Annotated in this window: 62 protein-coding genes and 1 riboswitch (1 of these 63 cut by a window edge); of the genes, 19 read left to right on the forward strand and 43 right to left on the reverse strand. The window is 40.2% G+C overall.

Features of this window, described 5'->3' with window-relative positions; all coding sequences use genetic code 11:
- Both ACNAZ4_RS06200 and ACNAZ4_RS06205 read right to left on the reverse strand, forming a co-directional pair.
- On the reverse strand, positions 1-1,225 hold the 5' portion of the coding sequence (locus ACNAZ4_RS06200; protein ID WP_415813367.1) for a M6 family metalloprotease domain-containing protein. Its footprint begins 1,055 nt before the window's first position; only the first 1,225 of its 2,280 coding nucleotides appear in the window; it begins with the start codon at positions 1,223-1,225; its stop codon lies beyond the left edge, outside the window.
- A gap of 887 nt (positions 1,226-2,112) precedes the next feature.
- Positions 2,113-2,655 (reverse strand): GNAT family N-acetyltransferase, encoded by a 543-nt coding sequence (locus ACNAZ4_RS06205; RefSeq protein ID WP_415813369.1) that lies wholly within the window; start codon positions 2,653-2,655, stop codon positions 2,113-2,115.
- A gap of 624 nt (positions 2,656-3,279) precedes the next feature.
- On the opposite strand from ACNAZ4_RS06205, the gene ACNAZ4_RS06210 reads away from it, so the two are divergent.
- The 3 genes from ACNAZ4_RS06210 to ACNAZ4_RS06220 all read left to right on the forward strand — a co-directional run bounded on the left by ACNAZ4_RS06210 (position 3,280) and on the right by ACNAZ4_RS06220 (position 5,261).
- Positions 3,280-4,014, forward strand: coding sequence for an SDR family NAD(P)-dependent oxidoreductase (locus ACNAZ4_RS06210; protein WP_415813370.1), 735 nt, complete (start codon positions 3,280-3,282; stop codon positions 4,012-4,014).
- Positions 4,015-4,199: 185 nt separating this feature from the next.
- Complete coding sequence (locus tag ACNAZ4_RS06215; RefSeq protein WP_415813371.1) at positions 4,200-4,661, forward strand: GNAT family N-acetyltransferase; 462 nt, start codon at positions 4,200-4,202, stop codon at positions 4,659-4,661.
- A 93-nt stretch (positions 4,662-4,754) separates the two neighbouring features.
- Positions 4,755-5,261, forward strand: a complete 507-nt coding sequence (locus ACNAZ4_RS06220; protein WP_415813372.1) for a PadR family transcriptional regulator — start codon at positions 4,755-4,757, stop codon at positions 5,259-5,261.
- Between the two features lie 35 nt (positions 5,262-5,296).
- Here ACNAZ4_RS06220 and trhA read toward each other — a convergent pair whose 3' ends face one another.
- From trhA to ACNAZ4_RS06240, 4 genes are all read right to left on the reverse strand, one after another.
- On the reverse strand, positions 5,297-5,935 hold the full coding sequence (trhA, locus tag ACNAZ4_RS06225) for a PAQR family membrane homeostasis protein TrhA (protein WP_415813374.1): 639 nt from the start codon (positions 5,933-5,935) through the stop codon (positions 5,297-5,299).
- A gap of 283 nt (positions 5,936-6,218) precedes the next feature.
- Positions 6,219-6,761 carry a DUF4865 family protein gene (locus tag ACNAZ4_RS06230; RefSeq protein ID WP_415813376.1) on the reverse strand — a complete coding sequence of 181 codons (543 nt, stop codon included), beginning with the start codon at positions 6,759-6,761 and terminating at the stop codon, positions 6,219-6,221.
- A gap of 23 nt (positions 6,762-6,784) precedes the next feature.
- Positions 6,785-7,537, reverse strand: coding sequence for an MBL fold metallo-hydrolase (locus tag ACNAZ4_RS06235; protein ID WP_415813377.1), 753 nt, complete (start codon positions 7,535-7,537; stop codon positions 6,785-6,787).
- A gap of 327 nt (positions 7,538-7,864) precedes the next feature.
- On the reverse strand, positions 7,865-9,769 hold the full coding sequence (locus tag ACNAZ4_RS06240; protein WP_415813524.1) for an LTA synthase family protein: 1,905 nt from the start codon (positions 9,767-9,769) through the stop codon (positions 7,865-7,867).
- A 415-nt stretch (positions 9,770-10,184) separates the two neighbouring features.
- Here ACNAZ4_RS06240 and ACNAZ4_RS06245 point away from each other — a divergent pair, with 415 nt between their 5' ends.
- Entirely contained in the window at positions 10,185-11,672 is a 1,488-nt protein-coding gene (locus tag ACNAZ4_RS06245; protein ID WP_415813378.1) for a carboxylesterase/lipase family protein, read from the forward strand.
- Positions 11,673-12,023: 351 nt separating this feature from the next.
- Here the strand turns inward: ACNAZ4_RS06245 and ggt are convergent, their stop codons facing one another.
- Positions 12,024-13,793 carry a gamma-glutamyltransferase gene (gene ggt, locus ACNAZ4_RS06250; RefSeq protein WP_415813380.1) on the reverse strand — a complete coding sequence of 590 codons (1,770 nt, stop codon included), beginning with the start codon at positions 13,791-13,793 and terminating at the stop codon, positions 12,024-12,026.
- A 707-nt stretch (positions 13,794-14,500) separates the two neighbouring features.
- On the opposite strand from ggt, the gene ACNAZ4_RS06255 reads away from it, so the two are divergent.
- Complete coding sequence (locus ACNAZ4_RS06255; RefSeq protein ID WP_415813381.1) at positions 14,501-14,851, forward strand: DUF2200 domain-containing protein; 351 nt, start codon at positions 14,501-14,503, stop codon at positions 14,849-14,851.
- Positions 14,852-14,908: 57 nt separating this feature from the next.
- Here ACNAZ4_RS06255 and ACNAZ4_RS06260 read toward each other — a convergent pair whose 3' ends face one another.
- The 5 genes from ACNAZ4_RS06260 to ACNAZ4_RS06280 form a co-directional block, all read right to left on the reverse strand.
- Entirely contained in the window at positions 14,909-15,340 is a 432-nt protein-coding gene (locus ACNAZ4_RS06260) for a hypothetical protein (RefSeq protein ID WP_415813382.1), read from the reverse strand.
- Positions 15,324-15,545: a helix-turn-helix transcriptional regulator gene (locus tag ACNAZ4_RS06265; protein WP_415813384.1), complete on the reverse strand. Its 222-nt coding sequence runs from the start codon at positions 15,543-15,545 to the stop codon at positions 15,324-15,326. Before ACNAZ4_RS06265 ends, ACNAZ4_RS06260 begins: the two co-directional genes overlap by 17 nt.
- Positions 15,546-15,664: 119 nt before the next feature.
- On the reverse strand, positions 15,665-15,994 hold the full coding sequence (locus ACNAZ4_RS06270) for a hypothetical protein (RefSeq protein WP_415813386.1): 330 nt from the start codon (positions 15,992-15,994) through the stop codon (positions 15,665-15,667).
- 17 nt (positions 15,995-16,011) lie between these two features.
- Positions 16,012-16,449: a hypothetical protein gene (locus ACNAZ4_RS06275; protein ID WP_415813387.1), complete on the reverse strand. Its 438-nt coding sequence runs from the start codon at positions 16,447-16,449 to the stop codon at positions 16,012-16,014.
- The gene (locus ACNAZ4_RS06280) at positions 16,443-16,898 is read right to left on the reverse strand and encodes a DUF4275 family protein (protein ID WP_415813388.1); all 456 of its coding nucleotides are present in this window, start codon (positions 16,896-16,898) and stop codon (positions 16,443-16,445) included. Before ACNAZ4_RS06280 ends, ACNAZ4_RS06275 begins: the two co-directional genes overlap by 7 nt.
- Before the next feature lie 214 nt (positions 16,899-17,112).
- Here ACNAZ4_RS06280 and ACNAZ4_RS06285 point away from each other — a divergent pair, with 214 nt between their 5' ends.
- The 5 genes from ACNAZ4_RS06285 (at position 17,113) to ACNAZ4_RS06305 (ending at position 23,123) form a co-directional block, all read left to right on the forward strand.
- Positions 17,113-19,233, forward strand: coding sequence for an MMPL family transporter (locus tag ACNAZ4_RS06285; protein WP_415813389.1), 2,121 nt, complete (start codon positions 17,113-17,115; stop codon positions 19,231-19,233).
- A gap of 47 nt (positions 19,234-19,280) precedes the next feature.
- The gene (locus ACNAZ4_RS06290) at positions 19,281-19,952 is read left to right on the forward strand and encodes a response regulator transcription factor (protein WP_415813390.1); all 672 of its coding nucleotides are present in this window, start codon (positions 19,281-19,283) and stop codon (positions 19,950-19,952) included.
- Complete coding sequence (locus ACNAZ4_RS06295) at positions 19,949-21,343, forward strand: ATP-binding protein (protein WP_415813391.1); 1,395 nt, start codon at positions 19,949-19,951, stop codon at positions 21,341-21,343. Before ACNAZ4_RS06290 ends, ACNAZ4_RS06295 begins: the two co-directional genes overlap by 4 nt.
- Before the next feature lie 3 nt (positions 21,344-21,346).
- Complete coding sequence (locus ACNAZ4_RS06300) at positions 21,347-21,742, forward strand: hypothetical protein (RefSeq protein ID WP_415813392.1); 396 nt, start codon at positions 21,347-21,349, stop codon at positions 21,740-21,742.
- Positions 21,743-22,214: 472 nt separating this feature from the next.
- On the forward strand, positions 22,215-23,123 hold the full coding sequence (locus tag ACNAZ4_RS06305) for an EamA family transporter (RefSeq protein WP_415813393.1): 909 nt from the start codon (positions 22,215-22,217) through the stop codon (positions 23,121-23,123).
- A 123-nt stretch (positions 23,124-23,246) separates the two neighbouring features.
- On the opposite strand, the gene ACNAZ4_RS06310 is transcribed toward ACNAZ4_RS06305, so the two are convergent.
- Both ACNAZ4_RS06310 and ACNAZ4_RS06315 read right to left on the reverse strand, forming a co-directional pair.
- On the reverse strand, positions 23,247-23,909 hold the full coding sequence (locus tag ACNAZ4_RS06310; RefSeq protein ID WP_415813394.1) for an HAD family hydrolase: 663 nt from the start codon (positions 23,907-23,909) through the stop codon (positions 23,247-23,249).
- A gap of 111 nt (positions 23,910-24,020) precedes the next feature.
- On the reverse strand, positions 24,021-24,518 hold the full coding sequence (locus tag ACNAZ4_RS06315) for a DinB family protein (protein WP_415813395.1): 498 nt from the start codon (positions 24,516-24,518) through the stop codon (positions 24,021-24,023).
- A 381-nt stretch (positions 24,519-24,899) separates the two neighbouring features.
- Between ACNAZ4_RS06315 and ACNAZ4_RS06320 the strand changes: the two genes are divergently transcribed.
- The 3 genes from ACNAZ4_RS06320 (at position 24,900) to ACNAZ4_RS06330 (ending at position 26,749) form a co-directional block, all read left to right on the forward strand.
- On the forward strand, positions 24,900-25,073 hold the full coding sequence (locus ACNAZ4_RS06320; protein ID WP_415813396.1) for an aspartyl-phosphate phosphatase Spo0E family protein: 174 nt from the start codon (positions 24,900-24,902) through the stop codon (positions 25,071-25,073).
- A gap of 366 nt (positions 25,074-25,439) precedes the next feature.
- The gene (locus ACNAZ4_RS06325) at positions 25,440-26,060 is read left to right on the forward strand and encodes an NAD(P)-dependent oxidoreductase (protein WP_415813397.1); all 621 of its coding nucleotides are present in this window, start codon (positions 25,440-25,442) and stop codon (positions 26,058-26,060) included.
- 128 nt (positions 26,061-26,188) lie between these two features.
- Complete coding sequence (locus tag ACNAZ4_RS06330; protein ID WP_415813398.1) at positions 26,189-26,749, forward strand: CBO0543 family protein; 561 nt, start codon at positions 26,189-26,191, stop codon at positions 26,747-26,749.
- Between the two features lie 424 nt (positions 26,750-27,173).
- Here the strand turns inward: ACNAZ4_RS06330 and ACNAZ4_RS06335 are convergent, their stop codons facing one another.
- The 3 genes from ACNAZ4_RS06335 to ACNAZ4_RS06345 all read right to left on the reverse strand — a co-directional run bounded on the left by ACNAZ4_RS06335 (position 27,174) and on the right by ACNAZ4_RS06345 (position 29,212).
- Entirely contained in the window at positions 27,174-28,112 is a 939-nt protein-coding gene (locus tag ACNAZ4_RS06335; protein ID WP_415813399.1) for a DNA/RNA non-specific endonuclease, read from the reverse strand.
- Positions 28,113-28,426: 314 nt separating this feature from the next.
- Positions 28,427-28,651, reverse strand: coding sequence for a hypothetical protein (locus tag ACNAZ4_RS06340; RefSeq protein WP_415813400.1), 225 nt, complete (start codon positions 28,649-28,651; stop codon positions 28,427-28,429).
- 36 nt (positions 28,652-28,687) lie between these two features.
- A complete protein-coding gene (locus ACNAZ4_RS06345) occupies positions 28,688-29,212 on the reverse strand; it encodes a ribonuclease H-like YkuK family protein (RefSeq protein ID WP_415813401.1) in 525 nt (174 codons plus the stop codon).
- A gap of 818 nt (positions 29,213-30,030) precedes the next feature.
- Here ACNAZ4_RS06345 and ACNAZ4_RS06350 point away from each other — a divergent pair.
- Complete coding sequence (locus ACNAZ4_RS06350) at positions 30,031-30,975, forward strand: aldo/keto reductase family protein (protein WP_415813402.1); 945 nt, start codon at positions 30,031-30,033, stop codon at positions 30,973-30,975.
- Positions 30,976-31,043: 68 nt separating this feature from the next.
- On the opposite strand, the gene ACNAZ4_RS06355 is transcribed toward ACNAZ4_RS06350, so the two are convergent.
- The 13 genes from ACNAZ4_RS06355 to ACNAZ4_RS06415 all read right to left on the reverse strand — a co-directional run bounded on the left by ACNAZ4_RS06355 (position 31,044) and on the right by ACNAZ4_RS06415 (position 42,463).
- A complete protein-coding gene (locus tag ACNAZ4_RS06355; protein WP_415813403.1) occupies positions 31,044-31,481 on the reverse strand; it encodes an SRPBCC family protein in 438 nt (145 codons plus the stop codon).
- Between the two features lie 94 nt (positions 31,482-31,575).
- The gene (locus tag ACNAZ4_RS06360; protein WP_415813404.1) at positions 31,576-31,950 is read right to left on the reverse strand and encodes a nuclear transport factor 2 family protein; all 375 of its coding nucleotides are present in this window, start codon (positions 31,948-31,950) and stop codon (positions 31,576-31,578) included.
- Positions 31,951-31,987: 37 nt separating this feature from the next.
- The gene (locus ACNAZ4_RS06365) at positions 31,988-32,830 is read right to left on the reverse strand and encodes an STAS domain-containing protein (protein ID WP_415813405.1); all 843 of its coding nucleotides are present in this window, start codon (positions 32,828-32,830) and stop codon (positions 31,988-31,990) included.
- Between the two features lie 302 nt (positions 32,831-33,132).
- Entirely contained in the window at positions 33,133-34,593 is a 1,461-nt protein-coding gene (locus ACNAZ4_RS06370; protein ID WP_415813406.1) for a PstS family phosphate ABC transporter substrate-binding protein, read from the reverse strand.
- 142 nt (positions 34,594-34,735) lie between these two features.
- The gene (locus ACNAZ4_RS06375; protein ID WP_415813407.1) at positions 34,736-35,884 is read right to left on the reverse strand and encodes a M20 metallopeptidase family protein; all 1,149 of its coding nucleotides are present in this window, start codon (positions 35,882-35,884) and stop codon (positions 34,736-34,738) included.
- Between the two features lie 518 nt (positions 35,885-36,402).
- The gene (locus tag ACNAZ4_RS06380; protein WP_415813409.1) at positions 36,403-37,359 is read right to left on the reverse strand and encodes a methyl-accepting chemotaxis protein; all 957 of its coding nucleotides are present in this window, start codon (positions 37,357-37,359) and stop codon (positions 36,403-36,405) included.
- Between the two features lie 154 nt (positions 37,360-37,513).
- A complete protein-coding gene (locus ACNAZ4_RS06385) occupies positions 37,514-38,251 on the reverse strand; it encodes a phosphatase PAP2 family protein (RefSeq protein ID WP_415813410.1) in 738 nt (245 codons plus the stop codon).
- A gap of 95 nt (positions 38,252-38,346) precedes the next feature.
- Positions 38,347-39,177, reverse strand: a complete 831-nt coding sequence (locus ACNAZ4_RS06390; protein ID WP_415813411.1) for an STAS domain-containing protein — start codon at positions 39,175-39,177, stop codon at positions 38,347-38,349.
- A 163-nt stretch (positions 39,178-39,340) separates the two neighbouring features.
- Positions 39,341-39,835 carry a DMT family transporter gene (locus ACNAZ4_RS06395; protein ID WP_415813412.1) on the reverse strand — a complete coding sequence of 165 codons (495 nt, stop codon included), beginning with the start codon at positions 39,833-39,835 and terminating at the stop codon, positions 39,341-39,343.
- Positions 39,836-39,853: 18 nt separating this feature from the next.
- Positions 39,854-40,543 carry a Crp/Fnr family transcriptional regulator gene (locus ACNAZ4_RS06400; RefSeq protein WP_415813413.1) on the reverse strand — a complete coding sequence of 230 codons (690 nt, stop codon included), beginning with the start codon at positions 40,541-40,543 and terminating at the stop codon, positions 39,854-39,856.
- Between the two features lie 17 nt (positions 40,544-40,560).
- On the reverse strand, positions 40,561-40,986 hold the full coding sequence (locus ACNAZ4_RS06405; RefSeq protein ID WP_415813414.1) for a DMT family transporter: 426 nt from the start codon (positions 40,984-40,986) through the stop codon (positions 40,561-40,563).
- A 141-nt stretch (positions 40,987-41,127) separates the two neighbouring features.
- The gene (locus tag ACNAZ4_RS06410; protein WP_415813415.1) at positions 41,128-42,147 is read right to left on the reverse strand and encodes an STAS domain-containing protein; all 1,020 of its coding nucleotides are present in this window, start codon (positions 42,145-42,147) and stop codon (positions 41,128-41,130) included.
- Positions 42,148-42,286: 139 nt separating this feature from the next.
- Positions 42,287-42,463, reverse strand: coding sequence for an amino acid transporter (locus tag ACNAZ4_RS06415; RefSeq protein ID WP_415813416.1), 177 nt, complete (start codon positions 42,461-42,463; stop codon positions 42,287-42,289).
- A 499-nt stretch (positions 42,464-42,962) separates the two neighbouring features.
- Between ACNAZ4_RS06415 and ACNAZ4_RS06420 the strand changes: the two genes are divergently transcribed.
- Entirely contained in the window at positions 42,963-43,895 is a 933-nt protein-coding gene (locus tag ACNAZ4_RS06420; RefSeq protein ID WP_415813418.1) for an endonuclease I family protein, read from the forward strand.
- A 58-nt stretch (positions 43,896-43,953) separates the two neighbouring features.
- Here the strand turns inward: ACNAZ4_RS06420 and ACNAZ4_RS06425 are convergent, their stop codons facing one another.
- A complete protein-coding gene (locus ACNAZ4_RS06425; protein ID WP_415813419.1) occupies positions 43,954-44,169 on the reverse strand; it encodes a hypothetical protein in 216 nt (71 codons plus the stop codon).
- A 407-nt stretch (positions 44,170-44,576) separates the two neighbouring features.
- Between ACNAZ4_RS06425 and ACNAZ4_RS06430 the strand changes: the two genes are divergently transcribed.
- From ACNAZ4_RS06430 to ACNAZ4_RS06440, 3 genes are all read left to right on the forward strand, one after another.
- Entirely contained in the window at positions 44,577-45,155 is a 579-nt protein-coding gene (locus ACNAZ4_RS06430) for an RNA polymerase sigma factor (protein ID WP_415813421.1), read from the forward strand.
- A complete protein-coding gene (locus tag ACNAZ4_RS06435) occupies positions 45,145-46,260 on the forward strand; it encodes a DUF4179 domain-containing protein (protein ID WP_415813422.1) in 1,116 nt (371 codons plus the stop codon). The genes ACNAZ4_RS06430 and ACNAZ4_RS06435 overlap by 11 nt, the downstream gene beginning before the upstream one ends.
- A 249-nt stretch (positions 46,261-46,509) precedes the next feature.
- Positions 46,510-47,226, forward strand: coding sequence for a 3-ketoacyl-ACP reductase (locus ACNAZ4_RS06440; protein ID WP_415813423.1), 717 nt, complete (start codon positions 46,510-46,512; stop codon positions 47,224-47,226).
- Between the two features lie 126 nt (positions 47,227-47,352).
- On the opposite strand, the gene ACNAZ4_RS06445 is transcribed toward ACNAZ4_RS06440, so the two are convergent.
- The 8 genes from ACNAZ4_RS06445 to ACNAZ4_RS06480 form a co-directional block, all read right to left on the reverse strand.
- Positions 47,353-48,675 carry a TrkH family potassium uptake protein gene (locus ACNAZ4_RS06445; RefSeq protein WP_415813424.1) on the reverse strand — a complete coding sequence of 441 codons (1,323 nt, stop codon included), beginning with the start codon at positions 48,673-48,675 and terminating at the stop codon, positions 47,353-47,355.
- Positions 48,676-49,332, reverse strand: a complete 657-nt coding sequence (locus ACNAZ4_RS06450) for a potassium channel family protein (protein WP_415813425.1) — start codon at positions 49,330-49,332, stop codon at positions 48,676-48,678.
- A gap of 69 nt (positions 49,333-49,401) precedes the next feature.
- A riboswitch (cyclic di-AMP (ydaO/yuaA leader) is annotated at positions 49,402-49,558 on the reverse strand.
- A 115-nt stretch (positions 49,559-49,673) separates the two neighbouring features.
- Positions 49,674-49,841, reverse strand: coding sequence for a hypothetical protein (locus tag ACNAZ4_RS06455; RefSeq protein ID WP_415813426.1), 168 nt, complete (start codon positions 49,839-49,841; stop codon positions 49,674-49,676).
- A 56-nt stretch (positions 49,842-49,897) separates the two neighbouring features.
- Positions 49,898-50,299 carry a hypothetical protein gene (locus tag ACNAZ4_RS06460; RefSeq protein WP_415813428.1) on the reverse strand — a complete coding sequence of 134 codons (402 nt, stop codon included), beginning with the start codon at positions 50,297-50,299 and terminating at the stop codon, positions 49,898-49,900.
- Positions 50,300-50,908: 609 nt separating this feature from the next.
- Entirely contained in the window at positions 50,909-51,460 is a 552-nt protein-coding gene (locus ACNAZ4_RS06465; RefSeq protein WP_415813430.1) for a GNAT family N-acetyltransferase, read from the reverse strand.
- Positions 51,461-51,534: 74 nt separating this feature from the next.
- On the reverse strand, positions 51,535-51,765 hold the full coding sequence (locus ACNAZ4_RS06470; RefSeq protein ID WP_415813431.1) for a PspC domain-containing protein: 231 nt from the start codon (positions 51,763-51,765) through the stop codon (positions 51,535-51,537).
- Positions 51,766-51,791: 26 nt separating this feature from the next.
- Positions 51,792-51,953, reverse strand: a complete 162-nt coding sequence (locus tag ACNAZ4_RS06475) for a hypothetical protein (RefSeq protein ID WP_415813432.1) — start codon at positions 51,951-51,953, stop codon at positions 51,792-51,794.
- 62 nt (positions 51,954-52,015) lie between these two features.
- A complete protein-coding gene (locus ACNAZ4_RS06480; RefSeq protein WP_415813433.1) occupies positions 52,016-52,396 on the reverse strand; it encodes a hypothetical protein in 381 nt (126 codons plus the stop codon).
- A gap of 156 nt (positions 52,397-52,552) precedes the next feature.
- Between ACNAZ4_RS06480 and ACNAZ4_RS06485 the strand changes: the two genes are divergently transcribed.
- Positions 52,553-53,371, forward strand: coding sequence for an MBL fold metallo-hydrolase (locus tag ACNAZ4_RS06485; protein WP_415813525.1), 819 nt, complete (start codon positions 52,553-52,555; stop codon positions 53,369-53,371).
- A 221-nt stretch (positions 53,372-53,592) separates the two neighbouring features.
- On the opposite strand, the gene ACNAZ4_RS06490 is transcribed toward ACNAZ4_RS06485, so the two are convergent.
- From ACNAZ4_RS06490 to xerA (ACNAZ4_RS06505), 4 genes are read right to left on the reverse strand one after another with little or no spacing between them, the layout of a single operon-like run.
- Positions 53,593-54,432, reverse strand: a complete 840-nt coding sequence (locus tag ACNAZ4_RS06490; protein WP_052806911.1) for a tyrosine-type recombinase/integrase — start codon at positions 54,430-54,432, stop codon at positions 53,593-53,595.
- Positions 54,433-54,445: 13 nt separating this feature from the next.
- A complete protein-coding gene (locus ACNAZ4_RS06495; RefSeq protein WP_044390597.1) occupies positions 54,446-55,327 on the reverse strand; it encodes a tyrosine-type recombinase/integrase in 882 nt (293 codons plus the stop codon).
- A gap of 10 nt (positions 55,328-55,337) precedes the next feature.
- Complete coding sequence (gene xerA, locus ACNAZ4_RS06500) at positions 55,338-56,168, reverse strand: site-specific tyrosine recombinase/integron integrase (protein ID WP_044390598.1); 831 nt, start codon at positions 56,166-56,168, stop codon at positions 55,338-55,340.
- A gap of 6 nt (positions 56,169-56,174) precedes the next feature.
- Entirely contained in the window at positions 56,175-57,062 is an 888-nt protein-coding gene (gene xerA, locus ACNAZ4_RS06505) for a site-specific tyrosine recombinase/integron integrase (RefSeq protein ID WP_044390599.1), read from the reverse strand.
- Positions 57,063-57,173 lie beyond the last annotated feature (111 nt).

Here is a 57,173-nt window from a genome sequence, read left to right on the forward strand (position 1 = left end):
TGCTGATATTAATACCATGGAGTCCGGTTCTGCCGAAGTTACTGCCAATCGGTGCTTGTCGTGCGGTAATATCCGCAAACACCGGTCCAGATTCCTTTAATTCATCACGGTTTAGCTTCAAGACTTCATCATCGGATACAAATCCCTGTTTCATCTTATTACGAAGCATATGTGGTGCCGGTATAGAAGCACCGAGAGTAGATGGAATCATCCAGCGAGTATGCGTACCCCCAGGACCATTGAATGAGCCACGGCTCATCGTCTCCCAATAACCAGAATAGGTTCTAGGGTCAAGAGATGCATTATTGTAATTATCACCAAGACCGCGGAGATGGCCAAATTCGTGAGCGAATGTACCCATGCCATCGCTTTCGCCTTGGATAGAGACACGAATCCTTTTGCCATTTATGTCTGCACTAGATGCCGCGGACCAGATCGTTTTGGCTGCATACCAGGAAGTCCAAGGAACATAACGAGTTTGTGCCCAGTTCGGCATGTTTTCAAATCCAGGTAAATCCGGCGGCCCAAATGCATCAGAAACCGAGTCTTGATTAAGAAACATCATTTCGCCGAATTCTTGCCATACGGTTGATTCGTCGTAACCAGCATGTACAATAAATGCAAAGTCATATTCTTTTCCAGCTGCGGCAATGTCAGCTGCTGCTGCATTTACCCCATCCTGAAAAAGGTTTCCACTACTATATTGAGGTGGAAGGGAACCAGGATTCATATAGTTAAGACCATACTGAAATTCGTTTTTATCCAGTCGATACGGACCATAAGAATCCAGCGAAACGCCCCATTTTCCCTGGGAATTCTCTTTCCAAAAGCCATCAATCGTCTGATAGTTGTTGAGTTTGCTAGGGACATTCAGAAAATCCTCCCACCATTCCCCAAGTTCTTCACGAGGAACAGCATCCACTTGAGGATTTCCGGCAATCTCTGAACCCTTTGGCTGGGTCAAAATAAAATCCTGATCCGGAAAGTCTACCAGAATCAACGCACCTTTAAGTTCAGTTTCTGGTTTAATATTCGTTGAATTCCAATCTATACCAGGTACAGCATTATAATTATTCCAAGTCATATCATCTGGATTCACCCATGACTGAGGATCCACTGGGTCGGGCATTTTTTCTAGACCTGGTTCCGCAGCAAAAGCGGCTGTTGAAGAAAACGCAAGCATTAAAGTGGTTGTTGCTGCTGCAATTTTAACTCTAATCTTCAAATCTATTCTCCTCCCAATTAGAAAAAGTCCCTACCTTTTTATGTAGGTTTGATGTTTCAATTCCCTTGATGCCACAGTTATGTCGTCTTTTCTTATCCAAAATAATCCCTTTATCGCCTCCATTCACAGCTTGATGCCGTCCCTGGGTTTATCACCTCCCTTAAGTTTAAAACCATTGATATAATTAGGATAAATCCCACAAAATAGGCCTTTATTAGGAAATTGTTAATAAAAGAATCTTAAATCAGAAGTTTGCAAGGATGTGGAATTCTATTTAATTCCATAATGGATTTAATAGATTAATTGAAAGCTTGTTGATATTTTCTGAAAAATATTTGCGAATATTCCGATAATAAATGACGTTGTTTATTTATTATTTCAGTAAACATCCCTAAAACTGTGTTTTAATCTATTCCGTATTCCGAAATATTAATACTTTCTATTTTCTGCATAAAAATTCGCAATCCTTCAAGTTTATTCCAAAATAAGAAAAACGAATCAAAAGACCCAATATTTTCTCGTGCATTTTAACTGTGGAGTAGCCAAAAAGAAATAGTAGAACTAGGGTTCATAATAAAAATAAGCCCTATCCCTCAAGGATAAGGCTGGTAATTATGCTAATACAATTTTTTTAAGCTGTTAAAGTAGACTACAGATTATGTGTACTGAATTCATTAAATCATCTCTCCTAACTAGAAAGAGACGTTATAGGAGATGTAGGGTCGGTTCTTAAGGATCATCATAGAATTCAAAACACTTAAAAAAGCTGCAAATCTAAGATTATTTTAATGATGTTTTTATGCCAGCTGACGTTTCCATTTGCCAAATAGAATCAATTCAGGATTGATTAGGATGACATAATGGGCAGCCGACTGCAAAAGAAAAACCTATTCTTGTCCCCTGATTTTCACTCTCCAAATCATATGGTCATAATTTTTGCCCCAATAATCCTTTAATACAATATCAGGGTCTCCAAATTTCTTTTTCCAGATAAGTTGTGCACTTTTATATCCACTATCCAAGCAAAATTCTTCTATCCCGTTATTTCGCAATGTCTCATACATTTCCTTCAATAGTAAATTCCCTACTCCATTCCTTTGGTAGTCAGGATGGACAAATAGCGTACCAATTTCAACAAGACTTTCATAATGATTATTTGTACAATTCTTTATGACTTCATTTGCCATGCCATATTCAATAGAACCAATAATTTTGTCATCATAAAAGGCAATGAGAAAATATCTATTCTCACCATTACTTTCAATATCATTATTTAAGTACTTTCTCTTAACTTTAATTTCCTCATTAATTTCGTGCAATTGATGTCCTATACCTTCTTTAGTAAACGTATCTGTGATTACTGCTCTAAAAAATTCATTCAACTGTTCTCTATCCTCAAATCTCGGTCTTCTAACCTCCACAGCAAGCATGCAAAGCCCCTCCGATTTTTATCGATATTTATCTATTTTCATGAAAACAAATTCAAAACCACAAAAAAGTGCATAATCGAGCCGACTAATACAAAATGCCAAATTGCATGATGGTAATGAAAGTCTCGCTAAGCGGAAATGATGGATACTACGAATAACAATCCTTGTGACGATTAAGCACCCGCAACTTCGTGTTGATCTTTTTTCGTATTGATATAGCCTACTAACGTTCCACCTGCAAAATAAATGAAATGGATAGCAATAGAAGCGCTGATTGCTTCGAAGAAAAGTTTAATTTTCCCACCAGCTCTTTGATCACTGATTCATATTCTAGAATCAGTTTATCAATTCCTTTTCTCCTGAACTCTTTCCCACTTCTAAAATTGAGTTAAGGTGTTCATTCCACTTTTCAGAAGCAATTTCAGTCCAAATATGAAAACACCCTAAATACATAATCCAACTGAAAAAAACACCTCAAAACCTCATGTACAAGTCACAATCTATCACATATTGAATTTTCTTCCATCCCCTCCAACTTAATGCTAAAAATGAAAAACATATTACTTTGCACAAAGTATATATTCGAATATAATATGAGTGAACACAAGAAAGGGAGGATATACGATGGGGAAATTTGATAATAAAATCGTTTTGATCACTGGTGGAGCTTCAGGTATGGGGAAAAGTATGTCTGAGCTTTTTGTTGAGGAAGGCGCTTATGTCATTGCCGCTGATATTAATAAAGAACTGCTTGATGTGGTCAGTCAGCATGATTCAATCGAAGGAAAAATGTTAAATGTGATGTCTGAGGAAGACTGGAAAAAAACTGTTGATGAAATCATTGCTGATCATGGAAGAATTGATATCCTGATTAATAACGCGGGTATTGCGACAGAAAAGGAAATGGACGAAACAACGATTGAAGATTGGGATCTCATGATGCGCATAAATGGCTTTGGTCCTTTTGCTGGCATGAAGCATGTGCTGCCAAATATGGTGGAACAAAAAAGCGGTGCTGTTGTGAATATTTCAAGTTATACTGCTATGGTTGGTTTGGGCGTGAATACGTATACCGCTTCAAAAGGGGCTGTTCGATCCATTTCACGTGCAGCTAGCACTGCATATGGTAGGTTTGGTATCCGCGTAAATACTGTGTTCCCAGGTGTCATCGAAACACCTATGACGGCAAACTTGTCAGAATCAAGTGAGGTCTTGCAACGTTTGATTATGGCGACACCATTGCAGCGCCTTGGACAAGCAGATGATGTCGCACGTGCCGTATTGTTCCTGGCTTCTGATGATGCAGCTTACATTACAGGTGCCGAACTAGTCATTGATGGCGGTTTTTCTGCACAATAATAGGTGCTTTAAATAACAGACTAAGCCATATGGTTTAGTCTGTTTTCATTGTTTAGTTCTTCTCCCCCACTTCCTTGCTAACATAAGGAGACCTTATAACATCTCATTAAAATTCCATCATTCACTTATGTGTATAAATCAGTTAGCATAGAAACAAATAGATGAATGAGATGAGGCGAATAAGAATGGATGCTAAATTGGAGTTTAGAATGGCTGAGGAAAATGATTTAGACCGGATCGTTGAAATGCTTGCTGATGATCTTTTAGGAAGTCAGCGTGAACTTTATGTGCGGCCACTTCCCCAAAGTTATCTGGACGCATTTAAGTCAATTGCCTCGGACCCGAATAATGAATTAATTGTTGCTTGTGAAGGAAATGAAGTGATTGGAGTACAGCAAATTACTTTCACCCCCTACATCACTCATCAAGGCGGCTGGAGAGCTACTATTGAAGGAGTCCGAACCTCAGCTAGAGTCAGGGGAAAAGGTATAGGAACCGAGATGATTAGATGGGCCATTAACCGTGCGGAAGAACGGGGCTGTCACTTAGTTCAGCTGACAACGGATAAAAAAAGGCCTAATGCTTTGAGGTTTTATGAAAAATTAGGCTTTACGGCAACCCATGAAGGATTAAAACTGAAACTATAATGCCTTTCGTTTTTGTGAGAAACTATTTTCGTGACCCTTTTTTCAGTTTTAATGATATAGTGTATTTCTAGTCCAATCGAAAGGAGTGAAACCATGTCCATCCAGATTGTCCTTTTAGGATTATTGCAGGAGAATTCCTATCACCCATATGAAATGAAGAAGACGATTATCGAAAATAAATGGGACCACCTTTTCCCGGTAACGGATGGGAACGTCTATCATGCGATAAGAAAGCTTGAAAAACATGAGTGGGTGAAAGCGGAAAAAGAAGAACAAGTCAATAATCGTCCAAACAGGACTGTCTACCAAATCACGGATGAAGGAAAGACTCAACTGTTCAAGGAGATTCAGTTAGTATTTGAACAAAGGCTGAAAGAACCTCGCTCTCTTTATCCAGCCACCCTTTTCATCCATTCATCAAATGTTGAAGAAATAAAGAATATGATTCACCAATGGATCCTCGAGCTGAAGGAAGAAAACTCGTTCCAGACTGACTATCCAGAACAACTTCCTCAACTGATCCACAGACATTACAAGGAAACGAATGAACTTTATATCAAATGGTTTGAAGACCTTTTGACAAATATTAAAAAGAGTTAGAAGACACATCGTCCTCTAACTCTTTTTCGTTTTCCCTACGGCAGCAAACTCAAAACCGCAAAAAAGTGCATGATCGATCCGGCCAGTACGAAAACATGCCAAATTGCATGGTGATAATGGAACCCGCGCCAGACGTAAAAGACGGATCCGACAGTATACAGGACCCCTCCGATTACCAGGAATATCAGCCCTTGTGAGGAAACATTCTGTGTAAGTGGTCCCCAAGCGAAGACGATCAGCCAGCCCATTACCACATATAACACTGTTGATGTATGCAGGAATCGTTTGACGAATAGTGATTTGAAAACTGTTCCTGCAATCGATAGTCCCCAGACGATCCCGAACAGGGTCCATCCTAATGCTCCTTTTACAGCGATGAACAGGAATGGTGTGTAGGTGCCGGCTATGAAGAAATAGATGGATGAGTGGTCCATGATTTCAAAGAAGTCCTTTGCTCTGCCGGGCGGGAAGCTGTGTACCAGGGTTGAGGATGTGTATAACAGGACCATGGTAACCCCGAAAAAGGTGAAACTTACGACATGCCATGCTGTTCCGTACAATGATGCAAAGACAATCAGAATGACGAGGGCGGCAATGCTTAATAGTCCTCCGATTCCATGGATGAGCGCGTTTGCGATTTCTTCTCTCTTTGTAAATATATGTACATTCGCCATTACTTTAACTCCTTTGCTCTATATGACAAACGGTCTGGCTGAGCCGTTTCTTCAAATATAATAGAACAATAGTATATCATTTATAGCTTTAATAGGCGAAAGGATTGAAACACGATAGGCGCAATATTGCGGGTCATAATGCCAACTTCCGCCGATCATGACTTTTATATTTAAAAATTAATACTTGGAATCATCCTTTAAAAGTACTTTTACATTCTTCTAAAGGATTAAGATGAATACCCATCACGTTGCGTTAACTGCTTTAGATACTTTAATCAAAAATTCACTCTTGTGATATATGGAGAATCTGATAGATCACTCCACGCTTTCCACTCACTTTGGTTAAGTCGTTTAAGAAATAGAATGCTTCGTACTTCCATTTGTCCGGGCTGTAAATCACTAGATATTCTGTGTTTTCAATCGTAGTAATACTCTCCCTGATTTTATCTGGAAAATCATTAAGACTTCCCTGTGGCTGAATTTCTCCCTCCACTTGAAATAGATATCTATTCTCGATGATTTTATTGGTTGTTGTATCAATGAGAGGGATCCCGATGTTTACCTTTTGCCAACCAAAGGAGTTTAGGATATTGTCATAATAACCATTGAATAAAAACTTGTTTAACCCATTGCTGCCATTCCATAGATATAGCGGGGAATAACTATTCTGCAAATTATTATTTACCCCTTTTTCTGTTATTAAATAGAGCTTAAATTTCAGCTCTTCAAATCCGTCCGTTTTATGGCCATTATTTCGTACTCGTTCTCTGATTATGTCCATATTATAATCACTTGGCAATGTAATTTTGTATTGGGTTGCAATCACATATGATTCCTCCAGTTATATGATTATCTAGTAATCTTTTCACCATCATTTGGGACAATGACATTTTTTAATTCGTTGTCTTCAATGAAATTCATTACTGTTTCTCGTTTCAGTAAGCAATGATTCCATGCTTCCATATGAACAACGACAATCAGGGAATCAGCTGCTTGATTTCTGACTTTTACGATGTCTTTAAGACCCATAGTTATAGGATCACCTGTCTTGAACTGCGCTTCGCCGCCGTTTACGATGATTACACCTGGTTTGTAATTGCGGATGGCATCTTCAGTCTCATCACACCATACCGTGTCCCCCGCAATATAAAGATTCTCTTCAGAATCAGCTTCAAGTATAAATCCTGAAACAGGGCCCATTGCTCTTGCCAGCTCACCAGTTCCGTGGCGGCCTCCTGTTCTTGAAAGCTTGATCCCGTTCCATTGAACATCACTGTTCACCTTCACCACATTTAAAAATCCGTGCTCCTGCAGCTTCCCTTCATCCTCCGGTTGGCAAAAAACAACGATATCCTTTGGCAGTGATTGAATTGCAGCATCATCAAGATGATCCCTGTGCATATGAGTAATCATCACGGCTTCCACTTCCTTAAGAATTTCCTCCACAGGGAACGGAAGATCAACCAAAGGGTTGCGTTTATCATTCGCTGCATTAGCAACTGGATCCAGACTGCCTCTCGGGCTAAACATCGGGTCAACCAGAATGATGTGGCCATTGTATTGTATTTTCATCGTTGCTTGTCTTATTAACTGGATATCCATTTTAAAATCCACTCCTTTTTTAAAAAGCTTTCTAACCATGAAATTTATGCCACTCAAAAAGAGTGCCTATTCAACTACATCCATACTATTTAAAATCATATTGCTTCATGAATAATTCTATATCTGTTAATTAAATCCTTTCAAGAATAAATACACCCTCAGAGAAAACTCAATGGCCTTATTTCTCATACCTGAGTTATTTTTACCGATGGTTTCTCCTTGAAAAATAGAGGCAAACAGCACAAAGTAGATGAGAATCAGCCTTTTGTTCCAAAAATAAATACAAAAAAGCCGCCGGGCTTATCAAGCTCGGCAGCTACAATGGAACTATTCAGCTTTGTTGCTGTTCTTTTCGCTCTCATCTTTATAGTTATATTTTGAACGGTCAACAGGGACAAAATCTTTAGGAGTGTAGAAACGTAAAAGGTCACCCTCTACAACCTTATCAGAATAATTCAGAATGGTTTCAGTAATTTCCTTCTGCTGTTTTGCTTCTTCTGTTTCCTCTATCACAGTGCCGGTAGTTGAATCATAATACTTACCGTTAATGTAAGAGGCAGTAGGACTTACGAAATCACCATTTCGGAATGGCACGAGTTCATCGTGGTCTTCCGATAGTAAGTCTGTACCCAATTGCAGATATGGCTTTGTATCAATTCCTAGTAAATGCATAAGCGTCGGCATCAGATCGATTTGTCCGCCGTATTCATGCATGGTGCCTCCCTTGACGCCTGGTACATGCATCAATAACGGAACGCGCTGAAGTCCAGCACTTTCGAATGGAGTAATTTCTTTTCCTAATACTTGCTCCATCGCCTTTTTATGATTGTCGGAAATGCCATAATGGTCACCGTACATGATGACTACGGTGTTATCATACAAACCGGATTCTTTTAGATAGTCAAAGAACTCTTTTAATGCCTCATCAGCATATCGTGCTGTCTGGAAGTATGAATCAACCGATGAATCTCCAGTTGTATGAGGTTCAATCGTTGTTTTTTCCTGATCCATATGATAAGGAAAATGGTTGGATACGGTAATGAGCTTTGTATAAAATGGCTGCGGCAATGATTCGAGCAAAGGCTGTGATTGATTAAGGAATGGCTTATCCATTAACCCATACTCAGCAAGATCCTCTTCATTCATATGGTAATAGCTTGAATCAAAGAAGTGGTCATAGCCAAATGATTTATAAATTTCATCACGGTTCCAGAACGATCCATTGTTTCCATGGAAAACAGCGGAAGTGTAGCCGTTCTGGCCTAAAATAGCCGGTGCAGCTTGATACGTATTCGTCCCTTTTGTCGAGAAAGCAGACCCTTGCGGCAGACCGTACAGGGAATTCTCAAGAATGAATTCGGCATCAGATGTCTTACCCTGGGCTGTTTGATGGAAAAAGTTATCAAAATACAGGGTATTTGCATCTTTTGTTAAAGAGTTTAAGAATGGCGTTACTTCTTCACCGTGAAGTTTATAATCAATCAAGAAATTTTGCATCGATTCAAGGTGGAAGTAAACAACATTCATTCCTTTTGCAGCACCGAAATAATCCGGATTCGGTTTTGCGTAATTCGTTCTCTGGTAATTCAGGATTTCAGTTAAGTCATCCGTACTTGCCATTGCCCGTTTCATCGAGCCATTGACACTCTGTACAGCATCATAGATCGTATAGTTGTACATCCCCAAATACTTGACAATATAGTTGCGATCGAATGTTCTTGTCAATAATTGCGGTCTGTCTTTTTCAGCCAGCCCAAGGTTCACTGACATGATTAGGATAGCAGCTATGAATACAGCTCCAACACTTCTGCGTTTAACCATTACACCCTTACGCTCTTTTTTCCACAGTAATCCAACGGCCAATACAATGATCGTGTCCAGGAAAAATAAGAAATCATAAGTATTAAGCAGCGAGGACACACTAGTGCTTACATCCCCAAAGTTTTGCGTTTGGGAAATGGTTGGGATCGTAATAAAATCACTAAAGAATCGGTAGTACACAACATTTGCAAATAATAAGAAGCTCAAGATGAAGTCAAATACAATGAGCCATAAAAACTTTCTTTTCGATGACAACAACGAAAAACCTAAGAATAAAAGGGCTGAACCCAACGGATTCAAAAATAATAGGAATTCCTGCAATTTATTATCCAAGCCTAGTCTGAATTCAAAATGTTGTACTAAATATGTTTTCACCCATAATAAAACAACAGCTAAAAAGAAAAGGCCCATGTGGGTTTTTTGAATTTTCTTTAACACCTTATTCCCCTCTTTCTATCCTCTACTGTTTTAATAATTATTTAAAATTTGGAAGTCATTCAAGTATTTTATAAGAATTTGAGGTTAATGTAAAGTGATTTAATATTCTATACAAATCTGGAAATTTATCATTCTACTTAATTCTGTATCATTTGAACTAATCATTTGAACGTCATGTTATCGATCTGTTTAATAAGCACAAAATCGTTTTCTTCATTAAAGTACTTCATCCTATTAGTAGTATCAGTACAAAATTCAGTAAAGGTTATTTATCAGTATTAATAATTTGAATATTTCAATAATATAGAAGTAACTTATATTTAGCTTCATTACATAAGTAGCATGCTCAGTGTTTTAAAGCATATTTTTAAATGAGAGGAGAATGTCCATGTCTAAAAATATTGTAGAAACTGTTTACGGAAAGCTGGAAGGTAATGAGCTAAGTGGTGTGTCCGTCTGGAAAGGGATTCCCTATGCCAAGCCTCCAGTTGGTCCACTCCGTTTTCGTGCTCCGGAGCGCCCTGATTCATGGGAAGGCGTTCGTGAAGCATCGTCATATTCGCCTGTTGGTCCACAGACACAGAGGGAAATCATGTCGTTCTTTGGGAATGACGTATCCAATACTAGTGAGGATTGCCTGTATCTGAACGTATGGTCCCCTGCTGCCGATGACAAAAAACGTCCTGTGCTTGTCTGGATTCACGGCGGTTCTTTTGTGTCCGGTTCCGGCTCGGCAGATTGGTATGATGGAACTTCGTTTGCTGATCAAGGGGATGTTGTCGTGGTGACGATTAATTATCGGCTCGGGGTTTTCGGCTTCCTGCACCTTGGAGAACTGGGCGGCGAGGAATATGCGACATCCGGGAATTGCGGCATCCTTGACCAGGTGGCAGCGCTGGAATGGGTACAGGGAAATATCGCAGCATTCGGCGGGGACCCAAACAATGTGACGGTTTTTGGAGAATCAGCAGGAGCAATGAGCATTGGGGTATTGCTTGGATTCCCATCTGCACAGGGCCTTTTCCATCGAGCGCTTTTGCAAAGTGGTACGGCCGCGTTTGTCCATACTCCCCATACTGCAACTAAAGTCGCAAGCGGTTTGTTGACAGCCTTACAAATAGAAGCAGACGACGTTTCTAAATTGGAAGAATTGCCAGCAGAACAGCTGCTTCAAGCGGGTGAACTCTTACCATCGATGAGCCTGTTCCCTGTCATCGATGGTGTGTCGCTTCCAAAACATCCGTTAGAAGCCGTAGCAGAAGGTTCGGCAAAAGACATCACCCTGTTGGTTGGTACCAATAAAGATGAATACAATATTTTCAGTGTATTTGACCCTGAATGGAAGAACGCAGATGAAGCAAAAATTAAGGCGCTTTTCGAGAAAACGTTTGGACCACTTTTGCCTGCTCTTACAAAAGAATTCTCTGAACCGCTTAGCCAGGACCTGTTCAATAAGCTGCTGACCATGCAAGTATTTTCAGCTCCAGCAGTCAAGCTTGCAGAATTGCAGAGTAAACATGGCGCCCCTGTTTGGATGTACCGATTTGATTGGGAAACTCCGGTATTCGATGGCGCCCTTAAAGCCACACATGCGCTCGAGATTCCATTTGTATGGAATACACTGGATAAGCCCAACACTGTAAAATTCACAGGTGATTCCCCTGACCGCCAGCTATTGGGCAGCGAAATGCACGAAGCCTGGATCCATTTTGCACATAACGGCAACCCAAATACAGATCAACTTCCTGAATGGCCGACCTATGATCTGAAAAATCGGGCTACGATGATTTTTAACAATCAAAGTGCTGTTGAAAATGATCCAAACCAGGATGACCGGTTAAAATGGGAGCAGCTGTCGGCGGTGGCGAAAGCTTAGAATAAAAAAGAATAGAAAAATAAACGGAAGAATTCCGCTTAAATTGAAAACTCCCCTTATTTTCTTGAAAATAACGGGAGTTTTTCCGTTTATTTAATCCAAAACGTTGGATTTTGTCTTTTTTAGAGGAGATAACCGGAAATTCTCCGCTTATTCCGCTTAAAAAGCGACCTCTTTACACAATAGCCGGAATTTCTCCGCTTATGAATCCACGTACTTACACGAAAATCAACAATGATAACAGGTCAAAAGTTTTATAGACGACCAGGCTGTGTTCTCAAAAACACTTTTAACACAGCCTATAAATGTCCAAACAAAAAGGAGCGGAAAATCCCGCTCCTTTTTTCATGCTTATTTTCGCTTACCTTTAAGGTTGACTCCAATCGCTGCGCCGTTTCTGCTTGAGTCTGCCACACCTTTAAATGTACCGTTCTCACGATCAATCAAGATGCTTTGGACATTACCGATCGTCGTCGGACTTGAGCCGAATTTATGGCCCATGGCATTCAGTTCATCTATGGTATCAGCACTGATGCCATCTTCATATCGGTAGGAATTCAAGTTGTTAGTGTAGATTCTTGGCTGCTCGACTGCCTCCTTCAGCTCCATATCATACTCGATGGCATGGAGGATGGTTTGCAGCACTGAGGTAATGATTGTCGGACCACCTGGAGAGCCAACCGTCAGGACTGGTTCGTCGTTTTCAAACACAATCGTTGGCGTCATGCTGCTTAATGGACGTTTGTTTGGCTGGACTTCATTGGCGCCTCCAGGGACTGCGTCAAAGTCGGTCAATTCATTGTTCAACATGAATCCATAACCAGGCACCATGATACCCGTTCCAAACACCTGTTCAATCGTTGTTGTGTAGGAGACAACATTCCCCCATTTGTCCGCTACTGTAAAATGGGTTGTTTCTCCATACTGCCTGTCATTTGGCTGACTTGTCTGTGAATAATTAGCTTCTGAATTCTCATATTTCCAAGGGTCACCGGCCGTAGGATTCTGATTGACAGAATCAAGGCTGATCAGGTCCTGGCGTTCCCTGATGTAATCAGGGTGGAGCAATCCTTTTACAGGTACATTGACGAATTCAGGATCTCCGGCGTAAGCCGCGCGATCAGCATAAGCAAGATGCATCGCTTCAGCTAAGAGATGATATTTCTCTGTCGAGTTGACATCATACTGGGACAGGTTGAAACCGTCCAATGTTTTCAGCATTTGCAGAAGGAAGACACCGCCTGAGCTCGGTGGAGGCATACTGGCAATTTCGTAGCCCTTATAATCTCCCCAAACCGGCTCGTCAACCGTTACATCATACTTTTCCAAATCCTCTGGAGTCATCGATCCCCCGAAATCCTGGACCACATCAGCCAGTGCCTCTGCAATCTCTCCCTTATACAGTGCATCCGTCCCTTTTGAACGAATCAGCTTGAAGGTTTTAGCGAGGTCATCCTGAACAAGGACATCTCCCTCTTGCAGCGGCTTTCCGTCAGGCAGGAAAACCTCACCTGCTGCTGATCTTGATAACTTGTCCTGATTATCGGCAATCGCTTCTGCCAGGACCGAATCAATCGGGAAACCTTTGTCAGCCAGCTTGATGGCAGGGCCGATCAGCTGCTGAAGCGGACGTGTTCCCCACTTATCAAGTGCTGTTTCAAGGCCTTTCAATGTTCCTGGCACTCCGACTGCAGTTCCACCAGTCGAGCGTTCTCCAAAAGGAATCGGGTTCCCATTTTCGTCGAGGAACATGTCTGGAGTCGCGCCTTCAGGGGCACGCTCCCGGCTGTTCACGATTGTGGTTTCCTTTGTGTTACCATCATAAACCATCATGAATCCGCCGCCGCCGATTCCGGACATCATTGGTTCTACTACGTTCAGGGCAAATTGGATTGCAACTGAAGCATCAATCGCGTTACCGCCCTTCCGAAGCACCTCGGCGCCAATTTCGGATGCAAGTGGATGGGCTGTCGCAACCATGCCATCCTTCCCTACATCGACCTGGCTGTACTGGTCATAACTGAACTGGGGTTTTTTGGCTAACCCAGTTGCAGGCATGGTGCCAGCCAGCAATAACACACTGAGCAAAGCAAACAGCCCGGTACGAACGAAATTTTTCATATGATTCCCTCCTGTTCCAAATTGTTTACAATTCAATGGTAGGGGATTTATGAGATTAATAGCAAATATTTGAATGAATTTTCTTAATTTTACATCTATTATCCTATTAGTCATTTTCATTGAAGGATTTAAGACACATAGATAGGTAGGACAAAAGGATGACGGTTTTAAAAATTTTTAAGAATCAAAGTGATTCCATCTCTTCAGCAGAACGTACTCGGTAACGTGCAAAAAAAGAAGCAGGAACTCACCTGCACCCATGCAATAGTAATTACCTTGACTCACCTTCTTCTTCCCCTCCAGACACCGAGTTGATAAATACTCGTTGAATAAAAAAAGAAAATTGAAAGTGAAATAATCACCTTCTGATGGCTGGACCAGATTTCCAAAATGGTTTTTTGAAGATCACCTTTAAGATGAAGAAAATAGATGTATACCAGTAGTAGGGATAGAGATAGAAAGAATGCAAAGCGAAGTAGTCGTAAGAAAGTGAGTTCATTGAAAAAGGTTTTAGGATATTTTTTTTCCTTCCTGGTTAGCCCGGTCTCAGCCATCTATCAAACCCCCTTAATCACCTATTAGAAAGTCATATGGTTTAATATTCTTCCCTTTTGGTCAATTCCCTTTGATTTTGGCATAAAAATCAAGTTTGAACCTGCTTTTTTTTCATATTATAATGAAGAAAACCACATTAGGGAGAATCTGCCATGGGAAAACATAAAATCTTTACAATGAGTTTTGCTAGTGTTTATCCGCATTATGTTAAGAAGGCGGAGAGAAAAGGCCGGACGAAGACAGAAGTGGATGAAATCATGCGATGGATGACTGGGTACAGCCAGGAAGAGCTGGAAGCCCACCTGGAAAAACAGACAGACTTTGAAACCTTCTTAGGAGAAGCTCCGCAACTGAATCCATCGAGGACATTGATCAAAGGTGTGATCTGCGGTGTTCGAGTGGAAGAAATCGAAGAACCGACCATGAGGGAAATTCGTTATATGGATAAGCTGATCGATGAATTGGCTAAGGGAAAAACGATGGAAAAAATTTTGCGGAAATGATCTCAACAAACATTGACTTCATTATAAAGAGTCGGTGTGTTTTTTTTTAGGAGTCTTTTAGTCTTCCTCATTTTCATCCAACCGTTTTTTGCGCAGTTTATAGATATAGACGATTGGAATCAGACCGCAAACAAATAGAATTCCGCCCATCATGACCCCGTTGGGCATATGAAATTCATCGGTATTGGCTGTAAGGACTCCGACCACACTTGAAATGAAAACGAGCACAATCAGTGATACAGCTAGACTCTTTTGTGGATTGGTTTTGGAACTTTCGTGATCCGCACTTATACTCATTGATAAATAGGCAGATATTACAGTGGTAATCATAAATACAAGCCACAGAGGATTTTCCCTCATACCATCTAACCCTTTTGTCACGAAGTCATAGCCTAGAATCCCCAGAATACCAACAGTCTGAATGATATAGGCAATGCGGATGTTCTGTAGGTTTTGCAAAACCAATCGTTCATCAGTTATTTTCTTCATTTTCTCGATTCTCCCTTTCTATCCAAAATACTTCATCTAATGTTTTATTTACAGCATAGCAAATATCCAGACATAACTTTAAGGTTGGATTATATTTCCCTTTCTCAATCAAACTAATGGTCTGGCGAGTGACACCGATTTTCTCGGCCAATTGTTGTTGTGTCAAACTCACTTGAATTCGCGCAATCTTCACTTTATTATCCAAATATTGTATCCCTCCTCAAATGGATTGTAACATATATATTGCATTATTCAATATATATGTTACATGAAATACAGATTCTATTCTCTGACAAATTTTTGTTTGAGAATAGAAACTGCTGGCTAATTCTGAGAATCTGTTTGTTCGATCAGATATGGTGCTTCATCTTTAATAAGCCCTATGTAATGATGCTTCCTAAAAGGCCTTGTTTGCTTATGGATTCGTCTAATGTTCCCTTTTGAAGAAACTTTTTGATTAGGGACATCTACTATTACCTTCAAATATACTTTTCCTTTGTGTTTGACTAATCCGGTTACTTTCTTTTTTTCCATATCAACTATATATTCGGGCATAATCCTTAAAGGTGCAAACTCTGTCCAGCCTGCGCCTTTGGGCTGCTTTTTAAACAGCCTATATACTATACTCTGATAAAATTCTTTAAAGTTATTCATTACTCATTCCCTTCAACCTAAATCCTCATATTACCAATTATATGGAAACAAGCAAGACATTTTTCTTTTAGATCTGCAAACCACTTACTTTTCAATCCTTCATCCACGCACCAGAAGATGAAAGCAGTAACTGCAGCACTAACGACGAGGAAGCCGTTATTCCTTAAAGCAGTGAGCCAGCTACCGTATTCAGCATCAAAGATGAAAGTGGGTATGGCAATGAACAATACACCCAGGAAAACATGGAGTACTCCTGCAATTGCCATTCTTTTTAACCCAACTGTTCTTCTTAAAAGAAAATCCGATAAAAACGAAGAGGGAATTCCATAGATGATGACAATTGGCAGGATGTACATCCCCAGAAACAGACCAGCCGCAAATGCTTCAAGGATCGAGAACAAGATGACCATCATCATTGTTGCTCCCAATGCAGAAATTAATTTCCTTATCAACATACCTCACCTCCCCTTTTGCAAAAAAACGGCCCAATCCAGCCATGTTCGTGGGTGACGACAAAGGTCCAGTTAAACTCTCGATCGACAACATATAAATCAGCATACTCCCCATCAGCCAACAGCAGGTCTTTCGCCTTCAAATCGGATGCACTTTCTACAAGGAAAACCTCCTCAGCATGCTGGAAGAAAATCAGGCATGTATCCTTATAATGCCGGTCAAATGCCAGCTTCGCTTGTTCTTCCTTTTCACACACTCTCTTTTCATAACTGAACACATGCCATAGAAACCCGCTCTCACCGCTGCCTGTATGGAGATGAATCCGCTTTTTTTCCAGAGGAGTTAAATGTGATGCGAATGCATCCTCCCACTTTTTTCTTAAATAATTGCCAAAGTCATCTGTATTGCTGACCTGTATTTTTTTGCTTTTTAGTTTGTGAAAAAAATCCATGTACTTCCTCCTGTGTATTACTCCTAGCTACTACTTCTCGTTTTGGTTGGGATATTCCTCTTATGAATTGTAACTGAAAGTTGAGGTTGTGTTTATTTTCGTAGTTTATGATGTTCATTGTTCAGGACTTATTCCGATTTCTTCAACCCCTAGATTCTCGGAAAGAGTGCTGATGTAGCTAAGATTACAGTAACGAACATAGGAGGCAATATTAATGAAGAAATTGCTTTATTCGATCACAGACTGGGTTTCAACGAAACGCGGGATGTGGATCACGATCATCGCCTGGCTGGTGCTGATGGTTGGCTTAAGTGCAGGCCCTCAGCTTGGCAATTACAAAGTGAACAACTTTCAATCTCTGCCTGATGATGCAAAATCAATCATCGCGCAAAATAAAACGGAGGATTTTTTCCCGAATGAACAGGGTACTCCGGGTATTCTTGTTTTTCATAATGACAAAGGCGACATTAATCTTGATGATGTGAATCAGATTCTCGATGGAATCATTTCTGAGGACATAAAAGGAATCAGAAACATCGTTGATACCCGTTCCCTTCCGCCGCAGGCGCTGAGCGGATTTATCTCTGAGGATCAATCGACGATGATTGTCCCGATGGAATTGGAACAGGGACTGGGCAATGATGAGTATGCCGAAATCAATGACCGTGCAACAGAAATCGGCACAGGTATTGCTGACAAGCTTGAAAGCACTTCTTTCTATATCACAGGTCCTGCAGGGATCTCGGGTGATACGATCAAGCTATTTGAGCGGGCAGATATCGTGTTGTTACTGGCAACAGTCGGAATCATCCTGATCCTGCTGATTGTCATTTATCGTTCACCGCTGCTCGCGATCATTCCGTTATTGGCGACTGCGATTGTCTATCAGGTTGTGAACCAGAGCGTAGCCCTTTTGGGAGCAGGAGGATTGGAGATCAATAACCAAACGACCTCAATCATGAGCATCCTGCTTTTTGCGGCCGTCATTGACTATTCACTTTTTGTCTTCTCCCGTTTCCGTGAGGAGCTGAACCATTACGAAAATAAATTCGATGCGATGAAGCATGCAATGCGTGCAACAGGCGAGCCTGTCTTTTTTGCCGGCGGAACCGTTCTGGCTGCGATGTTAGTGCTCCTGTTCGCTGATTTCCGAGATTATCAGAACTTTGCTCCAATTTTCGGAACAGCGATGTTCTTCATCATGCTCGCTTCCGTTACCCTGGTACCAGCATTGTTCACCCTTTTTGGGCGCAAGGCTTTCTGGCCTAAGGTGCCTAAGTATGGAGTTGAAACAGACGTCAAGCATGGCGTCTGGGGACCGGTCGCCAAATTTGTTGTCAACAAACCTGGACTATCCGGCGGCGTGGTCGGTATTTTGCTCGTATTATCAGCGTTAAATGTCTTCAATCTTGATTATGAATTCGACATGGTGAAAAGCTTCCCTGAAGATTTGCCTTCCCGTGTTGGCTATGAAATAGTGGAACAAAGATATGATAAGGGTGAACTTGCCCCTACTACACTGTTAATTGAAAGCAAAAGTAAGTTAACTGAAGAAAATGTTAAGAAAATCTCGGAAAAATTTAATGAGGAAAAAGAAATTGCTTCGATTCGAACACAGGGATTAACCGAAAATGGCGAAGCGGCCAAATTCAGCATTGCCCTCGACATGAATCCCTACTCTGTGGAAGCAATGGACTACATTGAAAACCTTAGGGACGATGCCCCTGAGATGCTTGATGATTTAGGGCTCGAAGCTGACGCTTATTTCAGCGGGATTACACCAAAGCTTGTCGATGAGCGAGAAGTCAATAACGGTGACATCATTAAAATCGTCCTGCTGGAAACAGCGCTGATTCTTGGATTGCTCGTTGTTCTTACGCGCAGTGTGAAAATGTCCATTTACATGATGGGCACTATCCTGCTTTCATACGTATCTGCGCTTGGGCTGGGTGTATTCCTGATCGATGCCCTGTTCGGATATGATGCGATCAGTACACGTGTCCCGGTATATGCTTTTATCTTCCTTGTGGCCCTTGGAATCGATTATAATATTATTCTGGCTTCGCGTTTTATGGAAGAACGGAAGAATCACAAAGTGAAGGATGCATTGGAAATTTCTATTCGCAACACGGGCGGTGTCATTTCATCCGCAGGCGTCATTTTGGCGGCAACATTTGCTGCGCTGACGACTATGCCAATCGCTGACCTGTTCATCTTCGGATTCATGGTTGCTGTCGGCATCCTGATTGACACTTTCCTTGTTCGAGGCATGCTTTTACCAGCACTGATCCTTTTCTTTGAAAAAGATAAACAAACCAGTCCTGAGATTCAGTAAGGAACGGAGAGGCCTCCTCTCCCCTTCCTTTTAAGGAGGCATGACCAATGAGAATCCTGGTCGTTGATGATGATATAAATATTCAGAGACTCGTGACCATCCATTTGACCCAGGAAGGATACCAGGTTTTCAAGGCCAATGATGCCGAGGAGGCTTTATCCTTACTGGAAAAACAAAATGTCGATCTTGCGATTGTCGATGTGATGATGCCCGGCATGAATGGCTTCGAGCTGACTAAAATCCTGACAGATGATTGGGAAATCCCTGTTATTCTTCTTACTGCAAAAGGGCAGTTAAGCGATAAGGAAGAAGGGTTCCTGTCAGGCAGCGAGGATTATATCGTAAAACCATTTGAAGTTAAAGAACTTTTATTCAGGGTGGCGGTTGTCCTGCGGCGTATGCAGCGTGCTGTCGATTCGATGATCCAGGCGGGAAATATGAAAATTGACCGAAACAGCTTTGAAGTCGAAATCAATCAGGAGACGATACTTTTTCCGTTGAAAGAGTTTGAGTTGCTCAGCATCCTGGCATCGCGGTTGAATAAAACCACACCGCGGGCTATCTTGATCGAACAGGTATGGGGAGCGGATTATGAGGGCAGTGAACAAACGCTGAATACACATATCAACCGGATCCGCGAGCGCCTGAAAAAGCACGGAGCTTCTGTTGAAATCCAGACAATCCGCGGTATTGGCTACAGACTTGAGGAAATGAAATGAAAACATTGTACAGAAAGTTCATCATCGCCACCCTGCTCATCCTCGGGATCAGCATCGTGATTGCCTTCATTCTGGCCAACTGGGTCTATATGACCTCTACAAGAGAGAGGATCGACGCACAGAACGTAAAGGTTGCCAAAGAGGTCACCTCAAGCTTGGAGCAAATGCACTCGACGTCCCACTTGAGTTTTAAGGCATACTTGGATTCGATAAGCAAACTTGGCTATCAAATCTATGTTTTAAGCGAAACTGGCGAGGAATTCGAGTTTGGTGAACCTTTTTCGAAAAAAAACCTGCCAGATGAGGCCATGAAGGTTGTTGAGCAGAAGGAAATCTACCATGGAATGGACAGTTCACGCTCGCCATGGATGATGATGAGCCATTTTTCCAATCAGCTCGGGAATACGGTCGGCGTCCCCTTCACGATTGGCGACGAGGACTATGGCTTGTACTTGAGGCCCAATAACAAACTGTTATTTTCTGATGTCCATGTCATTTTCGCATGGTTTTTCGTGGCGGTCTCGATAGTGAGTATCACCGGTGTGATCTGGTTTGCGAAGCACCTGATCCAGCCAATTACCAAACTGACAGAGGCCACTAGGGAAATCACCAGGGAAAACTTCAACTTCCCTTTGAACATCCATCGCAAGGATGAAATCGGCCAGCTAGCCGAGAGCTTCAGTACGATGCAGGTCCAATTGCAGCATAATGATGAAGCGCGCAAATCTTTCATCAATAACGTTTCCCACGATTTTCAATCACCGTTGATGAATATCCAGGGATACGCGGAGTTGTTAAAAACGCAGGCGCTCGACGACGAGCACCGTGAATATGTCGAAATCATCGATCAGGAATCGAAGCGGCTGTCCAACTTGACGAAACAATTGCTGCTTCTTACATCGCTTGATCAAAAATCCTATCCAATGAAACGCGGAATGACAAGGATTGACACACAAATCAAGGAAACGGTCAGAAGGCATCAATGGCGACTGGAGGAAAAGGAGATCGAAATTTCTTACCACCTCCCTCCTGCTCCGATTCTCGCTGATGCCGAACTATTGATGACGGTGTGGGACAACCTTTTGACGAATGGGATTAAATACAATCAACCTGGAGGCAGTATTTTTATCAAGATTGCGCAAACCGATGGGGCGACGATCATCACATTCAAGGATACCGGAATCGGAATGAGCAAGGAACAGGCCTCGAAGGCTTTCGAACGCTTTTACCGCGTCGATGCCGCACGGAAAAAAGATGGAACCGGTTTGGGGCTATCGATTGTCAAACATATTATTGAATTACACAACGGAAAAATCGAAGTGGAGAGCGAGATTCAAAAAGGTACGGCTTTTACCATAAAGCTCCCTATAGAAAAACAGACGGAGGAATAAAAAATGGAACAAACTTGGAGTATTCGACTAATACGATTCGCAGCGATTTTTGGACTAATAGGAACCTTCATGGGCTCACATATGGCAGGAGCCGGCGACTATGCGATGCGCCCAATACACGCCCACATCCTGCTGGTCGGCTGGCTATCCGTATTCGCCTGGGGAATTTTTTACAAGAACTATCAAATCAAATATAAAAAACTCGTATCCATCCACAGCATCACCGGAATGGTCGGCGCACTGGGACTTACCGTCGGAATGTGGATGTACAACCTCAACCCATTCAATCTCGGCGAAACATTCGTAATGGTCCTGTTCATCGTCGGCGGATCATTGCTGTTGTTGGCGTTTATCCTGTTTGTCGTGGTTACGTTTTTTATCGAGAAGACAGTAAAATAGAAAAATTGCAGCGTATTGGCTGCTTCTATTATTTAAAAAGACACTAACAAGAAGAATACTCAGGGCTTATTATAGCTCTGAGTTCTTTTCTACCTGCAAATTAAAGTCCAGGTTATTGTGAAAAATGCCCTGTTGATTCGTATTAAACTAGAACTGGAGTTACTCTTCCGCATTATTTTTGAAAACGCTCTGCACCGTTTATCAACAATAATGTTTAATTGAACTATTCCTTAACCATGTACATTCAATCCTTTCCGAATCTTCCTTTGAGTGTAGTTCTAGTTTGCAATATTCCCAAGGGAGTACCCGCGAACAATGTTGACAATTGGCGTTTTTACTCATATACTTTTGAAAGAATTGAATATTAAAACCTATTTTGGACGTGGATTTTTCTAGAGCAAGCTCTATTTTCGCCACACAATTGTCAGCTGACAGTTGTGTGGCTTTTTTATGTGAAAAAGGAGGAGAATCAATGAAAACTTGGCAATATGCACTAATTGTTTTTTTGGGTGGATGCTGCTATGGTGTGCTATCTACAATTGTTAAACTTGCTTATTCAGCAGATTATACGGTTACTGAGGTAACCGGTGCCCAATATTTATTTGGGGTATTTCTTACATGGGTACTAGTTATGTTTACCAAAAAGAAAACAGTTTCTTTAAATCAAGCTTTTAAAATACTATTATCAGGAATTCCGTTTGGTTTGACGGGTGTTTTTTATTATCAAGCTCTACAAACACTAAATGCTTCACTAGCAATCATTTTTTTATTCCAATTTGTATGGATTGGCACGCTTTTCGAGTGGGTCTTTTTTAAGAGAAAACCAACAAAAGGGAAAATCACCTCAATTGGCATTCTTATTATAGGCTCAATTCTAGCTGCGGGCTTAATTGCAAAAAGTGAGGTTGCTTTATCATTGAATGGGTCTGTTTGGGGGCTGCTTTCGGCTTTGACGTTTACAACATTTATATTTCTTAGCAGTTCTGTTGGAAAAAATACTCCACCAGTCCTGAAAAGTGCTTTCTTATCTACTGGTGGTTTAATTGTCGTTCTCTTAGTATATCCACCTATGTTTTTAGTAGATTTCCCTGTCTTAGCGGGGGTAGCTCCGTATGGTTTATTACTCGGTTTGTTTGGAGTAGCTTTACCACCACTTTTATTTTCAATTGGAATGCCCCATATCGGACCAGGCCTTGGCACGATCTTAACTGCTTCCGAGCTTCCAGTAGCTGTAATATTATCAGCACTTATATTAGCTGAATTTGTAAGTATTTCACAATGGCTAGGAGTTGTCATTATATTAATTGGGATCGTAGCCGGCAATATAAAACCAAAAGATAAAATAGAATCTGTATCTAATCAAACCAAATCCGTTTCGTGATGGGTAGTACCAGCAAGCAGTCTTGTTGGTACTACCCTTTATTATTGATACCGTTAAGCGACAACAGCATCGAAAACTTTATTACCTTATTCAAATAAGAAAAAGCCGCCTGATACGGCAGCCCTAGTCATGCTGAAATTCACTTACCCTTTTAGTAATGGATGATATAAAATCATTTATATTGCTATAAATTTCATCTGGGTGGACAGTGAAATTGACTGTCTGATAAGTAGGCAGCCAATGTACACCAATTGTATGTACATTGGCTTTTTTTCCAGCCATAATATCCGCGTCACTATCTCCGAGGAAAATAGCCTCGTTGGGTAACACATTCAGAAATTCCAATGCTTTATAGATACCTTCTGGATGAGGTTTTGGAAACTCTACGTCATCACCCGTAATGACCACATCAAAAATATTATGTAAACCTAGGCAATCTAGAGATATGTCGAGACTTCTTTTTGCCTTTCCTGTCACGATCCCAAGTTTATATCCGGCTGTTTTTAAAAGTTTCAGTAAAGTATTGATATCCTCATTATCCTTAACAAGATTGTAATGTCGTTCCTTATATATTTCATAATATAACTCAATGGCTTCATCATAGTTATAATTCTTTAGGTTTTCACGGATAATACCAGTCTCAGAGGGGCCGAACATTGCCTTAATTTCCTCCGAAGTGACTGCACGATTATCAAATTCCTTAAACACAGATTCGAACGCCAAAAAACAAACAGGTAACGTATCAGCAAGTGTACCATCAAAATCAAAAATTACAGCTTTTATCACAAACACATCCTCTTCTTTCCAATACATTACCTTTTCTATATAACATTATTATTTTCCTTCTAGACTTTACGACTTCTTTCCTGGTGATGAAAGTTGCTGTATTTTGGATCTTTAGGACCAATCAACACCAGCCCAAGAGGACTGCAACTTTCGTAACAGAACAATTTGGCCGAGGTGATACGTATCGTGCATCATGATATTGCTGAGTAATCGCTCAATCGAGTACCTGTCAGCAGCGTACGGAGCTTTTAACTTTTCATCGTCAAGTTCAGCAATGACCGTTTTTAATTGATTCATAACTTTATTAAGGCGCTCCACTGTCCGTGCCCACTCAATTTCGTCTTCCGGATCCCCCGAATTTGCAAAGGTTTCTTCATTATCTTCTGCCTTATGCGAATTCTCAGTGCCCTTAATTCGATGTATTACATCTTCATTCCAAAATATCAAGTGGTTGACAATCTGCCAAATCGAATTGCTGATTCCTGAACTTGTCCATGCTGCCTCTGCCGCGATGACTCCTTGAAGCGCCTGATCCATGGATGCAAACCATTCATTCTCATGGTAATGCATGTCGAGTTGTTCTAAAAAGATTTTGGTTACAACTTGCATACTAGCAATCTCCTCCCTCAAGTGTAGTTTTTTAAAGGACTATCTTCGTTTTAGCCTGTCAGTCATGTAACGAAAAAATTTCTCAATAAAATTCCATCCTTTTTATTTTGAGAATACAACAAAACCACATTACTATGACTTATTCGGCTGAACCAGCTAATATTCCTTCATCATGCCAAATAACCAATTATTAATATCAAGTTCCATTTCTATTTTTGCCAAAACTATGATGATCATTTTTATAGATTTAGAAAATAGGTTTTTTAAAAAACGTGTCTCTTTTTGATATTCTTTGTCGAATGGGTTTTTTCTCTCTTTTTTCAGGAGAAAGAAGCAAAGTGAAAATTTTACTTTTTATATGATTGGAGCGATTTATGTAAAATGGAAAATTCTTTATCTAGAACTAAAATTTTGTGTTGTAGAATTAAGATTTTGAGAAAAAGGTTGATTTCTTTTGGAGAATTAAAAGGTTTAACTCATCCGGAAACAGTAAAATGCAGTGAAAAGTTGGATCGACTGATTTTCAAATATATCAAATCACAAGTAAATTTATAAATTACTTTTATTGGTTATCCTACATATTGAGACATAGTAATTCATCCCCTAGAACGGATTATTTTCTCATAGGGCAAGAGTCTAAATCCACAGAGACCTTGCCCTACTTTCATACCAAATTCTCCTTAACGCAGCTAACTTCGTTTTTTAATTTTGCAAATTCACAAAGATGCTCTCCAATTCAATTGCTGATCATATGCTTTTTTTGGCAAGGCCGCTGTTTTATTGTATACTCAAACCGTTTGTAGTAAGGAATTCAACAATAAAAGGTTTCGTTATTTCTGTAGCCACTCACTCGTTTTAATCACACATTTAAAATGACTTTTATAGTAAAATATTAGTACTAAAAAAAGGAGCCTCACACTTATGAATATTTTGGTTTTTGGTGCAACTGGACGAGTTGGTAGTCAGATCGTTCCTTTTGCTCTTCACGACAGACATCATGTAACTGTATTAGTTCGCACTCCAGAGAAGGTCCAAATAAACAATGAAAATTTAACTATTATTCAAGGGAATGTTTTAAATAAAGAGGATATAGTACAGGCAATGCAGGGGATTGATGTGGTAATCAGTGCATTAAATACTGATGGCACAACCACTTTATCAGAAAGTATGCCTCTAATTATTGAAGCAATGGAAAGCGAAGGTATCAATCGAATAATAACAGTAGGAACTGCGGGTATTCTGCAAAGCAGAGTTACACCAGCTATTCTCCGTTATCAATCAAGTGAATCAAAGCGGAAGTCAACTCGTGCAGCGGTAGAACATCATAAAATTTACGATTTACTCAAACAATCTAACCTTGAATGGACTATTGTCTGTCCTACTTACTTGCCGAATGGAAAACGGAGAGGCAACTATCGAATAGGCAATGACTTTTTGCCAGAGGGTGGATTTGAAATATCTGTACAGGATACTGCAGAATTTACTTATAAGCAAATAAGTACAAACGAGTATAAAAAATCGCGTGTAGGAATTTCATATTAGTATTACTTATACTTCTATTCATAGGAAAAGATTCTTCTGGAAATTATAATTAAAAACTAACCATACATAAATTTCCTTTAGATAAGAAAAGTTATAATCACTAATTCTTTTTCCTAGGAGCATAAGAAATGCCATTTAAGCAAGGATTAACCCAGTCAGAAAAGGCTTATAATCAACTTACTGATACCAGTTCCCTATTTGCAAAAATAGTGAAAGAAGATTTTCTATTTACCTGGCAGTGGTGGTTTGGTATCGCCCTCTTTGTGATCCCATGGATTGCATGGTTTTTTTTAAGAAAAAAAGAAAGCACGGGGCGTCTTCTTTTAGGAGGATTAATGACAATCATCTTATCTCTTACAATAGATCTTGCGGCATTATCGACAGGTCTTTGGTCATATCCAATGGTCATAGTTCCAGTAGCTCCATTTTTATTTTTACCCTATCACTTCTCTTTAGCTCCTGTAGGGGTCATGTTTGCATTACAGATCAAACCAAATATGAATTCTCTTTTTAAAGGAGTGATTTTTTCTGCCGCTGCAGCTTTCCTGGGTATGAACTTCTTTAGGATCATTGGCTTTTATAATCCTAAACATTGGTCAAGCTGGTATGATTTTTGTATATTTTTACTTCTTTATTATGTCGCGTATTTCCTCGTTAAACTGGAGAGCTTTAAGAAAATGCATACTTAAAAAGGAAGCATTGTTCAGCTTCCTTTTTCTCTCTTTTTATAAACCAAAACATCCTTTTTCATTGAGTTTATTAACAACCTGATATTAACATATTTATCCATCACGGTTTCCGGATTTATTGGTTACACTGTTATCCAGTTGATGGAAAACTAAGCTCCAATGGTGGTTATTAGTTGCACAATTAACCATTTTCTGAGATTTAAGTGCTCAAATACTGCTTATTGGTAACACAATTCTCCAGTTCCTGGAATTCGAGTGCTCAATACTGCTTATTGGTTACTCTTTTTATTAGATCTCTGTAATAGATGTGCTCCAAGGCCATTATTTCTCCAATAAAAAACTCATCAAAATTGACGAGTTTTTTTCCTGCTTTATCGCTGTTCTACAGTTTAATAATAAAACACCTTTTACTCAACCCAGCGGCTTACTCACCTACCATACCGTCCTTATCAGCATCGTGCATATAGGGATATAACCAATGATCACTTGTTATTGGCATTCTGAACCCCGCTGCTTTTGCTTCTTTAATCGTTACCTGTCCATTACCGTCAGTATCAACACTGGAAATATCATTGTTTGTGTTTGGACTAGTTGAGTCGGACTGCTCACTGCCTGTTAAACCAAGTGATGCGTTTACTTCATCTGGGTTCAGATTATCAAATTTATCAATGATCTTGTTGCCTTTTAAAATATAGGTGTACTGATAACTCGATGGTATCTGCGTTTCTGTATCAGGATATGTGATAATTGCTTCAAAATTAGTGGCTCCACCCGCGCTGCGGATCACTTTTTCCATGTAAGCCTGATCACCATGACGGTTGAGGGTACTTTCTTGTGGGGTAATATTATATGCATTCGATACCCCTCCGAGAGAATCAGCAATGATATGCCCTTCATCTAATATATCACTTTCGACACCAGGAACCTTGGCCTCATCTGCGTAGTATCTGCCAGAGGATAATACAGGTTCGTTAAGGTCATCTTGCAGTTTTATTTCGTCTGCGATGACACGTACCAGTTGTCCGTACTCATTCGTAAATGCCCAATATTCACGATCCCCAAAACCAATGTCAACGACGACGTTTGGTTCACGATCTCCAGACATATCACCGCCATCTACTTCAATAAGTTTGTATCCTGGGAACAGTTCACCATTTACCTCGGTTTGTGTTTCCTCTACTCCTGGTTCATCTACATCCGTAGTGTTCGTTTCTTCTTTTTCACTATTTTCGTTCGTATTAACAGTAGTTACTTCTTGTGGATCTGTATCTCGATCCGTAATCGATTCATCATCTACACTGGTACAACCAACCAAAGAGATAATCGTCAAAAGTAAAATTAAATTGTTCAATTTCTTTTTCATTTTAAGACTCTCCTAAAATAGTTTCCGAGTACCTTTTATTGAGGTCTCGGAACATTAACCTTGTTAGCCTATTGATAATAGTAAATTCCAATATTAACATTATATCAGAGGATAGCGTGTTCAAAGTTTTTTTAATCTAAAATTTAATCCCTTCTCATATTATGAGAAGGGATATTATTTATCCAAATCTTTAATCTACTCTGAGTAAAATATTATCTTTCACAAGCAAAATCATTTTTATCTCAAACCATTTCATGTTGATAAGCTGGGTGATCAGAAGGTACTCCATTCGGATATTTCTTCCTGAGTTCAGTTTAATTGGCAAAGACTTCTGGTCCTCCACTTGAAGCTGGTTCTGCCTTTGCTTTTAAATCTGCTTCTGCCTTCGCTTTAGACTCTGCCCCCGCCTTTGCTTTGTACTCAGAACTCTTTTCCTCATTCTTTACTGCTGCTTTTGGGCATGTCACGCTTTCAGATGAACAAGCAACTAAGCTGAAAATAAAAAATAAAACCCAAAAAACTAGTAAACTTTTCATCATAATATTTTTCCTCATTGAAACAGAGGTCAGACCCGCCTATTTTGTATACTTGTTCGCATAACTGGAAGCGACAAACGAATCAGGCTTGATTTGTGCTTCGAGCCCGATAGATTCGATGCGCTTAATCATTTCCTCCACATATATTCTCGTTTTATTTTTAGCCCCCAGGCCCAGGTCTAAATGCCCCACCATCTTGAAACTCGCTCCTTTCTCGACATATGGCAGCAACAGGTTGATCATTTGTTTTTGCTTATGGGAAGTGAACATGGAGGCGACTTCCTGCGTGAAGTTAGTCTCCAAGGAAATCTTCTCCTGTAAAGTTTCAATTTTCCTTGGTATATCAATCGAACGGTAGCATGCCCATACACCTTTGCCTTCTCGCTGTATGACAACCCCTGTGATAAAACGCGTGTACGAACTATGCACCTGAGAGTCAGTGCCAATGATCAATCTATGGGTCCCATTTGGCTGCACTTTAATGAATGACAGGATATGCTGGAAGACCTCTTCAAAATCCATGTTCCGCTTTGACAAATTCTGAAAACCTTTTTGAAGTTTCATATCATTCACCTGCAATTCGGGGAAAGGATTTACTCATTTATATGCTGCGATAAAGTTGGTTATCAGCATTTCTGCTTCTTTCTCAAGCAATTGAATGATGAAGCGTGCCATTAGGCTGCTTTTCTGTTTATCAAAAATTGGATAACAAAGAACTTCAGGCTGTAACTAAAGAATCTGGTGTGCAAATGGCTCCGTAAAGTACAGGGGCCTTTAGTTTGGTTCTAAATGCTGTACTCAATCATTACCAATGCAGGGCGGGTCCTTTTTTTGCAGAAATATATAATATAAATGAATAGTCCATATATATATAAAAAGAGTTTCCGGGTGCAACCGGAAACTCAGGTGTACAGCAAGCTGCTTGAAGTGCAGGGCCACAAGTGTGAATAAGAAATGACCTACTCAAACAATGGCCGTTGCAGGGTAGGTCATTTTTATTTGTTTGCAGAAATACCTTTTGCGATTACGGCAATGACTAGAGTCTCAAAACTAATCCTCATGTTCATTGCTTCGTATGTTACCATCAGCGGCACCCCCTTTCCTAAGAAAGTGTGGAATGACCGCTGCCCACCCCGCAATTGCTGTACATAGATAATCATTAAACAAGAACACGTGTTAGCATATTAGGAACTTTGTCTATGTTCATTTGATCATTTCTTTACGCTTCTATTCAAGTTTGCCTCTATAAGTACCACTCCATATGAGAGGGCTAAATCTCCTTACCCCTTCTTTCGATTTCCGAAAGATAATAATAGACCAATGTTCTATCCTGTTTTATAGTGTAAGTATTAAGTAAATTCTAAAAACAGGAGGCTTTTTATATGGAATATCGTCGCTTAGGCAACACAGGGTTGAAAGTAAGTGAAATTAGTCTTGGAAGCTGGCTTACATATGGCGGATATGTGGAAGAGCAAAACGCTGTTGATTCGATTGATTTAGCGTATGAATCAGGTATCAATTTCTTTGATACGGCTAATGTCTATATCCGGGGCGAGGCTGAAAAAGTGGTCGGCAAAGCATTGTCCAAGTATCCTAGAAGTTCTTATGTGCTTGCAACAAAGGTTTTTGGCAAAATGGGTGATGGTCCGAACGATCAAGGGCTATCTCGCAAGCATATTATCGAGCAGTGTGATGCAAGCCTGAAGAGACTAGGCATGGATTACATTGATATATATTATTGCCATCGCTACCATCAGGAAACCCCGCTGGAGGAAACGTTGCGGGCTCTTGATGACATTGTGAGGCAGGGTAAAGTTCTATATCTTGGTGTAAGTGAATGGACAGCTGAACAAATTTCCGAAGCAGTCCATCTGGCGGATAAAAGGCTGCTGGACAGAATTGTTGTCAATCAGCCGAATTACAGCATGCTGCACCGTAATATTGAAAATGAGATCATTCCGGTCAGCGAAAAGCATGGAATCGGCCAGGTAGTATTCTCCCCACTAGCACAGGGCGCACTGACAGGGAAGTACTCAAAAGACCAGCTGGCACCAGAAGGAAGCCGTGCAGCACAGCAGAATACAAATATGTCCCACATCCTTACACCACAAAACCTTGATAAAGTGGAAAAGTTGAAATCCGTAGCAGCCAATGAAAACTTAACACTAGCTCAACTTTCCATTGCCTGGATTTTAAGACAGCCTAACGTATCAAGTGCTATTGTAGGTGCAAGCCGCCCGCAACAGTTGGAGGAAAATGTAAAAGCCTCCGGGGTAATATTATCAAACGACGTTCTGTTACGAATTACTGAAATTCTGAATGATTAATAAAAATAAACCAAAGGATTTGTTTTTACTCTGGAATCCTTTGGTTTATTCAATTGGATCCTTTCTGTTCAATCCTTAGCCAATCCTGTCCTAAGAGTATTAATACCATTCTCCACATAACCCTTTAAACAGGTCAGCATAAATACCCATCCTTCTTTATTGTCTAATAATTGAAAGGCTACCTCGTCATCATTTTCATTAAAGCCCTCTTCTTTCACTTCAATGAGTGTTCTCGCATGATCTAATTCCATCAAAGAAATTGTAACCAGATGCCCTTCTCCATTTGCATTCCAATTAAAGATAATTTTTTCATTCAACCGAACTTCTAATACCTTAATATCAATTTTCGCATTGTATTCATCATATCGAAGGGTAATCGTTTTACCTGTTTCCCACCTATCAGAACTCGAAGAGAACCAAAAATTACCGATCTTTTCAGGATCCACAAATGCTTCAAATACTTCGTTGACTGGTTTATTTATTATAAATTTTGTAAGGTTGTTCATTGATTCATCTTATCCTTTCTTCAATAATGATAAATAAAAGAGTATGCAATCCAACGATTCAGCACACCCTTTAACACAACTACAATATTCTAGGTCAAAATACACCATCTTTATTAGGGGAATTCTCCGGTATTGGCTGACCCACATCCCATAACTCGACGATCAAGCCGTTATTAAAACGGAAAATATGTATAACAGATACCCCAAGTTCATCTTGCTGTTGCTTAATATGTGAGTGAACCGCAACAATATCTCCCTCTTCTATGACACGTTTTACTTCAAGGATTTTGTTAGGATTCTTTATAGCGTTTTCTTCCATTGCGGCCATAAGCGAGTCAGCATCCCCTGGAAAAAAGGGGTTATGATGACGGAATTCCGGACTAATGTATTGATGGTATGCCTCGTGCACTTCTCCTGAAGCAACCATTTGCAAAAAGGACCGAGCCTTTTCTTTTAAAGAATTTTCCATTGTAAATCCTCCCTTCTATTTGTACAAGCTAAATTATCTACCGACCAACCCTCTGCAGTGCTTGCTGCAATGTGTTAAAGGTTCTGATCCCTTTTAAATCCATGCCAAGCTGGACAGATGTCATTGCGACTTCCGGTTTAATTCCTGATAAAACCGTTTCGATGCCAAGAAGCGATGACACCTGAATGATTGAATAAATTTGCTGTGCTACCATTGTATCAACAACGGGGACACCGGATAAATCAATATATAGCCTGTCCACTTTCTGCTCTGAACATTTGCCTGGAACAGTGTCCAATATCTTTTTTGCCCTTTCGGTATCAATATCCCCTATTAGCGGCAGAACAGCACTCGCATCGCCTAACGGAATAATCGGCGCACCTAATTCAGTGATTAAATCATGTTGAGCTTTCATCCGATCTCGTGTAATAAGATAGTACCTTTTTGAAAATTCTTGGATCAACAAATCAAATGCTGAATGAATGGAATGATTCCACTTTAGTATATGCTGCTTGGTAATGGCTTCTCCCTGTTCAGATACAAACGAGTCTAAAAAAACCATTATGACTTCCCGAAAGCGATGAACAGCTTCAAGAACTTCATAAATAGGAGTTCCCAAATCTGCCCGACTATGCGCCACCATGGTTGCCCATTGCTCAAGATTTGCTTGATATTCTTTCTTATCATCCAGTAAAGAGCTGGCAATGGTTTTTGTAGTCAACGCATTCTGCTCCCTCAAAAGCAATTCGTACTTTTGATCAGCATCAGCCGAATAGATGGAGTCTGATCTCTTTTCTCTCATCTTTAACCATTGATCAGCTAGTGTCGTTTTATTCTCCATCAGCGCTTTGTAAAATGTTTCATTCCAATTTTTTGTCATGGTAACTCCTTTTTTTTTTCATTAATTTCATAAATTAATGTCAATGTGTCCATTTTCTTAGATTAAAAGTTTTGTTTTAAAAGGGCCTATCAATTCTTGGTTTTGTGGAACTTAGTAATATTCAATTATATAAGGGTCCTTATTCGAATTTTTAGGGAATATGTGAATAATATAGATTTTACTAGATAAGGTAATCGGTGTCTAATTAACCTGAATGTAATAAAATACACACGCACAGTGTCTGAATAAGAGTAAATAAAGAAAGGCTGAAATCTTTACTGCTAGGTTCAGTCTTTAATTGCTTATTCTCCAAATGGAATATATCCTACTTCTTCAACAAGGAATTGTCCCTGGGGTCCCTGCATCCATTCAAGCATAGGCTGGATTGTTTTTTTCGGATTGTCTTTTACTGAAATTGCATACAGATTGACGACATAAGGATAGGTACCGTTCGCAATATTTTCTTTTGATGGCTCAACACCATCAAGAGAGAGTAGCTTGATTTTTTCATTGGGATTCATACCTGTCGCAAAAAAACGGAATGAGTAGCCTAATGAATGATTATAGTTCCGATAGTTTGCCACTTCCTCCATCAGGTCTCCCATCCCTGCTACCTCTTCTTTCAAAGCTGGCATTAAAGGCGCATCCCCCATGAATTTTCCCATGATCGTCTGGCTGCCGGAGTCAGCTGGCCGCTGGAACGCAAGGATTTTCTCATCCATGCCGCCTATTTCACTCCAGTTGGTGATTCTGCCAGAATAAATCGAGCGGATCATTTCTGATGACAAATCATTTATCGGATTTTTTTCATTCACGAAGAAGACAAACGCTTCCTTCCCAATCGGAGTTAGAACGAGTTCTTTCCCTTTGCTTTCAGCCCGGCTTTGCTGGGCTGCAGATGGCTGGGCACCGAAAAAGATATCCACCTCACCGGATAGAAGTCTTTCATACGCATAAATGGTATTTGTAAAACTCACAATCTCCTCACCAGTCGGAAGTGTGGACTGGACAGAAATATTTTTATATGTGGCATTTGCGAAGGCTGAATAAACTGGGAAAGCAGCTTCTGCGCCATCAAGCACTGGCATGTCATTACGTTTTTCAACGGTGAAACTTGCTGGTTCATCAAGCTTAGGAAGCTTGTTCTTGGGATTGCTCACAGTATAAGGCTCAAGATCTACACTTGAAAAGCCATCCCCATACTCGAAGCCATATGACGGTGGTAAAACATACTTGGCCCTCTCCATGTAAATTGCACCACTGATGGCAAAGAAGACAAGGAGGATAGCAATACCTCCGCTCATGTAGAACTTACTGATTGCAACCTTTGTACTTTTCCGCCTTTCGGCGATGACAAAACCCACCAACAAGAAGAGAAAATAAGCAAATGGGACAGCAAACGCAAACAGAAATTTACCCATCATGGCAGAAATAAAAGTATTGGGCAGAAATGGGAAAAGTGCGAATACGAAAAGAGCCCAAATATTATGGCCGAAGAAACCTTTTGATCCGATCATCCCAATAGTAGCTAGTAAAACTGTTATAAAAAGCGGGAAATAAATAGGAAAGTACCGTCCATAAAAAGTCGCAGCATAGACCCTTTTCCCATGATAAATGCCAGTTGCAAATGCGGTGATTGATACAATCAAAAGCAGAACTGGCGGTCCAAATTTATCAACCGGTAATACAGCAAGGCCCAAAAAAGATAGAAAAAGCGGGACAACCAGAAAATAGACAATCAAGAAACCAGAATCTTTTTTCATTTCCCCACACCCCAATTCATTTTAGTGTAATTTTACACTAAATAAACAATTTGGTAAATAAGGGAATGACTAGAGATACTATTTTTTTATAAAATAAGGCAAAACCAATTACATTGATTTTGCCTGTTTTGTTTCATTGCACTTAATTATAAGCCTTCACGATTTCTATAAAGAATTTGATGGCAATCGGCAAGGCGTCTTCATCGATATCAAACCTAGGATGATGATGAGGATAAGCGCTTCTTTCGCCGCCCATTCCGACGAATACGAATGCTCCCGGTTTATGAAGCAAGTAATGCGAAAAATCCTCTGCTCCCATACCCGGCTGGACAAGCTCGAAATGGTCATCACCATAAGCAGATTTGATGACTTGTTCGACAAAACGGCTTTGTTTTACATCGTTCACCAGTGGAGGTGTCCCCAAAATGAAATCGACTTTTCCCTTTGCTCCGAATGCCGAACAGATTCCCTCGGTTAGCTTTTCAATCTGTGAACGCATCGTCTGGACTGCTTCATGTGTCAAACCTCGAACGGTTCCATGAAGCGAGGCCGAACCAGGGATAATATTATAGGTAGAACCGGCTTCGATTTTTCCGATTGTAATAACGCCCGGCGTAATGGGGTTCAGCTTCCTGCTGACAATTCCATGCAGTGCCTGCATGAGATGAGAGGCGACATAAATCGGATCCACCGTTTCATGCGGTGATGCCCCGTGTCCTCCAGAGCCCTCAATCGTAATTTCAAAATCATCGCAGGAAGCCATTTGCGGCCCATGTGCCAGACCAAGCATTCCTGTTTTCATGCCTTGCCATAAATGAAGACCGAATATCGCGTCAACCCCCTCCAGCACTCCCTGATTGACCAGATATTCAGCGCCACTTGGTGTGATTTCCTCAGATGACTGAAAAATAAGCAGTATATTATGGTCTACTTCCTGCCTGTTATTAGCTATCCATTCCGCTACTGCAAGCAGCACGGCCGTATGACCATCATGCCCGCATGTATGTGCCACGCCAGGATTCTTTGATAGATGCGGTTTATCCCCTTCTTCCTGCATCGGCAAAGCATCAATATCTGCCCTTAATGCGAGCGTCTTTTCTCCAGTTTTTCCCTTTAAAATACCAACAACACTTGGTGGCTCGAAGTCCAATATCTCAATCCCCAAAGCTTCAAGTCTATTTCGGATGTATTCACTAGTTTCATATTCCTCACCGGATAGCTCCGGATGCTGATGAAGATAACGGCGGTCCTCTACGGCCTGCTTTATTAGGTGATCCGATATGTATGTCAAACCTTTTGTCCCCCTATGTAGCTAATTCTACTGATTTATAAATATACAAAACAATAATGTAATTATACATCTTTGTTTATAAAAATTGAATAGGAAAACCTATTAGATCTGCACGCTATTGGTGATGGATGTTCCTACTTCGGACAATTTCTTGCTCCTGCACNGGNNTTTNGTCCGAAGTCGTCCTNGGTTCGGACANTTTTNCGCTTCAATCCTGTCCTTTTGTCTGAAGTTGACCCTACTTCGGACATTTCCTTGCTCTTGCACCGGTATTTTGTCCGAAGTTGTCCCTGGTTCGGACATTTTTATGCTTTAATCCTATCTTTTTGTCTGAAGATGACCTTAGTTCAGACAAATCCTTGCCCCTTCTCAAGCATTTTGTCCGAAGCCGCGTGATGTTCGGACAGTTATTTCCACCATTATTTTGTCCGATCCTTCGCTTGGTCCCTCTGTAAGTCTTCTGCCAGCAACAGAAAAAGACGACAGTTACCGCCTGTCGCCTGATTGAAATTAGATCTTTACAATGTGAAACTATCAATCTGTTTATTCGTTTCTTCCAGTTTTATGTCCACTTTGCTTGCTTCTTTTATGTGTTGCTGAATCAGGTCGTTTACCTGGTCGAACAGTATTTTCGTCTGGGTTAGTTCGGCCATGACCTGGTTGGAGCTGTCCTTTTGATGCTCGATTTCGACGATGACTTCTCCAACTTCTGTCACTACTTTCTGGATGACCGAAGATATGTATTCCATTTCAGCTGATGCATTCTTGCTCAAATCAATGCTCTGGTGAATCAATTTTGCACTGGATGTTGCCGAATCCATGGTTTCGCCGATTTCTTTCTGGATATTGGCTGTGAGCACGCCGATATCATTCGTGCTTTTAGCTGTATTCTCGGCAAGCTTGCGCACCTCTTCAGCGACTACGGCAAACCCCTTTCCGTGTTCACCAGCCCTCGCTGCTTCAATCGACGCATTTAAAGCAAGAAGATTTGTCTGGTCGGCAATTTCCTTTATGACCTGGACAATCATTTCAATTTCCTTCGAGCGTTCATTGAGTTTCTTCATATTCTGGAATGCCTGATCAGAAATTTCTCCAACCCGATTAATCAGCTGTTCGACCTGCCGGACCATTTCGCCACCTTCAGCTGATTTTGTAACCATCTCATTTGATGAACTGATCAAGCCATGGCCATTGCTGGCAAGTCCTGTTGCATGATGGACAGAATCCTGGCTAATCTCATTCACTTTATCAAAGTGCGTTTTAATTTGCCCGACCATATTTCCTAAAACATAATGCTGATCATTAACCAGTTCATGCTGGGAAATCGTGTTCCCTAGTTCAAGAGCAAATTTTTCCATAAAAGTCTGGAAAAATGCTTCTTTTTCACCAAATTGCTCGTATAATTCATTCACCTTATCTTGTAGTGCCTGTTTTTCTCCTTCAGCTACCTTTAACCGTTTCAATGTTGTCAGCATTCTACCTTACCACGCTTTCTCCCTATTTGCATGAAAATTATAGCAATAACGAGAACTGTTCGGTGTGATATTTATCACAGTCATCTACAAGAACTTAAAACCGGCTACTATTCTAGTAACCGGCCAAAAATTTGGGACCAATGATAAACAGCCCTTATAATTTATGATCCAACTGCCTGCCAATAAACTCCTTAAATGCCCTGATTGGTTTCTTTTGCGAAGCGCTTCTCCACTTCACGTATTCTAGCGCTAGAAGACAAATTATCAGCCAGAATCCTCCAGCGAGATAACCGGCAATGACATCGCTCGGATAATGCGCCCCAAGATAAATCCTGCTGGTCCCGATTAGAATAGTCATTAGTCCACATAGGTAAAAAGCGGTCCATTTGATTGGTTTTTTCAAGTTAGAGCGAAGAATCAGATAGCCGAGGAATCCGTAAAAAAGAAAGGAACCCATTGAGTGGCCGCTTGGAAAACTGTAACCGACAGCGTCTATCGCCTCGTTGATGGAAGGACGTTCCCTGCCAAAAGAAATTTTCAGTATTTTGGTCAGCAAACCGCCTCCGCCAATGGTAATGATAAAAAATATTATGCTCCATTTGTCTTTCTTCTTTGTCCATAAAAATGAAAGAGTGACTAAAGAGAAAAAAGACAGGAACCAAATCGAGCCCGATTCAGTGATCCAAAACATGATTACATCAACCACATTATTGGAGAACTGGTTGAAAAATCCGATAATCCTATCATCAAAACTTTCCACCTCAGACTCGAGCATTTCCTCCGCCAATTGTGCGAATAAATAAAGAAAAGCGATGGATATACCCATACCTGCGGCGACCAGAAAGGCCGGAAGTAGGGTATTTTTCGCTTTTGTTTTTTTGTTGTCATTCATTTAATTTGTTCCCTCCAATCTACATAATAGAATTTCCCTTTTTAAAATAAACTCAAACAAAAAAACGACAGTCCCCTGACTGCCGTTCGCTCTTCCTATTGTTTTCCGTAAGCCAAGATCGCCTGCTGCACAGTTCCATAAGTGTCCAATTTGGAAAAATCGATGCCGGTATTGATGACATCAATTGCGAGGTCTGCCCGGATACCGGTTAGCATCGTTTTGATTCCGATCAATTTAAGGACTTTATGGATATTGAAGATTCGTGCTGCAATTTCTCCGTCGATCGTCGCGATTCCGGAAAAATCGATGATCAGCGTCTTGATTCTCAATTCACTTATTTTAGGGATTACATGGGTCATAATATAGTCGCTTCGCTCATAATCGAATTCACCGATCAGCGGCAGGATCGCCATTCCTTTCTCAATTGGCACGATTGGCGATGATAGCTCTGAGATGATTTGTTCGTTCTTTTTGTTCACATCCCTTGCCTGTCTTTCACGCTCGATGATTGTCTCAGTGATGCTGAGATCCAGCAGGTAACTAAGACGGTTATTGACGTAGACGACATCTTCAGTCGAAAGTCCTTCAGCCACTGAAACCTTCGTCAGCATTTCCATCAACTGCAGGCGTGTTTCCGCATAAGGTTTAATGATGCTCTCCAGTTTTTGGGATGCGTACTGAAATTGCTTATGCTTCTGATGTTTTTCTCGGTGCCATTGAATGAACCTCTCTGTCACCATCTCTTTTGAAAGATTAAGTGTCTCTCCCAGAAACCCCAAGAATTCTGTGTTTGTCTTTATCGACTCAGAAACTATTTCTTCAGGCAGTTCTATGTCTAATTTTTTCAGGTTATAATCAGTAATTTCCTTGCTGATATTTCCAGCATTTTCTATAAGGTATCGGGAAAATCTTTCAATCAGGTTCACTATGTCAGCTCCTAGTAATTTGTCCGTTTTTTCTTTTAAAGATTATACCATGTTTTCCTCGTTTAATAATAATTTCAACCCAGCAAAGATGATAATTTTAAAGAAGACAAAAAATACGGCAGTGTCGCGGCTGCCGTAAAATGAATCACTTATATAGTTTTCCCTATAATAATTCTGCTTTTTTCCGCTGGCCTGCAGGTACAGCAGGTGCTTTTTCTCCTCTTCCTTCACTCCATTTAAAAACAATCACACCTGCTAAAATGATGAGCACGCCAATCAATTGTTTTTCGGTAAAAGGAACTTTTTCTAGCCCCATCCAGCCAAGTGAATCCCATAAAACTGCGAATCCAAGCTGTGATGTCAACACGATGGCAATCGCGAAGGTCGGTCCCAAATACCTGATGGCCTGCACGATTCCAGCGATTACACCGATTCCGAGAATGCCGCTGAACCAATACCACCATTGCATACTGGCAAAATTAAAAAGACTTCCGCCTTCGAAAAATAACCCTAAGATTAAGGAGGCTATACTACCCAGGCCCAGCACTAAAGTTGTGGTCGCCCAGGATCCAGCTTTTTCATTGACCTTGCTGTTGAAAATATTTTGCAGGCCGACAAGTGCTCCAGCGATTATCGCGGAAATTAATCCTACTAACATTACATGTCCTCCCATTTTTCACTCATAAAGATTTTCCTTTGCTGCCAGCTTGAGTCCTTCTAGGTCTTTAATCAGGATCGTCCCTTTATTTCGTTCAACGAGCCCGGCCGCGCAGAATTGTTTGATGACCCGATTAAGGTGCCTGTAGCTCGTTCCAATTAGATTCGCTATATCAGTAAGATTGGATGTGCTGACATTTCCATTCACCAGTGCGTCATTTTCATCATAGGCGACAGATACAAGATAGCTCGCTAACCTCGTCTCTACCGGATATAAAATATTATGGCGCATGAATTGTGATTTGATATAGAACTTCCGCGTTATTATTTCAAGTAAAAATTGCATAAAAGGAGGATGATTTTTCAAGTGTTGTCGGGCAGCACTTTGCTTTACTCCAATCATGATGACCGGCGAAACAGCTTCCACTGTATTAATGGTGTCGATTTCCTGGACATATTCAATATCCCCAATCACTTCTAGAGGCGTTTTAAACGATAAAATCAATGTCTTCCCCTCTTCAGAAGTGGTGTAGATCTTCACCTTTCCTTTTATAAGGATATATAAAAACTCAGCAGCATCACCCTGCGAGCAAATCAGTTCCCCTTTATTAAAGTGGTACAGTGATAAATAAGGAAGGATTTCTTCATTGAACAAAGGAGCAATCTCTCCGGACTGCAAAAAGTCTTCAAGTTGTTCAGCAGCATTCATTTCCCTATCTCCAATCATTAAGAACCGAGAATCAACACGCCAACTACCATCATCGTGATACCAATTAGCTGAGACATCTTCATTCTTTGCTTTTTCACATCAAACCATCCATTCTTGTCAATCATGACTGTCATGCCAAGCTGGGAAATCAGCATTGCTGAGACGGTCAGTGTGACACCGATAAAATGGATTGCCGTAACGTTCCCGAATACGACTATCGCTCCAAATGTACCGCCAATTAAATAAAGGGGACGGACTTTCGAAAACCCCGCAAAATTGCCTTTTCCAGAAACCAATAAAATAACCAACGCCAATAAAAACCCTGCAAATTGGGTAATCGTAGCCGTTTGCCATGTGCCGATATCCTGGCTGATTCTTGAATTCGCTACCCCTTGCAAGGTGATGAATGCTCCTCCTAAAACCGCAAAAATAACACCCTTCATTGCTTCTCTCCTCAATCCTAATGTATATGTCCATTAAAAGACAGAATAGAGAATTCAGGAAGGACATATGTCCTAAAATTTTAATTTTAGAGAAAAAAAAAGCTGGAACAGACTCAAGATCTCCTGTTCAGCCTTTTATTATCATTTCTTTTTCACCAATTCATACCCATTCTGCTGGATGGCATATTCAACACCCTGCTGCATGCTGGAGAAGGATTGGATTCCCTCGAGATTCACGTTTGAATTCAAAATTTGAACGCTTAATTCAGATGACACACCCACAATGAAGCATTGGCCTCCAATCAATCGGATTGCCTGAATCAACTTTTGAATTCCGTGGATTGAGTACGAATCTACACTTTTGATGCCTGTTAAATCAATTAACAGATATCTCGCCTTCAGTCTTTTGAGTTCAAAAAGTGATTTCTCCATTAGATTGCTGATTCGTTCTTCGTTGTATTTTCCGATTAGCGGCACGACGAGAATATCTTTTAGAACCGGGATGATGGGTGAGGACAGCTCTTGAACCATTGAGGACAACTCTTTTGTCCGCTCCTCTACCTTTTTTTCCAATTCCATGATGCTTTCTTGTTCTTTCTTTCTGGCTAATTCATGGATATTATGCGAAACTGTCACGTTCGAAGGGAAAATTTCCACTTCATCATAGTCATGACCTTCCAGCTGGCTTTTCGTCATTTTGTACCACATGTTCCGCTGGAAAAGTCCGCTGAAAATACCAGCCCAGTGGCTTGGCAGCAGGACTCCTGCCTTGTGTTTATCAGCGAGCTTGAAAATACGATGTTCCCAGCTGTTCCTGATTCTCACGACAGCACTTTTACTTTCATATGAATATTCATGAATTTCAAAGTTTCCCCATCCGGCGCTCTTGTATATATCACTATATTCATTTAAAAGTTCGACCACATCCGTCCTGCCCTCATAATACGAGCTTACTAGATGCCCCATTCGAAACCCTGTGACTTCATAGACGGTCTTAGACACATCATTTCCGGAGATTTCCTCTATCGTTTTCAGAAACAGCTCAATTGCAGAATCCCAGAAAAGCAAAGCAGGAGCTCCATCAAATGTCAGCTCCCCCTCCTGGTTATTCCAAATGAACTCATTTTTATTCACTTTTATCTCATAGTGGCAGTTCCCCATATTTCGACTCCCTTAATATTTGGCTTAGTATCATTCTATCTGAACAACCTGGAAGAATCCAGTAAACCAGGGATCTGTAAATGTTGTATATTCAACCCTAAGTAAAAATGCCGCATAGAAGCAGCCAATTAGAAAATGATTATGTAAACAACTTGGCGATAAGGATAAACAGGATGGCAAATGAAAAGAAACCAATCATGAAATACCCAAAATACCTTAAAGGCTTCGGTAACTTCTTGAGATCAACATTAGTTGGGTATCCTTCGATTTTACTCATGTGGTCCATAGCGTCATTAATAGGCTTTTTATCCGACATGTTAACCACTCCCTTATTCTCAAAGTTCTCTTCTACAATATTCGAGGTAGGATACGCTATTCCTCCTTTATTCCTCATCATCCCTTGCGTTTCTTTAAAGTCCTGCTAATGGGGCTTTTTCGAGCAGAGGATTAATCTGCCTGCGGCCGTTATCACTGCTCACTTTCCTTTTCGTGCTCAGCTTCTCTTTATCTGAGACCGTCAACATTGATCACTTCTCTTTTTAGGCTCAGCTTCTCTTTTCTGGGGCCGAAATCATTGTCCACATCACTTTTAGGGGCGACCCCTGCCCATAAGGAATACTAACTAAAAATATAGTAACTTAAAAGTTTTTCCATAAGTAAAAAGGGAAAATAAAGGAAGGTCTCTTTTTGCTGGTGTGTCAGCAAACCTTCTGATTTGATAGCATCTACCATTAAATAATCCACCCTTAAGTCTTTGAAGGACAAACCTGAAAGGGGTAAAATAGGGATACGATAACAAGAATGAGGAGTTCGGTATGTCAAAATTCAAAAAACAGCAGGAGCACTGGGAGAACAAGTATGATTCGCTCGATCTGAGAAAGCTGCTGACTATCCTGAAGGACAATCGCCGCGATATCCAGAGTAATCAGCAGCTTTATTATGATCCAGCTCGGGATCTGGAGGATATGGAAAAGTACTACAGGGGAGCGCAGGATTTGGATTTGTCCGGTCTTGCTCTTTTTTACAAGTTCCATACGATTGTATTCCAGTCACATAAAAATCAGCTGCCCTACTTCCTTGCCAAGGATTTGTATTTATACACATGGGTCGACCTATATCCGGATGGAACCGCGAAAAGCATCTACTCCAGCCAGAAGAAGGATCCAGGATCATTGCTGATTGAGGATAATGAAACATTGAGGGAAAAATACGATGAATTCAGAAGCCGATCACGTAAAATCCAGGTGCATGGATTTGATTCGATCAAGGAACTGAAGGTGTTTGAGGACCATTTTAAAATGAACACCGAGCATATCGTACCACAATCCTGGTTCGAAGGCGCTGAGCCGATGAAAGGTGATCTGCATCATCTGTTTGTCTGTGAACCGGATTGCAATATATCAAGATCGAATTTCCCTTTCGCGGACTTTGATTTTTACAATCCTGAGTCTGATCATGAACCAATCCAGAATAACTGCGGAGTCACAACTGGCTACGAGTTCGAGCCTGAACACGGGAAAGGAACTTCCGCGCGGGCGATGCTTTATTTTTTTCTCAGGTATCCTAAGAGAGTGAAGAACGAATTCAAAAAGAAGGTTAACATCCCGCTCCTGGTCCGGTGGAATGAAGAATATCCGCCAACCCTTTATGAAAAGCACCGGAACCAGGCGATCTTCTATATACAGGGCAACCGCAATCCGTTCATCGACTATCCTCAACTGGCCAAGAAAATCGTTTTTCCATGGTGATGAAAAAGGCTGAACCAGTTACATACTGATTCAGCCTTTTTTGTGTATAGTTAACAAGCTACCGGGATTCCTCAATCACCTCAAAAATCTTCCTCGTAGTCACAATTGAAGCAGGAAAGAGAATGACGATGGCAAAGAAAATTTGAAATATAAAAACGAGCAAGCCGTAAGGAAGGAAACTGGCTTCAATATACCAAAAGATATAATTAAAGAGTTTAATATAAATAATAAAGAAGATTGCCGATAAGAGAAAAAACACAATTTTCTTCGCCATGGATATCCTCTCCTCCGTTCGAAACCACTTATTAATATTTTAACAAGAAATTACAGTTTTACGGAGGCTCAATTTGCAGAAGCCTATTACTTGTTCCCGAAAAACGGGATCTTTTTAGCACGGGCAGATGTTGCTCCATCTTCTCCCCGTGAATCCTTGATCCGTTCAATCACGGGCACATAATAGTCCCCCTTATAACCGTCACCAGTGGATTCATCATATTTTTAATTCATTCCATCTATAATAGTCCCCCCCGCCTGAGTTAATTATTGGTAAAGTTAATACAGGTTAAATACTTACATACTTAAGATGTGCCCAATTCGACATAAATTTTTTTACGAAAAATGAAACCATAATAGCACCCACAAACGACATACTAGTGAAATTAACAAATGGAGGTTGCCCAGTTGAATGAGGAACAGAAATTACTAAATCAAATCCGGGCGGGAGATGGGGACGCGTTCAGCCACTTGGTGGAAAATCTTCTTTCCTCTGCCTACAGGACGGCTTATCTTATCCTGGGTTCGCGGGAGCTGGCAGAGGATGCTGTCCAGATTGCCCTGGAGGATTGTTATCTCAGCATTATGAGGGATGTGGAGATCCGCCATTTTAAAGCCTGGTTTTACCGCCTAGTCTATACCCGATCGATTGATGTTTATCGGAAGCAAAAAAGGAATCAGTTTACGGATATCGAGGGGAATCCTGAAGCAATCACCAGAATGAAAACCGAGTCTGCTCAGGAAAAGGCTGTTGAAAAGGAAACGAGACAAGAAATGCTCCAACTAATCACTGACTTAAAAGAAGAGCAGCGAATTCCCCTGCTGCTGTTTTATTACGAGAACTTGTCTGTAAAAGAAATCAGCCTGATTCTCAATGAAAACAACAATACCGTTAAAACCAGGTTGGCCCGGGGCAGGAAAAAGCTTGGCGAGCTCATGAAGAAGGATCGACACTTTCAATTGGAGGAGAAGTCATATGGGATTTGATAAGGATGAATTGCAGACCCCTGTTTCGCTAGAAAAATTCGCAACAAATTTGCCTGGACGATTCGCTGTAGGAGAGTTTGAAGATGCAAGGATCGATCGTGTTGGACGTGAGCTTGAAGGGTTCAATAAAGCCCTTAAAAAGCAGTGGACTTTCTGGAAAAAGGCTGGTGTAACTACAGCCGCAATCGCAGCAGGCTTCCTGTTATTTGTCGGCTCAGGATTTGTTTCTCCGACGATGGCGAAGATGGTCTCGAAAATACCGCCGTTAAGCGTAATGTTTGCTAATCCCCACCAAGACCTGACAGAGCGGTTGACTCAAGCCTTGAAGAAAGAAGGATATCCTGTTAAGCAAGTGAACCAGTATGTTGGTGGCAAAAACGAAGGAATCACTGTGCAATTGGCTGCTTCTGAAAAGCAGGTAAAAGAAATGGAAGCAGGTGTGAAAAAAATCGGCCTTTCGATTGTCCAGGGTGACGAATTCAAAGGAACCAAGGTCGAAGACTATATTATAAAAGTAAGACAATACCACGAACCATCTGAAAAATGGAAACAAGAGCAAGCTGAAATGGATAAGGAAAGTGAAGAAGTTTTCGAAATCGTCCAGGCTGCGCTGAAGCCATTTGATTTTAAACATAGCATCGGTTTCAGCTCGGATTCGGTTGAGTTGGAGATCCCGAGCATAGAGAAGCAGGAAAAAGTGGATGAAATACAAAAGGCTGTGAAAGATTCCCTCGCCGCTAATGGCAAAAACCATATCGAGGTCAAGATCAGAAAATTCAACTTGGCCAAACGAGAACAATATGCACGGTGGAGTAACGCGGTCTCAGGAATTGGCCATGAATTTATGACGTATAAAAAATATAAAGTATCAGGCGTTGGATATAAGAGCAGCGATGGTTTAATGACCATTTTCATCACAATGAAATTGAAGAGCACGGACGAAGGAGCAGCCGACCATGCTACCGACCTTTACACAATGGCCGAGGAATTTATCAAGTCTGATGAGATATGGCCACTTGTAAAGCAAGATCCATATAAAATTGTGGTAAGAACAAAGGATAAGAAAGAATTCACGATCGAGGACGGACAGAAACTGTTTAAATAACACTAAAGGCAAAGGGTAATTTCCCTTTGCTTCTTTTTATGTGCTGATCCCCTTTACACTTGGGGCAATCTTATTTGAATTTCGTGTAATTTTTTCATTTTGATACATTGAATATAAAGTTTTAGCAGACCTTATCATAGAGAAATAGGACCTTGTTGCAAACAAATTGTTTGGCTTGTATGCAATCTTGAATCATAATGAAAACTGCTTGTTTATTAATCGAGAAAAATTTTGAGGAGGAATGAAATCATGATCTCACTAAAAGGAAAAACAGCTATCGTTACTGGAGCAGGCAGAGGAATTGGACGTGCAGTTGCGATTGCTCTTGCCAAAGAAGGAGTCAATCTTGGATTGATTGGCCTGACGATGTCCAATCTTGAAAAACTCACTGAAGAGCTTGAGCAGTATGATGTGAACATTTCCGCTGCATCTGCGGATGTTTCTGAACTTGAAGCAGTTCAGCATGCCGTGGAACATATCCAATCAGACCTTGGTGCGATTGATATTTTGGTCAACAATGCAGGAATCGCAAAGTTCGGCGGTTTTATGGATTTATCCCCTGAAGAATGGGAAAAGATTGTCCGCGTCAACCTGATGGGTGTTTACAACCTGACAAGAGCGGTTTTACCTGAAATGATCGAACGAAAATCCGGAGACATTGTGAACATCTCTTCCACAGCAGGCCAAAAAGGAGCACCAGTCACTAGTGCTTATTCAGCTTCGAAATTCGCAGTCCTAGGATTGACAGAATCTCTGATGCTTGAAGTCAGGAAGCATAACGTCCGCGTAACGGCTTTGACTCCAAGTACCGTTGCAACCGATCTCGCAGTTGAAAGCAACCTGATCAGCGGAAACCCTGAAAATGTCATGCAGCCAGAAGATTTAGCCGACCTTCTAGTAGCAGGGTTGAAACTGCATCCAAGAGTGCTCGTGAAAACAGCTGGATTGTGGTCAACCAATCCGTAAGACTAGGAGACCATAAAAAGTCTGAAAATCACTGCTGATAATATTGAAAAATAAAAAATCGCTTAACGTCATTGTTAAGCGATTTTTGTTTATGGTTCATTTAAAGGTCTTGATTATATTGCTGCCTCACCCCGTAAGAACATCTTCCCTTGGATACTTAATTCTTGATTCAGTTGCATTTGCAAGTGAAAAAGCCATTGTCAATGGGCCTAACTTCCCTGCAAACATAACAAAAATAATCACTGCTTTTCCTATCATAGTAAGGGATCCTGTTATTCCCATAGACAATCCTACGGTTCCAAAAGCAGAAATAACCTCAAAAACGACTTGGATGAATGGAGCCTCTTCTGTAATATTTAAAATAAAAATCCCAAAACAAATTAAAAAAAGGGCGATTGTCGATATGGCCAAAGAGCGCAAAACAATCGTAAGGCTGATAGCCCTTTTTCCTAGAACTGTTTCTTCTTTACCCTTCAGAAAAGTAATGACAGAAAATAAAATGACCAAAAACGTTGTTAGTTTTATGCCTCCACCAGTAGAAGCACTACCTGCGCCTATGAACATTAGAATTAAAAACAAGAAAATTGTATCTTCCTGTAAAGCCGATATATCCAGGGAGTTAAATCCAGCAGTTCGCGGTGTTACTGCTTGAAAATAGGAAGCCCATAATTTATCTCCAAGTGAATTCAGACCCCCAAGTGTATTGGGGTTATGGTATTCCAGGACAAAAATAATAAACATGGCCACGAGGTTAATAATGAATGTACCTATAATCATCATTTTGGAGTGGAGGCTCAATTTACCGAAACTCTTTTTCCTCCACATGTCAGCTAAAACCGTAAATCCAATTCCCCCTATGATAAACAGGAAAGTAATCACGATATTGATGATCGGATCACCCACGAATCCCATCAAACTGTCGGACCATAATGCAAAACCGGCATTGTTAAACGCTGAAATTGAATGAAAAAAACTATAATAAAGTCCTTTGGCCCAACCAAATTGAGGCACCCAGCGGATAGCCAGCAGGAACATGGCAATTGTTTCAATCGTTAAGGAAAATATGAACAAATTCCTGACTAACAGGATGACCCCGCCGATGGATGTTTGATTTAATGCCTGCTGCACGACAATTCGCTGTTTAATGCCAATTTTCTTGCCTAATACCATATAAATTAGGATTGCAAAAGACATGATCCCCAATCCTCCCAATTGGATAAGGGAGACAATCACTATTTCACCGAATAGAGTAAAAGTTGATTCGGTATCAACAACAGCCAGACCAGTCACCGTCATGGCTGAGGTAGCTGTGAACAAAGCATTCAGCCAGGTAATGGAGTCTTCCGTTGCAAAAGGCAATTTCAACAAAATGGTTCCTAAGGTTATAAACACAGCAAAGACTAAAACAAGTAACTGGGAAGGATTCAGGTTAATAACGCTTTTTTTCACCTATACCCCTTCTCTCTCGAAACGGTTTATATCCGAGTTGTGGCCCATCACGATCAAAACGTCTCCCATTGAAATGACTTCATCTGCAGGTGGCGAAACAATGATTTCTTGCCCCCTTAGAATGCCAACGATGTTGCATCCATATTTCGCCCTTATATCCAGGTCAGCTAATGACTTATTATGTATTTTTTTCGTAGCCACAATCTCCACCATGCTATACTTTTCCGACAACTCAATATAATCAATGATCTTATCTGAGACAATATGGTTTGCGATCCTTTTGGCCATATCCCGTTCAGGATGGATCACCCGGTCTGCACCCACTTTTTCAAGAACTTTTGCGTGATTATCATTATGTGCTTTAGCCCAAACCGTTGGTACACCCATTTCTTTTAAAATCAGGCATGTCAAAACGCTTGATTCAATATTTCCACCGAAAGAAACAAATACATGATCGATATTTTTAATCCCAACTTGTTTAAGACCTTCTTGATCAATACCGTTGAATTGTACGGCATGGGTTACATACTGTGCGTACTGATCGACTTTATCTTGATCAATGTCAATTGCTAAAACCTCAGCACCTAATTCATAGAACTCTTTTACAAGACTACCTCCAAAACGGCCTAAGCCCAAAACAGCGTATTGCTTTTTCATGTCAATTGCACATCCCTTCAACTTTAAAAAGACCATTCTTAATTAAGAATGGCCAATGGCGTTCATCAACCCTTCTCTCTAATGGACCTGCGGAGTTAGCTGTCGGATTAGGGACTGAGAGTATCCCTTCTTAGCTTTAAGAAGCTAAGATTCACCCCAAGATAAACAATGTTTATCAGAAATGGTTTCCCCGCTCAAAGATTCGGCAAAAAGGTCTTTATGGAAATAATATATAAAGGTACGCCTTTCATTTTCTTTTGTCAAATATTTATTGAACTTGACGTTTTAGACTGGTTGCCGAACCGGCACTCTTACTAGAATGACTGCTTTGATCTCGTTACTCAGTTAGTCTGTTCCTTCTGATAATCTCTGATTTCTAACAAAGTAGAATGAATATTATTTAATGCCACCAAAATAATGCCTAACATCGCAAAGGTTACGATTTCCTGTGTGATAAAGGAAATAACACCAAGAATAAATAAAAACAGTGTATTTTGCCAATCCTTCACTTTACACAACCACCAATCATAAAAAATATATAAAACTCTAACTTGATGATCAATAATTAAAACTCAAGTTTATCTTTATTCCTTCTCCTGAAAAGTATAAATAATAAAATCAATGAAATGATAAACATAATTGCAAAATACAAACTAAATAAACCAGGAATCACTGATGTCATACTATTTGAGTCTTGTGAAAACACGAAAAGTGAACTACAGCTGAATGCCAGTAAATGGACCAATGCCATAATGATAACCGCTTTTCGTGAATGATTGAGATTCGATTCCTGTAGACCTTTTATCTTTTTAGACAAATGAACGGTAAAAATTAATAAAGCCAGAGCATAAATCATCACCAGTACGTACAAAGGAATCATTGAAGGCGTGAGGTGAAGGTTGAAGATGTGCTCCGCAATCCCCTTTTCATCTAGCCAAAAAGCCAGGTGTGCCACAAATAGAACCATACAGACTCCTAGAAATTTCAATTCACTCATCACTATTTGAAAATACATATTCTTAGTTGACATAGCCACTCACTTTCAATCAATTTTTTCTTTTTCTAACATTCTTATATCAAAAATCAGCAATTGAAATGCTGAAAATGAAACTATTGGTAAAATGAATATAAGGTGATAAGAAATGGTGCTTCCGTAACTTGGGCCTCTACTAAAATATTAGCTGTACCCTCCATAATAATTGATATGAATAAAGCTAAAGTAATACTCAATACACCTTTTATTCCTTTTCGTTCAACATTACTTTCGCTTAAACACCCTACACAGATTTATAGCAATATAACGAGCAGTATTAAAACCATTGCTTCCTCTCCTTTTTCTAACTTCCTAACATCGCTCATCATTCTTATGTAAGCCATTTTAGCTCTATAAGAGTACCATTGAAGCGGAATGATACCCATATGCAGGCATTTNCACCGTCATAAGGGTACCTTTCTANCGGAATGATACCCTTATGCAAGCAATTTCACNTTCATAAGGGCACCTNCTNGCGGAATNATACCCTTATGCAGGCATTTCCACCGTCATAAGGGCAACTATAGATAATACGGATGTTTTTCAGGTACCTTTAAATTCCTCTTCTAAAATAGCAAATAGAAAATGATCTCTCCATTGTCCTTTTACCTTCAAATTTTTAATGAAATGCCCTTCTTGCCGGAAACCTATTCTCTTTAAAAGGTTGACTGAACCTGCATTTTCCACATCACATATGGCATATATCCTATGGATATCCATGTTATTAAACCCCAAATTTAATAATCCGTTGACAATTTCAATTCCGTATCCTTGTTTCCAATAATTTGAGTTAATGAAATATCCGATTTCTACTGTTTTAAAATCCTGGTCTTTTACCATGAACAAAGCATTTCCGATTACTTTTTTTGTCTCTTTTACCTCGACTCCTAAAACAAATATTTGTCTGTTTTCTTCGTGTTGAAAAGCAATCTGCTTTCTAAGGCTATGTAATGTTTGCTCTCGATTATTTGGGCCCCAAGTTAGGTATTTAACCACTTTTTCATCGGATTTAAATTCATAAATATCGTCAAAATCCTCTTCTCTAAGTTCCCTCAGGATAAGCCGGTTTGTTTCCACTGGTTGAACCCTAGTCATTCATATACGACCTCCACCAGAAAATTCATAAAAATAATCACCCTTATTTCTTCAAAAAGGTAGTCAATCATAGATTAATATAATGATGGTGGACGGTCAGCCATCGTATTTGTAAGAATTAAATAGAGCAGGATATTAGCGCCAGGCAAAAAAATGAATATTAACCTTACCGCTAAAGAAGATATACCATAATACTCAGCTATGCCACCACAGACGCCACTAATAGACTTATCAGTCGAAGACTTTCTTAATTTCCTTTTCAATTCAATCCCACCTTCAGTTTTTTGCAGCAAGCCAAAATTCAATGATTCGCTATAAAAGATGTCTTTAGTCAGCCTTTCTTTTGATTATCCCTGATCTCTAAAAGTGTAGAGTGAATATTATTAAGGGTCACCAAAATAATACCTAACATAGCAAAGGTTACGACTTCCTTAGTGATAAAGGAAATCACCCCAAGAATAAATAAATACAAGGTGTATTGCCAATTCTTCATTTGATCTTCCACCATTCCCAAAATTAATATTTACTTAAAGTTAACGATGATACCAGTACTCCTTACCCTTCAAGTAATTGCATATAATACAATTCATGCTCATTGTCCATCTCTACAAAAATAATCCCTGTCTCACCGTCATTTGTATCAAACAAAACGGTTCCTCTTGGTAATTTTGTAGACGAAAAATTTGCGAAAAACAGACTGGAGGTCGTGACTTTTTTAATTTCTCCAATCTTTTTTCCTTTTTGATGCCTATCCTTATTTTCCTCAAACCATTCCAGGTCGGTGACATTACTATATATAAATCCATCAAATTTCAGGATATCCGCATTGTCATTATGCTTGAGAACATCTCTTGCAGTCACTTTCCCGCCATCTCCACTGCAGCCAGTAAGTGAACCTATGATAATCAAAAGCCAAATCAATGATTTTTTTAACATATCTTCACGTCCTTTCAATAAATGCTCGTTTGACTCAGAAATACCCGTTTCCAGAACACATTCGGCATACTAAAGCCATTCCCGGGGTATACTCAAACAGATGCTCATACATTGGAGGTTTTACTAGTGAAAGAAAGCTCTTCAACTGAACGATATATGCCTGTGACTTCATCAATGAGCGGGATGATCCAGAATGGTGAAAATGGTGTTTACAGCCTTACTGTCCAGATCGTTAATGTTTGTTTTGTACGCATTTCTGAAAACCCTGGAGATTGGGTGCTGATAGACGCCGGGATGCCTAAATCCGCTGATAAAATCATCGACGCTGCCGAGGAACTTTTTGGTGAAGCAGCAAGGCCAAAAGCCATTATTTTAACGCATGGTCACTTCGACCATGTTGGCGCCATCATCGACTTGATTGAGCACTGGCAGGTGCCTGTTTATGCTCACGAGCTTGAGCTTCCTTTTTTGACAGGCCAGCAAGATTATCCGAAGCCGGATGCCAGTGTGGAAGGCGGTTTGGTTGCCAAGATGTCTCCTGCCTTCCCGCATGAGGGAATTGACCTTGGAACACATGTCCAAGCCCTTAACGCAGATGGCAGCGTACCGAATATGGAAGGCTGGAAGTGGCTTCATACTCCGGGACATACTCCTGGCCATGTTTCATTATTCAGGGAGGCCGACCGTGTCCTCATCGCAGGAGACGCGTTTGTTACGGTCAAACAAGAATCCCTGTACAGTGTGCTGACTCAAGAACAGGAAATAAGCGGCCCTCCGCGATATTTAACAACCGACTGGGAAGCCGCACGCTCCTCCGTTCAAAAGCTCGAGGCGCTGCAGCCTGCCTATGCCATTACCGGTCACGGAATCCCAATGGCTGCAGGGACATTAAGAGAAAACCTGAGAAAGCTCGTTGATGAATTTGATGAAATCGCCATTCCTGATTACGGAAAATATGTAGACGGCGAAAAATAACCGACAGAGAGTCTTGCCGTTTAGGCAGGCTTTTCTTTTGAATTAATTTCCACCTTTTGTAATAATTCCACAAAAATAGCGTTAATCCTTCTTAACACAAATAATGGTATAATTTAAAAAATGACCAAACCCATATATACCAAGGGCTTGGTCATTTTATAACGGTTTTTAATAAAGCGTTAATTTATATTATACGAATAGTTACCTTTTCGAACTTCCACTTACATCCATTGATCATAGATCTCTTTTCGTGCTTGATGGTACAATCGAGCATACAGCTGCGTTTGATGTAGTCCGTTATGTCCCAATAGAACTTGGATACATTCTAGCGGCATTCCCTTCATGGCTAAATGTGCAGCAAATGTATGACGTAACGTATGGGGTGTTAAGTGAATCCCTAGCTTTTTTGTATAGCCTTGAAATTTCAAGTTAATCGTACGAGAACACATCGGACCTGTCCTTGACGTATTGACAAAAGCAAACGGTTGGGAATCCTCTCGTTTCTCTAAATAGGCTTTCAAATGTACTGCACACTCTCGTGTAAATAGGACAATCCGCTCTTTTTTACGTTTCCCATTCGGAATCGTAATCATGCGTTCCGACCAGTTAATATCCTCTTTTTTCATATCAACTAACTCCATAAGACGCACACCGGTGGCATAAAACACTTCAATAACCGCCCTTTCCTCCACCTTCCCTTTTACCAATTGACGCAATTGTAACAGTTCATCCCTTTGCAGATATCTTGGTAGTTTATCCTCCGATTTCGGAATGGGTATTTTTTTCGCTGGATCCTTAGTAAGAAAACCTTCTTCTATGCAATATTTAAAAAACAGCTTGATCCCTGCTAATTTACTGCTCACTGTAGCAACTTTATATTCCCTTGATTCTAAGGAAGACATCCAACCCCTAATATCTTTCGCATTCATTTCTGTGAATGGCTTCTCACAAAAAGCCAATAATTGATTCACTGCTAGTATATACAGATTCACTGTCTTTTCCTCTAATCGAAACCTATAATCCTCTTTAAATTGTTTCAAGCAATTATCTGCGATTATCAAAAAATCTATCCCCTTATCCCATATATTTTCGGTAAAGCGAAATGATCTCCCTCTTGGGAAGCCTAGCGTATATTTGTGTCGTCACAACATCACTATGACCCAATTCATCTCCAATGAACGCTAAATCTGCCCCTTTCGCCAATAATTCAGTTGCGAAGGTATGACGTAATCGATGTGGATGCAAATTTGTTTTGAGTTTTGCTTTCTTTCCCAATTTCATTAAAATAAGCTGGATGGTTCGAACGTGTAACCGCTTACCTGTAGAGGTTACAAAAAGTGCCTTCAGAGAATTTTGACTTAAAGAGATATATCGCTCCAATAAAAGAGCACACTTTTCTGTAAAATGAACAAAGCGGATTTTTTTGCCTTTGCCTACTACGCGCGCTGTACGGTATTCAAGATTTACATCCTCTCGATTTAACTCACTTACTTCACTGACTCGACACCCTGTGGTAAGCAAAAATTCCACCAACACCTGATTTCGAAGAGAGGTGATTTCGCTATGATTACGAATTTTAGCAATTTCATCTTTCTCTAAGTACTTTGGAAGTGTTTGTGAAAGACGAGGAAACCATCGGCTTTTAACTGGTGAACTATCTATATAATTTTCATTTATACAAAACTTGTAAAATGAAGATAGAATACTTAGCCGTAGTCTCAATGTTGCTTCACTAAAATGAGCTCCGTTATTTTTAAACCATTCAAGAATGGTATTTGAGGTCAAAGAGAGATAAGTTTCTTTCATATCCCCAAAAAAGTGTTCTAAAAAATGCCGATATGTAGTAATGGTATTTTGACTTCGGTTTGAAACTTTTAAACTTAATAAAAACTCTCCAATGATTTCCTGATTACTTTCATTCGGTAAGTCTTTCGACAACTCCCAGTAATTATTCATCTTCTCACTCCTATTGGTATAGATCATATTGTTTTTTACGTGCATGTTCCATTAATCGTGTATAAATGCGAGTACTGTTAATATCTACATGACCCAGGAGATCCTGAATGTAACTTTGAGGCATATTTTTTTCTGCTAGGTGTGCGGCAAATGTATGACGTAAAGTATGGGGGCTCACCTTAAAACCAAGTGATTTGGAGAAATTACGAAAGTTTTTTTGTATATATTCCCGGTGAAGTGGACCTCCTCTACGATTTGCAAATAAGAACATGCTATTTGTTTCTCGTTTTTCCAGGTATAGTTTTAAGCGTTCCGCACAATCGTGCGAAAAAAGGACAAATCTCTCTTTGGTTCCCTTTCCTTTGCGTATCCATATTTGCCTGGTATCCCATTTAATATCCTCTAATTTGATTTGTAATAGCTCACTAACCCGTACGCCTGTGGAATATAAGGTTTCAATGATAGGACGAAATTGGTAATCATTCCGTGTTAATTCTTGTAACTCGGCCAACTGGCGCCTACTTAAGTAGTATGGAAGGACATCATCTTTCTTAGGGGTTTTTACCGTTGACAATGGATTTTTCTTCAGGAGATTTTCTTCCATACAGTATTGATAAAATGACTTCAATCCTGATAGTTTAATATGTATCGAACGTTTTTTAAGACCTTTTTCCTCTAGGGAGGCAAGCCATGCTCTTATATCAGCAGCCTTCACTTCACTAAATCCTTTTTTACAAAAGCTGAAGAATTGTTGAAGCGAAAGTCTATAACTTCGGATTGTTTCTTTACTAAACCTTGATTGATGATCGTCAAAAAATGACGCTAATACTTCTTCGTTCATGGTTATCTACCCCATTATATTTTGATAAGATGTAATCATGTCCTCAGTTAGAATACGGGCATATATACGAGTTGTGTTTAGATTGGAATGTCCCAATTCATCTGCTATAAATTCAATGGTTGCCCCTCTTGCAAGCATGTTTGTAGCAAACGTATGGCGACAACAATGAGGATGCAACGATTGATTTAACCCAGCCTTTTTTCCAATTTTCCTCGTAATATAATAGATGGATTTGGGTCCTATACGTTGATCGGAATTACTCAAGAATAATGGATCTGATTCTTTACAGATTCTTGTATGTATATAGTCCTTCAATACAAGGGCACACTCTTCCGAAAAATGCACCTTTCTAATTTTCTTTCCTTTTCCCGTTACCTCAGCTGTTCTTTTTTCTAAATTGACATCTTTTATAGAAAGATTAGAAACTTCCGAACTTCTGCATCCTGACGAAAATAAAAATAGCATCAGTGCACGATCACGAAGAACCGAATTTTCTGTTGTAAGCTTTACTTTAGCAAACTCATTCTCGCTTAAATACTTGGGTAAGGACTTTGGAATTTTGGGTCTCCATCTTTTTTTAATAATGACATTTTCTATATACTCTTCCGCAAGACAAAATTGCAAAAATGATGATAGTGCAGTTAGGTAAGCATCTACCGTCTTTTCCTTTTTTCCATTAGTGAAATGTAAAAAGCATTTTCTCACTTCATTGGTTGTTAATTGATTTAAAGGAAGAGTACATATGCTCAAGAACCGTTCTAAAAACCACCGATAGTTTCTTATTGTTCGTTCAGCTTTGTTTTCAAGTTTTAAACTTAGCAAATATTCATCCATGATCGCCCTTGTCGCTTCATCCTCAAGGTTACTCTTCGTGTAATCACTAGATTCTTTCATTTGTTAACCTCTTCTCTATTTTTCTATTAATGATACATATAATAATCTTTAACTAATTTATCTTTTTATATACATTTGTTAAGGACTAATACAAATCAAAAATATAGTCAA

It is taken from the genome of Mesobacillus thioparans (genome assembly GCF_965138835.1).
Lineage (GTDB): Bacteria > Bacillota > Bacilli > Bacillales > Cytobacillaceae > Mesobacillus > Mesobacillus thioparans.

Coding starts and splice junctions, on each gene's coding strand:
- ACNAZ4_RS06205 (WP_415813369.1), bottom strand. CDS start 2,655: ATGCTTGCTGTGGAGGTTAGAAGACCGAGATTTGAGGATAGAGAACAG.
- ACNAZ4_RS06210 (WP_415813370.1), top strand. CDS start 3,280: ATGGGGAAATTTGATAATAAAATCGTTTTGATCACTGGTGGAGCTTCA.
- ACNAZ4_RS06215 (WP_415813371.1), top strand. CDS start 4,200: ATGGATGCTAAATTGGAGTTTAGAATGGCTGAGGAAAATGATTTAGAC.
- ACNAZ4_RS06220 (WP_415813372.1), top strand. CDS start 4,755: ATGTCCATCCAGATTGTCCTTTTAGGATTATTGCAGGAGAATTCCTAT.
- trhA (WP_415813374.1), bottom strand. CDS start 5,935: ATGGCGAATGTACATATATTTACAAAGAGAGAAGAAATCGCAAACGCG.
- ACNAZ4_RS06235 (WP_415813377.1), bottom strand. CDS start 7,537: ATGGATATCCAGTTAATAAGACAAGCAACGATGAAAATACAATACAAT.
- ACNAZ4_RS06240 (WP_415813524.1), bottom strand. CDS start 9,769: ATGGGCCTTTTCTTTTTAGCTGTTGTTTTATTATGGGTGAAAACATAT.
- ACNAZ4_RS06245 (WP_415813378.1), top strand. CDS start 10,185: ATGTCTAAAAATATTGTAGAAACTGTTTACGGAAAGCTGGAAGGTAAT.
- ggt (WP_415813380.1), bottom strand. CDS start 13,793: ATGAAAAATTTCGTTCGTACCGGGCTGTTTGCTTTGCTCAGTGTGTTA.
- ACNAZ4_RS06255 (WP_415813381.1), top strand. CDS start 14,501: ATGGGAAAACATAAAATCTTTACAATGAGTTTTGCTAGTGTTTATCCG.
- ACNAZ4_RS06260 (WP_415813382.1), bottom strand. CDS start 15,340: ATGAAGAAAATAACTGATGAACGATTGGTTTTGCAAAACCTACAGAAC.
- ACNAZ4_RS06270 (WP_415813386.1), bottom strand. CDS start 15,994: ATGAATAACTTTAAAGAATTTTATCAGAGTATAGTATATAGGCTGTTT.
- ACNAZ4_RS06275 (WP_415813387.1), bottom strand. CDS start 16,449: ATGTTGATAAGGAAATTAATTTCTGCATTGGGAGCAACAATGATGATG.
- ACNAZ4_RS06280 (WP_415813388.1), bottom strand. CDS start 16,898: ATGGATTTTTTTCACAAACTAAAAAGCAAAAAAATACAGGTCAGCAAT.
- ACNAZ4_RS06285 (WP_415813389.1), top strand. CDS start 17,113: ATGAAGAAATTGCTTTATTCGATCACAGACTGGGTTTCAACGAAACGC.
- ACNAZ4_RS06290 (WP_415813390.1), top strand. CDS start 19,281: ATGAGAATCCTGGTCGTTGATGATGATATAAATATTCAGAGACTCGTG.
- ACNAZ4_RS06295 (WP_415813391.1), top strand. CDS start 19,949: ATGAAAACATTGTACAGAAAGTTCATCATCGCCACCCTGCTCATCCTC.
- ACNAZ4_RS06300 (WP_415813392.1), top strand. CDS start 21,347: ATGGAACAAACTTGGAGTATTCGACTAATACGATTCGCAGCGATTTTT.
- ACNAZ4_RS06305 (WP_415813393.1), top strand. CDS start 22,215: ATGAAAACTTGGCAATATGCACTAATTGTTTTTTTGGGTGGATGCTGC.
- ACNAZ4_RS06315 (WP_415813395.1), bottom strand. CDS start 24,518: ATGCAAGTTGTAACCAAAATCTTTTTAGAACAACTCGACATGCATTAC.
- ACNAZ4_RS06320 (WP_415813396.1), top strand. CDS start 24,900: ATGGAAAATTCTTTATCTAGAACTAAAATTTTGTGTTGTAGAATTAAG.
- ACNAZ4_RS06325 (WP_415813397.1), top strand. CDS start 25,440: ATGAATATTTTGGTTTTTGGTGCAACTGGACGAGTTGGTAGTCAGATC.
- ACNAZ4_RS06330 (WP_415813398.1), top strand. CDS start 26,189: ATGCCATTTAAGCAAGGATTAACCCAGTCAGAAAAGGCTTATAATCAA.
- ACNAZ4_RS06335 (WP_415813399.1), bottom strand. CDS start 28,112: ATGAAAAAGAAATTGAACAATTTAATTTTACTTTTGACGATTATCTCT.
- ACNAZ4_RS06340 (WP_415813400.1), bottom strand. CDS start 28,651: ATGATGAAAAGTTTACTAGTTTTTTGGGTTTTATTTTTTATTTTCAGC.
- ACNAZ4_RS06345 (WP_415813401.1), bottom strand. CDS start 29,212: ATGAAACTTCAAAAAGGTTTTCAGAATTTGTCAAAGCGGAACATGGAT.
- ACNAZ4_RS06350 (WP_415813402.1), top strand. CDS start 30,031: ATGGAATATCGTCGCTTAGGCAACACAGGGTTGAAAGTAAGTGAAATT.
- ACNAZ4_RS06355 (WP_415813403.1), bottom strand. CDS start 31,481: ATGAACAACCTTACAAAATTTATAATAAATAAACCAGTCAACGAAGTA.
- ACNAZ4_RS06360 (WP_415813404.1), bottom strand. CDS start 31,950: ATGGAAAATTCTTTAAAAGAAAAGGCTCGGTCCTTTTTGCAAATGGTT.
- ACNAZ4_RS06365 (WP_415813405.1), bottom strand. CDS start 32,830: ATGACAAAAAATTGGAATGAAACATTTTACAAAGCGCTGATGGAGAAT.
- ACNAZ4_RS06370 (WP_415813406.1), bottom strand. CDS start 34,593: ATGAAAAAAGATTCTGGTTTCTTGATTGTCTATTTTCTGGTTGTCCCG.
- ACNAZ4_RS06380 (WP_415813409.1), bottom strand. CDS start 37,359: ATGCTGACAACATTGAAACGGTTAAAGGTAGCTGAAGGAGAAAAACAG.
- ACNAZ4_RS06385 (WP_415813410.1), bottom strand. CDS start 38,251: ATGAATGACAACAAAAAAACAAAAGCGAAAAATACCCTACTTCCGGCC.
- ACNAZ4_RS06395 (WP_415813412.1), bottom strand. CDS start 39,835: ATGTTAGTAGGATTAATTTCCGCGATAATCGCTGGAGCACTTGTCGGC.
- ACNAZ4_RS06400 (WP_415813413.1), bottom strand. CDS start 40,543: ATGAATGCTGCTGAACAACTTGAAGACTTTTTGCAGTCCGGAGAGATT.
- ACNAZ4_RS06405 (WP_415813414.1), bottom strand. CDS start 40,986: ATGAAGGGTGTTATTTTTGCGGTTTTAGGAGGAGCATTCATCACCTTG.
- ACNAZ4_RS06410 (WP_415813415.1), bottom strand. CDS start 42,147: ATGGGGAACTGCCACTATGAGATAAAAGTGAATAAAAATGAGTTCATT.
- ACNAZ4_RS06415 (WP_415813416.1), bottom strand. CDS start 42,463: ATGTCGGATAAAAAGCCTATTAATGACGCTATGGACCACATGAGTAAA.
- ACNAZ4_RS06420 (WP_415813418.1), top strand. CDS start 42,963: ATGTCAAAATTCAAAAAACAGCAGGAGCACTGGGAGAACAAGTATGAT.
- ACNAZ4_RS06425 (WP_415813419.1), bottom strand. CDS start 44,169: ATGGCGAAGAAAATTGTGTTTTTTCTCTTATCGGCAATCTTCTTTATT.
- ACNAZ4_RS06435 (WP_415813422.1), top strand. CDS start 45,145: ATGGGATTTGATAAGGATGAATTGCAGACCCCTGTTTCGCTAGAAAAA.
- ACNAZ4_RS06440 (WP_415813423.1), top strand. CDS start 46,510: ATGATCTCACTAAAAGGAAAAACAGCTATCGTTACTGGAGCAGGCAGA.
- ACNAZ4_RS06450 (WP_415813425.1), bottom strand. CDS start 49,332: ATGAAAAAGCAATACGCTGTTTTGGGCTTAGGCCGTTTTGGAGGTAGT.
- ACNAZ4_RS06460 (WP_415813428.1), bottom strand. CDS start 50,299: ATGGTTCTATTTGTGGCACACCTGGCTTTTTGGCTAGATGAAAAGGGG.
- ACNAZ4_RS06465 (WP_415813430.1), bottom strand. CDS start 51,460: ATGACTAGGGTTCAACCAGTGGAAACAAACCGGCTTATCCTGAGGGAA.
- ACNAZ4_RS06475 (WP_415813432.1), bottom strand. CDS start 51,953: ATGAAGAATTGGCAATACACCTTGTATTTATTTATTCTTGGGGTGATT.
- ACNAZ4_RS06480 (WP_415813433.1), bottom strand. CDS start 52,396: ATGTTAAAAAAATCATTGATTTGGCTTTTGATTATCATAGGTTCACTT.
- ACNAZ4_RS06485 (WP_415813525.1), top strand. CDS start 52,553: ATGCCTGTGACTTCATCAATGAGCGGGATGATCCAGAATGGTGAAAAT.
- ACNAZ4_RS06495 (WP_044390597.1), bottom strand. CDS start 55,327: ATGAATAATTACTGGGAGTTGTCGAAAGACTTACCGAATGAAAGTAAT.
- xerA (WP_044390598.1), bottom strand. CDS start 56,168: ATGAACGAAGAAGTATTAGCGTCATTTTTTGACGATCATCAATCAAGG.
- xerA (WP_044390599.1), bottom strand. CDS start 57,062: ATGAAAGAATCTAGTGATTACACGAAGAGTAACCTTGAGGATGAAGCG.